Origin of the sequence: Microbacterium sp. Beta, assembly GCF_005502545.1 — a bacterium.
Classification (GTDB): domain Bacteria; phylum Actinomycetota; class Actinomycetes; order Actinomycetales; family Microbacteriaceae; genus Microbacterium; species Microbacterium oxydans.
In genome coordinates this window covers 1-53,882 of record NZ_SCOG01000003.1, presented here as the reverse complement: position 1 = coordinate 53,882, position 53,882 = coordinate 1, and the positions used below count along the sequence as shown (strand labels likewise).

Here is a 53,882-nt window from a genome sequence, read left to right as displayed (position 1 = left end):
GTGCCGTCACCGAGACTGTGCCCACGCCCGCCGCGAGGATGTCGGACCCCGTCGCCTCCACCTCGACTCCGGTGAAAGGCGTGCCGGTGCTCGACACAGGCGGTGCCGCCGCAGCAGGGCTCAGGAAGACCGCGGAGACCATGACGACGGATGCCGTCACGAGCATAGCCACGAACGATCGGATCCGGCTCACACGTCGTTCAGCGGGAAAGTCCATCAGCATGTGTCGTGCTCCCATCGAAACCCAGGCGCACTGCAGACACCGAAGGCGGAACCATCGGAGGTCGTGCCGAATGCACGTTGGACTCCAGTGCCCGCACCCCCAACCAAACCTAGAGAAGTCGCATCGGCTTTGCAACGTGAAGGTAGGAGTTCAAGTCCCCAGCTTCACCCCGGCCAGGAAAGTGTCATGGCAATGTCGCCTGGGTGATCTCGACGCGGCCGTTCGGGCGTGACATCTAGTGTCATCTCACCGCATTCCCGACAGTCGTGCTGTCCAACAACGATGGCATGGTCGTCGCGGCGAGCCGCGAGGCGAAGGCACTCGGCCTCGATCTCGGGGAGCCATGGTTCAAGCTGCGGCCGCACGCAGAGAGACTCGGCGTTCGCGCGGTGTCGAGTAACTATGAGCTGTACGGGGACATGTCCGCACGCACTATGAACCCTCGCATGTTGCAGTGAATGCAACTGTTCACACTTGCAAACGACGTCTATTCACCAGAGAGGTGCGGATCTGCTCTGACCATAACAGCGAGATCTGGCGGATGCTGAGATCTGAGTTGACAGGGTGATGCACTGTCCCATACTTTGTTGCATCTAATGCAAGATTTTGGGGCTTCTCCAGCGGCGCTTCGGCTGATCACGTCAGCATCGAACGTCGCACTGGCGAACCCGGAAGCGCAGGTTTTCAGCGCGATGATCGATGGTTGGCGGAACCAGCAGCTGTCGCGCGGACTCCGTGAGCAGACGATACGGAACCGGACGGCGACGGTGACGCGGTTCCGTGATTTCGTGGACAAACCGCCATGGAGGTGGACGGTCGCGGATGTGGATGAGTTCACTGCTGAGTCCGGCGGTCGCACTCGGACGCTGTCGACGATGCGCGCCAACCATGGGTCTATCCGTGGGTTCTGTGATTACCTCACGAACCCGTTGTACGACTGGATGGAGATCTGCGATCGCGAGTTTGGGGAGGTCCCCTCGCAGGTGTGTCTGCCGTGGAACACGGTGGCGCATCGGTTCGAGTTTGAAGGCGATGGGAAGCGTCGCCCGTTCACGTACGACGAGATTGAGCGCCTGTTTGACACGGCCGACGCTCGCGTCGAGCTGCTCGTGAGCTCCGGGAGAAAGGGTGCGCTCGGCGCGTTGCGGGATGCCCAGTTGCTGAAGACGGTCTACGCGTTCGGTCTGCGCCGCACTGAGGCGGTGATGCTCGATACCGTCGATTTGCACCACAACGCGAAGATGCGGTAGTGGGGGCGCTACGGCGCGGTTCACGTGCGATGGGCGAAGGCGGCGGGCGGTGGCGCGCCACGACGTCGCACGGTGCTGCTGGTGCCGGAGTTCGACTGGTGGGTGCCCGGAATGCAGCAATGGCTCGAGCAGGCCCGGGCCCGTTTCGCGCCCGGAGACCGCCTCGACGCGCTCTGGGTGACCGAGCGCCGTACGCGTCTGTCTGCTGGGTATCTCGACCGGAGGTTCGCAGAGCTGCGTGATGAAGCCGGCCTGTCGAAGGATCTGACGCTGCACAGCCTCCGGCATTCCTATGTCACGCACCTTCTGGAGTTCGGGTACGCCGATCGATTCGTCCAAGAGCAGGTCGGGCATATGCATGCCTCGACGACCTCGATCTACGCCTCCGTCAGTTCGGACTACAAGAACCGCGTGCTCGCCGAAGCGCTGAAGGCCCTCATCGAAGGAGAAGTTGATGACCGTTGAGCTCGACACCGGCTGGAATCTGCGCAGCGTGATGGCTTCGCGCGGGATCTTCCAGACCTCCAAGCTGAAGCCCCTGCTCGAAGAGCGCGGCATCGACCTGTCCCGGGAGCAGGTCTATCGGCTGGTGACTCAGCCGCCACAGCGGGTGCGTCTTGACGTGTTGGCGGCGTTGTGCGATGCACTGGAGTGCTCGCTCAACGATCTCGTGACGATCACTCGCCGGGAGGCCTTGGCCCCGGTGGCGGTGGGCGAGGAGGCGACACGGGGGTCGATCGGTGATCTCCGTCCTGTTCGCGCGGCGATTCGTCGGCCGCGTACGAAGTAGCCGCGGTGGCCAAGCCTCCGCAGCTGCCGCGAGTCGCTGAAGTCGTCGCTCTCGTCCACCCTCTCGTTCCCGAAATCTCTCGCGAGCGAATCGCTGAGATCGTGCATTCGGTTGCGCCAGTACCCCTCACGCAGCGGCTTCTTGAGCTCGCGCTGATCAAGCAGCCCGGAGTCCTGGAGGGGCAGCATGCGAACGTGCCGGTGACCGTTCAGGATCTGGCCCGCGCGCTGGTCGAAGAAGGGGCAAGCCGGGTGATGCTGCCGACGTGCGAGTCCTGCGGACGCGCGGTGAGAATGCCCCACAAGACGCCGGGCGGTGGTCGGCACTGCTCCCGATGCGAGCGGAACGCCCGGTCCGTCTCGTGCGCGTCCTGTGGCCGGGTCCGGCCCGTGCAGCGCACGATCGACGGACAGCGCTTTTGCCGTGACTGTTGGCGAGCCGACCCTCGATCGTTCGGCGACTGCTCGCGGTGCGGTCAGCATGCGACCATCATCGTCCGTCGCCCGGAACTGGTCTGTCTGGCCTGCTACACCGCACCGATCAAGACCTGTGGTCTCTGCGGAGAACCTGGCCGCGTCGCCTCCCACCTCGACGGACGACGAGTATGCGCGCGCTGCTACTACGCGATGCGCAGACCACAACCTTGTCCCGAGTGCGCGCGCAGGGTGTTCCTGACCGGCTTCATGAATGGCCAGATGGTCTGCGCCGACTGCGCGGGCACTCCGATCACGATGGCCTGCCCCGGATGCGGCTCGATCGAGGAGATCCGCAAACATCACCTCTGCGTCGAGTGCCGCCGGCCCGTCGCGATCCAGCAACTGCTCGCCGACGATGCGGGAGAGATCCGCGCGGACCTCCACCCCCTTGCTGACTATCTGCTCACGCACCATGGCAAAGCGGCGTCGCTCGAACGCTGGCTGCACAAGAGCAAGTGCGCGATGGTGCTCCGCGAGCTCGCGGACGGGACCCTGCCGCTCACCGCCGAGGCGATCATCACCCGAGCCCGGTCGGGACAGTCGGTCGCGTTCCTCCTCTCACTGCTGGTCCGTTCCGGCGTGCTGCCGGAGCTCGACGTCGAGGGCACGCGTTTCACCCACTGGCTCAACGACTGGCTCGATGGCATCGACCATCCCGAGGACCGGTTGATCCTGCGCCGATACTGCACCTGGGAGCTCCTCCGATCCACTCGGGCACTGCGCATCGCGTCCAGCCCTGCTTCCGGATTCCAGAGGCAACGGACTGCGCTGAAGTACTGCGCCGCGTTCCTTGGAGAGATCCGGTCGCACCAGGAGACGCTGGCGACGTTTCCGCAGCGCCTACTCGACGCGCATCTGACCGATTCGCCCAGCCAACGCGACGCGCTGGCACCGTTCACTCGCTGGCTGCGAAAGCACCGGTTGAGCACCCTTCGCGTCGAGTTTCGAGCCCATCGCCTCGAAGGGCGAGACTATGCCTCCGACCACCGATGGCAGATGGCCCGCAGGTTCCTGTCCGATGCCGACATGGACCCGAAGACCCGGGCCGCGGGTCTCCTCGTACTGCTCTACGGCATCCAGCTGACCCGCATCGTCACGATCACCCGGGCACAGGTCGATACGAGCTCGCAGCCCGTGACGCTCACCGTCGGAGCCGAGCCGATCAAGGTCCCAGAGATCCTCGGCGACGCCATCGTCGAGCTCGTCGATGCCACAAAGGGCCATCCTGAAGGGTGGTTGTTCCCCGGCCGGAACCCGGGCCGTCACCTCACCCCGGGGCCGCTCAGCCGTCGCCTTCGCGCCGAAGGCCTGCTTGCCGGGAGCGCCCGCACGACAGCGCTCATCGAGCTCACCCGGCAACTGCATCCCCGGATCGTCTCGGATCTCCTCGGCATCACGACGGCATCCGCTGCCTCATGGTCGCGTCTCGCCGGTGGCGAGTGGTCCGATTACCCGGCTCTCCGCTCCACCCACCCCTGATCAAGCATCACCCGTCAGAGCCGGGCCGGAAATCGCTTCGCGCAGTTGCTCGACGGTCGGGGAGCCTCCCAGCCCGGCAGGGGTACGGAACACCCGGCAGGCGAGCCCGACCGGCGTGTGCTCGTCGGCGAAGGGATCGACGCCGTCGACGAGGACGGTCGGTGACCCGTGGAATCCGAGGCGCTCGGCGTCCTCGGCGGTCTCGACCAACTGTCGTGTGACGCGGATATCTGATCGACCGTCGAGCAGCTCAGCAAGCCGGCGGTCGAGTACTTCCCAGTTCGGGCAGCCGTCGAAGTACTGCAGGGTGATCTCCATGGTTGGCCCTCTCAGTTCTCGGTGCCGCGGAGCATCAGGAGCGCTCCGGCAATCGTAGCGGTGACGATCACGATGTCGGCGAGGTTCCCGATGAACCAGTTGCCGTAGGCGAGGAAGTCGACGACGTGCCCCCGGGCGAATCCTGGTTGGCGGAAAAGCCGGTCGCCGGCGTGCGAAGCAGCGGCCCCGCCGAGCGCACCGATCACGATCGCCCACCCGGGGCGTCGGACCCGGAACGCGAACACGATCGCGGTGGCCGTGGCCGCGACGGCGATGAGAGCGAACACCCAGGTGAAGCTCTCCCCGAAGGAGAACGCCGCGCCGGGGTTGTACGCGAGCTGCAGGCCCAACAGGTCGCCGATCAGCGGGATGCGCTCGTGCTCCGACAGGGTGGCCTCGGCCCACACTTTCGTTCCCTGATCGATCACGACGACGACCACTGCGATCAGAAGCGCCCAGGCAGTGAGCCGCCAGCGTCCTCTCTGCGGACGCTCTCCCGACGCCGATGCCGACTCAACGTCGGTATTCGTGTCCGGGGTCATGCGAGGGCCTCGAAGAGACGGACGATAACGCCGGATTCAATGAGGATGAACAGGCCCAGGCCGATGAACACGACGGGGACGAGCCAGTGCTCGACACGTTCGAGCGTTTCGGTGACGGCCTTGTGGGTGCCGATCAGTCGCCCGGCAGCGCACCAGACGGCGACGAGGATCAGGAACACGACGATCATGACCGCGACGTCGCCGGGCGAGCTGGTGCGGAAGATCGGCGTGTAGAGGGAGATGTTGTCGGCCCCGTTGGCGATCGTGATCCCGGCGACCCCCCATAGTCCGACCGCGGTGATCTTGGAGTCGTCATCATCGTCGTCGCCGTTACGGCGCAGGCCGCGAATGAGCGTCCAGATGCCGATGCCGAGCGGGATCAGACCCAGGAAGCCGACCCATTCGTCCGGGACGATCGTGAGACCGAGCGCGGCGATCACGCTGATCACGACGAGTGTGATGAACCCGAGGTACTGGCCTGCGACGATCTGCCACGGTCGCGGCTTTCCCCGGCTGGAGGCGAGGAACAGCACGGTGAGCACGACGATGTCGTCGATGTTGGTCGCCGCGAACAGGCCGATCGCCGACCCGATGGTTGCGAGCATCAGCTTTCCATTCGTGGTGTGCGGGTGCGTGCGGCGCGCAGGCCGTTGAGGATCACGATGACCTCCGCGACCTCGTGGACCAGGACGACAGCCGCGAGCCCCAGGACCCCGAAGAGCGCGAGCGGGAGCAGTGCGGTGATGATCAGCAGGGACAGGATGATGTTCTGGTTGATGATCCGCCGGCCCCGCCGCGCGTGATCGAACGCCCGCGGGATGAGCCGCAGATCATGACCCGTGAAGGCCACGTCCGCAGACTCGATCGCCGCATCGGAGCCGGTCGCTCCCATCGCGATGCCGATGTCCGCGGACGCCAGGGCCGGGGCGTCGTTGATGCCGTCACCGATCATCGCGACCGATCCCGCCTTCGACAACTCGCCGATCGCGGTCGCCTTGTCCTCAGGGCGCAGCTCCGCGCGCACATCAGCGATCCCGGCCTGCGCAGCCAGCGCACGAGCGGTGCGGGCGTTGTCCCCGGTGAGCATCGTCATGCCGACGCCCTGATCCGCAAGCGTGCGGACCACCTCGGGGACTTCCGGACGCAGCTCGTCGCGGACGCCGATCGCCGCGACCGGTGCCTCGTCGCGGTGCACGATCACGACAGTCATGCCCTGCTCCTCAAGCCCTGCAACCCGGTCGCCGAGCTCGCCGGCGTCGAGCCAGCGGGGGCTGCCGACCGTGATACGAGCGCCATCGACGGTGCCGTCGATGCCGTGCCCGGCCTGCTCGGTCACATCCGCGGCCACGGGAACACCCGGGGCTGCAGCGGTGATCGCCGCCGCAAGGGGATGCGTGCTGTGCTGCTCCAGAGCCGCCGCCCAAGCCAGCGCCTGCTCCTCGGCAATGCCGTTCGCAGTGAGGACCGCGGTGACCGCGGGCTCGTTACGGGTCAGGGTGCCGGTCTTGTCGACCGCGACGTGCCGGACCGTGCCGAAGCGCTCGAAGACCGCGCCGGACTTGATGATCACGCCGAACTTGCTTGCTGCGCCGATCGCGGCAACGACCGTCAACGGCACCGAGATCGCCAGCGCGCACGGAGAGGCCGCTACCAGCACGACGAGCGCACGAGTGATCCATACCTCCGGGTCGCCCAGCAGTGACCCAATGATCGCGACGAGCGCTGCGAGAATCAGCACACCGGGTACGAGCGGGCGGGCGATCCGGTCCGCGAGACGCGCACGCTCGCCCTTCTCCGTCTGCGCTTTCTCGACCAACTCCACGATCGTCGTAAGCGAGTTATCGGTACCGGCCGCAGTCGCCTCGACCTCCAGCACGCCGGAGCTGTTAATCGCGCCGGCCGACACCGCGTCCCCGGGCTCGACCTCGACGGGGATCGACTCCCCGGTGATCGCCGAGGTGTCCAGGCTTGAGCGGCCAGAGCGGACGATCCCGTCGGTTGCGATCCGTTCGCCCGGGCGGACCACCATGACCTGGCCGACCGTCAACTCCCTCGCCGGCACCTGCGCAGAGACGCCGCTCTGCAGCACGGTCGCCGTCTCCGGCACGAGCTTCAGCAGCGCCCGCAGGCCGCCACGGGCACGGTCCATCGCCTTGTCCTCAAGCGCCTCAGCAATCGAGTACAAGAACGCCAGAGCAGCGGCCTCCTCCACATAGCCGAGGATGACCGCGCCGATCGCGCTGATCGTCATCAGCAGCCCGATCCCGAGCTTGCCCTTGAACAGCTTCCGAATCGCGCCAGGAGTGAACGTCGACGCGCCCAGCAGCAGGCCGATCCAGAACAGTACGAGCGCCGGGATCTCGAGCCCGGACCATTCAAGGATCAGACCAGCCAGGAACGCGACACCGGAGAAGACCGGCACCATGATCCCACGGTCCCTCCACCAGGGCCGCTCCACCTCTTCGGTCTCATCCTCCGCCGCAGTGGCAGGCTCGTGCTCGCAGCTACACGCCGCGCTCACGCGTCCGCCCCTGTACCGCAGCAGCCCGGCACCGTGCACGACGAGTCCACACACGGCGCGTGCTCATCGACCGCCAGCGTCACATCCACGAGCGCGACGAGCGCAGCCGCAAGATGCGGGTCAGCGATCTCGTAGCGCGTCTGGCGACCCTCAGGCTCGGCGACCACGATCCCGCAGTCACGCAGGCACGTCAGGTGGTTCGAGACGTTCGAGCGGGTCAGCTCCAGCTCGCGCGAGAGCACGGCCGGATAGCTCGGGGCGTTCAGCAGAGTCATCAAGATCCGGGAGCGCGTCGGGTCCGCCATGGCCCGGCCGAGCCGGTTCATGACGTCGAGGCGCGAAGCAATAGTCAGCATGTACTGAACTATACAGCAAGCGCTGATCAATCATTGGTGATCAGTGCCCCACCATTCATTGGGAGAAGAGTCGGAAGCCGCTGAATACGCAACTCAGCAACAATCGGCGCTACCAGTACGAGTCCTGGAGCGGTTCGCGAGCGAGGTCGACATCTACAGCATCGATGAGGCCTTCCTCACGATCGACCGACGCACGACGGCGGACTGCGAGGCGATGACCGACCTGGGGCGCACGGTCCGCTCGGAGGTCCGGCGCCTGATCGGCGTGCCCGTTTGCGTGGGGATCGCACCGAACCGGACCTTGAGCAAGCTGGCGAACCGCTGCGCGAAGAAGCTCGATGTGTTCGGCGGGGTCTGCGTCTGGCCCGCGACCCGGCCGGAGTGGCGGGAGCGTCTGATGCGCAGCCTCCCTGTCTCCGAGGTCTGGGGCATCGCGTCGCGCCTCGAGCGGCGATTGCGCACCCTCGGCATCGAGTCGATCTGGGATCTCGCGACAGCGGATCCGACGTTCATCCGGAAGCAGTTCAACGTCACCGTGATGCGAACGGCTCTGGAGCTGCGCGGCGTCGTGTGCATCGGCCCGGAGGAAGATCGGACAGGCAAGAAGGATCAGTTGATCGTCAGCCGTTCATTCAGTGAGAAGGTGACGACGGTGAACGGCATCCGCCAGACACTCAGCATCTACGCCCAGCAGATGGCGTCGCGCCTCACCCGGCACCACCAAGTCGGCAAGACTCTTGTGGCCTTCGCCGGCACGGCTCACTTCGCGGAGCAGAAGCACTACCCGCAGGTGAAGGTCCGATTGCCCTTCCCGACAGCAGATCCCGTCGAGCTCACAAGGGCTGCTCACCAGCTACTCCCCCACATCCAGGACGGCAGCCAGTATGCCCGAGCGGGACTGATGATGGTCGATCTCCTGCCTGCTGGCGTGCACCTACCGCTGGAACCCTTCCGAGCCCCGCACGAGGACGCCGGGATCGCCGGCATCATCGACAGCGTGCAGAAGAAGGCCGGCAAGGAGGCCCTCGGGCTCGGGTGGGGCGGGATGCGTCCGGGGCCGTCGTGGCAGATGAAGCGCGAGATGCTCACCAAGCGCGCGACCACCCATTGGGACGAACTCGTGACGGTGCGGGCCTAGCGCCGGTGCTCATGTCTGCACGGGACCTTCGGCAGAGCCTGCGCGAACACGGACGATCTTCGCGATCGCAGCGACGGCCCTCTCTCCGGGTTGCTCGATCTCGCGGCGCCCGTGTGCAGCGGCCTCCGCGCCGGAGGCTAACAGAGACGCGCTCGTCTCGTGGTCAGGCATGCGGCGTCGATTTCCCCACTGATCACACCGAGACGGACCGCCAGCAGATCGGCTGGGTCTCGGTGCCCCAGCCATCCCGCGCAGATGTCGCGGCTCCCTTGATGACATACGAAGACAGCCGGCGGCTGGTCCGCCAATTCGCGGTCGTAGCGTTCGAGCTTGGAGTACTCCTCTACATGCCAGATGCCGCTCGCGACCGAGGTCCGGTACGGGCAACTCGCGCACGGTGTCCGCCGCGGTTTCGAGGCCGCGTCCATCAGAACGCCTTCCGATCGAATCCTGCTGGGTCGGTGTGGAGCGGGTCCTGCCATTCGAGGCCGGCGGCGACCGCCCGCGCGAGGCTCTCCAACCCGAGCCCGAAGTAGCAGAATCCGTGCTCGAGCGTCGGGCACACGCCGTGCGGATGCTCGGCGCTCGACGGTGAGCACTCGACGCCGTGGACATGGAGGACCAGGCGCCAGTTGAACAACGCCCGATGCACCTCTACGAAATAGGTCTCAGCGGTGCGGATCCGAAAGCCGTGCTCGATGGGCACGATGCCGGTGTTGGCCACGAGCTCGTGCAGGGTGCTCATGCGGTTCCGCTTCGCCGAGTCGTCGAGTCGAGCTTCCCCTGGTGGTCCTGGCGCTCCTCGAGGGATCTGTGGACGGCAGTGCTGAGTGGCGGGGCACCCGCTCGGTGATGGTCGATGAGGTCGTTCGCCAGTTCTGCGCATCCGATGGCGAACTTCAGGGCGTAGTCGATGTGTCCCGACGCACTGGTCTCGATGCGGAGGATCGCATCCTCGTCGACGGGGAGAAGACCGCGGGAGGCGCGCAGACGGTTGGGCGTGTCGAGCATCACGTGGCGTTCATGGAGGACCCATCCGAGCTCGCCGGTCGCCGTGTCGAAATGGTTGCGCTGGTCACGCACGGCTGCAGAGTTGAGCAGCGCACCCTTCAGTTCGCGAAGATCCCGTCGGAACGTCTCGGAATCCTTCCAGCAGTGGTCGCTTCGCTGCGGTCGCCGAGCCCTCTCCGGTCCATGTGCACCACATACCCGGTATCGACCTCATGCTGTCGCGACGAGCCCTTCCCCAATAGGTGCGTCTGGCAGGTTGAACGCGTCCGAGTTGAGGTTGTCGCTGAGGACCGCGAGCTCTGTGGCCTGACGTGCCCGGTTCGCGTTGTTCCGGATGCCGAACGGGATGACGCGCCTCTCCGGGTAGAGGACGGTGGCGACGTCGGGGCGGTTGTCATAGGTGAGCAGCCATCGTGCTGCCGTGCCGTTGAGCGCGGTGGCGAGTCGCTGGTGAGCGGCACGGTCCATGCCGTGCGCGTAGAGCCGGTTCCCTTCGCGAAGGTAAGGCGGGTCGACGAAGAAGACGACCTCCTCACAGATCCCGGCCTCGTCGACATCTTCGATGAATCGGATGCCGTCCGCGTAGTGAGACCGCAGGCGTGAGCGCAGCGCGTGGACTCGACGGATCCGATCCGCGAGGGCGGGTCCGTTGAACCGTGACGCGAGCGTCCAACGACCGTCCTGAGCGCGGCCTCCGATCGGTCCGGATCGTGGCGCGACGATGCCGGAACGGGAGCAGCGGTTGACGATGAACGCGGCGAAGGCAAGCTCGTATGTGTCGACACTATCGGCCATCTCGAGAAGGGTCCGAGACCTCTCCCAGAGGCGCATCGTCGGGATGGTGCGCTCGACCTGGGTCGCGAGATGCTCACCGTCGGCCAGTACAGTCGCCCAGAACGCGGCGATCGCCGGATTCGCGTCGACGAGCCACGCTTCGTCGACGGCACCGCGTTCTACCAGGTTGAGTGCGGCGCCGGCGCCGCCAGCGAAGGGCTCAATCCAGATCTCGATGGGCATCTCGCTCATCTGCCCGGTTAGCATGTCGCCGAGCATCGGCGCGATGGACGCTTTTCCTCCGGGATAGCGCAGCAGTCTCAGGTACCGTTCCACGCGGCTCTGTTGCATGGCCTTCACATACCCCGCGCAACGCGAAGATGATGCAGGAGGCCACTCACGGCCGCCTGCCGGGCGTACCTCACATGATCAACCAGATCCTGGCCGGGAACCCGCAGACGCGTTCGCTGAGCCAGTGGAATGCACCTCTCTCCGCCCCGTAGCGCCCGTTTCAACGAGCGTTCGGGCGTTTCGTGTGCTGCGGCATCCGATCAGGCCTGTCTCGGTCCTTGCCGGCGTTCGTTCGTCTCACTCGCGGGAACCTCCGTCTGAGGGCACGAATGGCTCTCACTGCGAGGAAGATGATGGCCAACGGCCATCCCCACACCGCGAGATAGGCCAGCAACCCGACCAGTGCCGTGAGGGAAGCTGCGAGCAGGATCATCCAGGAGCCGAGTCCTGGACCGGTGTCGGAGGCGACGCCTTCCAGCCAGATCACCGTCGGCGCTGCGGTCATGACAGTCGCGGGCGCAATAGCCGTGAAGATCGCGATCCCGGTGAGAACAGCCATCATCCGAGGGGTCAGCACTGGAAGCTTCATGCCGCCTGCTCCCGATGAGCGTGAAGACGGATCATCAGGATGGTCGCTTCCATGAACGAATCAGTGACCGGGGCGAGCCCGCGGGATTCCGCCCATGGCGATGGGAGCCCGATCTGCCATCGCTCGAGCTCTCCAGCCCACAGGTCCGCGTTACCGCCGGATTCGATGAACGCCGAAAGGATGCGGTTGTGAACCGGACACTCCGGATGCGGATAGGCGACAAGGTCACCTGGCTCACCGAGGTCGCTGCCGGTCAAGCACATGCCGTTGCAGTTCATGCCGGTCACATACCCGGCGCTCCGCACAACCTGCGGTCGGACTTCAGGCGACGAGCGCCCGGGTCAGCCACGTGCTGACAGCCTGGGTGAATCCCTCCGGATCCTCGTTGTATTCGCGCGTGTGCGGCGCGCGACGTGTCTCGTGCAGCTCGACGAGCGGTGCGCCTGCCTCGACGAACCTCCTCGTCGCGCTGATCGGGATCGTCAGATCGCCGACCGAGTGGATGACGAGCGTCGGGACGTGCACCCTCCCTGGCCTGGTCCAGTCCAGTTCCGCGAAGTCGACCGGCCGGCGCAGGCCGGTGAGCCATGACGTCAGCGGCGACCGCAGGACGCCCGCGGTGAAAGCCGAGGCTGCGGCGGGAAGAGGGATGCCCATGCGTTCCGCGCTGGTGCGCATGGTGGCGATCCAGTCAGTTGCGGGCGAGACGAAGACGTTGCCGATGATCAGGTCCCGGTACGCGCTGCGCTCCTCGATCAGGAGGGAGATGGCCGCTCCCATGGACCATCCGGCCATGATGATCCGCGTGGCGCCGTGCCGGGCAGCGTACGCCAGGGCGGCGTCGACGTCTTCCCATTCATCGAGGCCGAGGCGCGTCGTACCTGCCGGGGTGGCTGGCCCTTGCCCGTCGCCGCGGTATGAGACGACGAGATGCGTCGCTGCCCCCGCGGTCGGGAGCATTGCTTCGACCATCCTGAGGGCGTTGTTACGGTCGGCTTGGAATCCGTGGACGTGCAGTACCCACAGGTCGTTGCCATCGGGTCCGAACTGCCACGCCGGAGCGGGCCCCGCCGGAGTCTCGATGATGACGTCGCTGTAGGGTCCGACCTCGTCGGGGGTCGCGTGGATGTCGCCGTCGAAGGCTCCGGACGCCGCGCTCCGTATGTCGCCGTGTTCAGCCACTAGGGTCCGCACGACGGCGCGTCCATCATCGCTGACGATGCCTCCGACGCGTGCGTGCCCCGTCGGTGTGCGAAGGCCGTACGTCCCGGGGTAGCGGGTGAGCGAAGTGGACTTGAGCGTGATCGTGCCGTCGGTGAATCCGAGGATCTTCGTGCTCTCGGGCCAGTTCCACGCGACGAGCATCCGCCCCATGTAGGACGCAGCTGCAGCGGTGAGGACGACGGCGCCGGCTGCGGCCGCACCGGCGACGATCAGAGCGTTGGTCAATGCAGTCCTTCTCAACTCGTGGTGATGTCGTGTACCTGCGGGAAGGTCTGCTCGACCCATCGTGCGACCTTGTCGAGCGTGCGTTGCTCCTCGACCGTCGGCCGAATGGCGCCGAGGATTCGTAGGTCCTCGATCTGGACCATGAGGTCGTACGCCACGAACGGCAGCGGGCGGTCATTCTCATCGATGGTGAAGGACCGGCTGGTGAGGATGCCCTGGAGCGCGGCGACGCGGCGTCGGAGGATGAGCTGTCGGATGGCGCGTTGGGCGGCGAATGCGACCAGTCCGAGGGCAAGGGCGACGACTCCGGGATAGAAGAGGATGTCGAAGCCGATGTACATCCAGACGATGGGTGTGCGACCTAGCGAGAGCGTATGGTCCAGGATGATCGCCGTACTCCAGAGGACGCAGCCAGCGATGACGAGTGAGGCTCCGATGCGGAATACCCAGTGCGCCGGCGCATCGCGCCCGTGCAGGCGGATGAGGAGCCGGGCGCGGATGCCGGCGACGGCGGCCATGTAGAGCACGCCGCAGATGATGGCGGCGAGGTCATTGACGTGCGCGTCGATGAAGAACAACTCGGTGCCTTCCCGATTCGGGATCAGGAAGAACGGGATGGTGAACGCGAGGCAGCTCAGCAGCGGGATCCAGAGTCGGAGTTTCGGCCGCTCGCTGCTGGTGATGTCGGTACCGGCGGCCTCTGCGAGCCCCCAGAATGCGAACACGACAAGCCAGGACTGCACGAGGAAGATGATGTTCTCCCCGCCCATCCACGCGTCGAGCGTCTGGATCGGAATGATCGGCCCGCGAGTCATGAAGGCCGGCACTGCGATGAGCGTTGCGAACCATGCGGGTCGTGCCGTCGGGACTCGAATCGCTGTGGGGATTCGAGCGATCACCGCCACGACGAGGATCAGCAGGATCGGTAGGTACAGCTGGTCCATCGTCATCCGAACACCTCTTCGTCTCCTTCGTAGCGCGGGCGGAGCAGCCGGCGGCCGATCAGCGAGGCGACGGCTTCCGCTTCGCTCTCGTGCACGTCGTTTCGGTACAGCGCTGGCAGGTTCGCCTCCGAGATCAGGACGCGCCCACGGACCTCTCCCCCGCCCGCGGCGTAGCGAGACATTTGAGGGTCGTTCGTCAGCGCCGTGCACGCCGGGTGCCCGAACACGATGTGCCCGAACTCGTGGAACAGGCCGCGTGCGCGATAGTAGGCAGGGTCGTGGCGGCGGAGAAGGATGAGCGAGCGGTCCTTGAACTCGATCCACAGCGCGGTGGTGGTCACGAGAACGGGGTCGTCGACTTCCTCGACGGTAATCGTCTTGCCTGTGGCCGCAGAGACCTTGTTGGTGAGCTCGGGGATCCCCCGGACGTCGGTCAGGCCATAGTGCTCGAGGCGCTCCTGTGCGCGCGCCACGATCTCCGCATCAGTGCGCCACGGGCGCCGACCGTCCCATTCAGCCACCGGTACCGCCCGGCTCACCGTGCTGCCGGATGATGCGAGTGATCGCCTGGAGTTCCTCCGGCGAGAGCTGGCCCAGGGATCGTGCTGCGACGTTCAAGACGCCGCTTTCGGTCAAGGCGGTTCGCAGGTCGATCTGCGCTTCGATGCGCTCCGCCATCTCGAGGTCTCCAAGGTCAAGGAGGTAGCCCACAGGCACCCCGAAATGTGCGGCTATCGCGTTCAGCGTCGCGGGGTCTGATTGGGCCTTGCCGCCGGCGAGCACTGACTTGAGCAGGTCCACGACCTCCACATCAGGCTCGTCGATCGCATGCGACTGCAGGAACCTGACGCGCCGGGCGAACTCGTCCGCTCCCCCAGGCGCGGAAGCCATTCCATTCGGCTCTTTCGTCGGGCCGGTGGGGTCTTCGCCGAGCAGCTGAGAGACGGTGACCCCGAGAGCAGGCGCGATCATCCTCAGATCTTCGATGTTCCACCGTCGGTGGTTGTTCATCTTCAGGCTGATCGTTGCTCTGTTGATGCCGGACTTCCTTGCGAGTTCAGCCAGGCTCCGCAGGCGCGCCCGCACCATCAGCAGCTCGATCCGCTCGCTGATGGCTCTGTTCTCACCCAGGTCTTCTGTCCCCATAGCCGACATCATATCCGCAACGAAGCGCTACAAGGTGCAACGAATCGTTGCGTTTATCGACTGAGTCTGTTTACGGTGGTCGAGAGCAGTGACACGGAGGGGGCGTTGATCGTGAACGTCAGGAACAAGGGCTCAGCACCAGACATGCAGCAATCCGACGCGCCGGGGGGCACCACGTCGACCGGATCGAAGGAACCTGGAGGACAACCGCGGCGGACGCTCTGCGCGCAGATGGCAGAGCTGAGCCAGCGTCACCGCCTCGCGCGCAAGACGATGCTGGAGCTGCGATCTGCGGGACTCCCCGCTGGCACGAGGGATGTGATCCGCGCAGTATTCCGCGTGCACGGCGTCACCCTGAGTCGGATGGATATCACGGGCGAACTCCTCACCCACCGCCCCCGACCTCACGCGGCGCGATCCGCGTCCTAGTCGACCCGTCGGACCAGGATCAGCTGGTACTCATCCGGCACAGCGGCCTGCACAGCCTCGACGCTCTCACCCTCGACTTCGGCGAGGTCGCCCCAGTGAGCCAACCTGGCGGCCATCGTCAGGCTCGGCACCTGCTTCGTCTTCGTCACGGGACTGTCCGTGACGACCCAGCCGACGGGGACCTGCGCCGCCAGCTGCGCCCTCAGTTCCTCCACGTCATCCCCGGTGATGGTGAGGTTCCTGGCCTCCGTGGACCGAATGACGCCGATGAGCATGACTTCAGCCTAGGACGGCGGGCTCATGATGCGTCGATGCCACACAGCCGGCATCGGCGCATCGTGCCGGGGCTGTTCCATTCGCACTGATCGTGATTGCATATCGCCTGAACGAGGTGGCACACGCTGCATGTCACGAGCACGATCGACCCTTCGGGGAGCACGAGCTCACGGGGGTACGGGGTGAAGCTGCCGTGCGACCGGTGAAGGTCGAGGGTGGGCGTTGGGTCGGACATGATCATCCACCGTCGCGGTCGCCTTCGCCGATGTAGTCGCGGATGCCTTCCGCCAACCACTCGCAGGTCTCGTAGGGCCTGTCCTGGTGCTCGTCGTTGTCGTACAGCTCGACGAGCCGTCGCAGCTCGTCCGTGGCCGTGATCGGGTCTCCGTCGAAGACGCATCCGTCGTTCACGTAGATGCGGGTTCGCTCCTGCGCATCAGCTGTCGTGTCGATCTGCACGACGGTGTAGCTGATGCCCGCTGTCGTCGTGTGCTGGTAAGCGTGGAGGTCCTCGAATGGCCCTGCACGACGCGCACGGTCCGTCTCGATGGACCGTGCGAGGAGTTCGCGGATCTGATCGCGTGCGAGGCTCTCGCCCTGCACGCCGACCATCACTTCATTCGCGAACACTTCTGCCGAGCGGATGACGTCCTGTGACGTCGATGTCGTGGTGGTCATGGCTGTCACATACCCGGTCCCGCCGGTGTGGGCGGGACCGGGTCATGCCAGTCCGATGGCCGCGAGGTCGGTGCCGGTCTGAGCGATCGCCAGGATCATCGTGTCGCGGCGTGTGACCTCTCGGGGCGCGAAGCGGAGCATCATGTGTGCCTCTTCGGGTGCGGTCGGCCTTGACGTTGTTGCATCGGTTGCACGCCGCGACCGTGTTCAGCCACTCGTCCTGCCCTCCGCGCGACCGGGGCATGACGTGGTCTACCGTCGTCGCGTGACGGCCGCAATAGGCGCACTCGTGGTCGTCACGGCGCAGCAGACCGGCACGCGACCAGGGGACGGTGCCGTACCGGTAGGGCACGCGCACCTTCTCGCGGAACTGCACGACGCGAGGCATCGGGAACTCGGCCTCGGCGGATCGGACGATCCTGCCGGGGACCGCGTCGACGATCGTGGCGCGCTCACGTATCAGGAAGATCAGCGCGCGGTGCAGCGGCACGATTCCGAGCGGTTCCATGGATGCGTTCAGCACGACGACGCCGTTGGCGATCCTCACCATGGCGCTTTCCTCTCTGCTGAACGGTCCTGGAGCTGGCTCTTTCCGGTCGTCGGAGTCCACAGCGGAACACGAAGTGCGCTCGACCGGATTCGAACCGGTGACCGTCCGCTCCGGAGGCGGAAGCTCTGTCCATCTGAGCTACAAGCGCGTGGTGCCCTCAGGAGGAGTCGAACCCCCGACCTCCGGTGCCGTAGACCGGTGCTCTGTCCTGCTGAGCTATGAGGGCCAGGTGGCGGCCGCGGGCACGTCGCCCCGTCGCCCCTCCTCCTGCAGGTGCAGGCTGAGCTACCCGACCGCTGCGATGAACGCTTCGTCTCGCACGCCGGCGGTCTCGGCGCTTGCGACCCCTGCCGGATTCGAACCGGCGTCCTCCTGACTGAGAATCAGGCGTCCTCGACCGTCCTAGACCAAGGGGCCATCAACTCCCCAAGAAGCTCCTTGGGGAGTGCGCTCCCGCCGTTGACGGCAACGGGAGCTTGCGCGGACGGATCCGCACCGGAGCAGCCTCTGTCTGCTCTCTCCGGCTGTCGCGGGCTCAGCCCGCGTACTGACGGGGGTCGTCACCCTGTTGCCGGTGCTTACCTGGCCGCCGGCAGCCTTTCGGTGTGCGCTCCCCGAGCAGGAATCGAACCTGCGAAGGCCGGACCCAGAATCCGGCTGGCCGTGCCAGCAGACCGTCGGGGATCAGCCGCGTGTGCGGCGTCATATGCAACCAGATCGTGCGCAGGTCGTCCTGTGTTGCCAGAGTCGTGTCGGTCATGGTTCTCACATACCCGATCCTGCGCGATGGCGAGGACTCCGCACGGCAGACCGCGGCCGCGCCACCTCTGTAACGGTTCGATAACGGCACTTTGCGTCAACGCGTTTGACGCTCCTAGCTTCAGGTCAAACGATTGATGTGTCTTTGCAGTCGAACATCAAACGATTGATGCCATTGGAGTCACCATGATCACGCTGAAGGATCTCGCCGCAGCTGTCGGCGTGAGCGCGTCCGCAGTGTCTCTGGTGCTCAATGATCGCCACCAGGGGCGGGTGAATTCGGAGACAGCGAACCGGATCCGCACTGCGGCAGCTGAGATGGGGTACATCCCGAACGTGCTCGCGCGGGGGCTCCGCACAAAGCGCACGCACACGATCGGCCTGCTCTCTGATGGCGTGGCGAGCGTTCCCTTCGCCGGGCGCATGCTCGAAGGAGTGCAGAGCCGCGCCTGGGACTCGGGATATCTGGCGATGATCATCGAGACGATATCCCGTCCCGAGCTCGTTACCCAATCCTCACGATCGCTCCTCCAGCGAGACATCGACGGGATGATCCTCGCTGCCGACTACCACCGAGTTGTCGAGCTACCACCCATCCCTCCCACTCTGCCCGTTGTCATTCTCAACGGGAGCCCTGCGCGAGGCGTTATGGCAGACAGCGCAGTGCCGGACGAGGAGGGCGGCGCCCGCTCTGCCGTCAGACGACTCCTCGCAGCCGGGCACCGTCGCATCGCCTTCTGCAATGTGGGCGGGGATCGATTCGTCGCCTCCCAGCTGAGACAGCGTGGATTTCTGGAAGCGCACGCCGAGAACGGGATAGCCGCGGACCCCACCCTCATCGTCGAGCTACCCGACCCGAGCACTACCCATGCTCTCGGCCACCTCAGGGAATTGCTCTCGACCACTGCGAGGCCTACCGCCTTGTTCTGCTTCTCAGACCAGATCGCGTTCGCCGCCTATCAGATCTGCGCCGAACTCGGACTTCACGTTCCTGAGGATCTTTCGATCATCGGGTTCGACGACCAGGAGTTCATCGCCGACGCCCTTCAACCGGGGCTCACCACGGTTCAACTGCCGCACCGGGCCATGGGCGTTTGGGCTGCGGAGCGGGTCATAGACCGCATACATGGGGATGCGGACGGGCCACCGAAATCGGTGCGCATCGCCTGCCCCCTCATCGAAAGGGACTCTGTAGGCCCGCCGGCGGGCTGATCCCACCTCTCATTCTCCCGGTGACGCAGATGCGCCACCGGTACCCCGGCACGCCATGGCGCGCCACCCCTCTCACCGAAAGACCGATCCACCACACGGAGGAAACAATGGCAACCATCACGCGCAGGTCACTGCGTTTGGCAGTCGGCATCGCGGCCGCCGCCGTTGCAGTGACGTCCCTCACTGCTTGCGGGTCGTCGGGCGACGACGCCGGCAGCGACACCTTCACCATCCTGCAGTACGAAAACCCCGAATCCGCACAGGGTCAGGGCTGGCAACTCGCTCTCGAGCTGTTTCAGAAGAAGCATCCCGACGTGAAAGTCGACTTCCAGACCACAAGCTTCGATGCCATGCGGCAGAACGCGAAGATCACACTCACCGGGGACAACGTCCCTGACGTGATCGAGTTCAACAAGGGCAACGCCGACGGTGGCCAGCTTGCGGGACAGGGTCTGCTCACCCCGCTGAACGATCAGGTGAAGAAGTACGGCTGGGACAAGAAGGTCACCGGTGCCATGCAGGCTTTCGCTCAGTACAACGAACAGGGTCTCGCGGGCTCCGGCGACTGGTACGGCGTCCCGAACATCGGCGAGTACGTGATGTTCTACTACAACAAGGATCTCTGGGCGAAGGCAGGCATCACCGAGGAGCCCACCACCCTCGAAGAGTTCGAGGGCATCATGGACAAGCTCCTCGCCGCGGGCATCACGCCGATCTCCTCGTCGGCGTCGACGAGTCAGGGCTTCAACCAGATGTGGATCTGGTACTCCCTGGTCGCAGCTGAAGCGGACCGCACGTCGATCGATGACTTCATGTTCCTGCGCGAGCCGGTGGACTTCTCGAAGGCGCCGTGGAAGGACGCAGCTGACCGGTTCCAATCGTGGATCGACAAGGGCTACGTCGGAGACGAGCTCGGCGGGCTGAACTTCGAGCAGGCGACGGTGAACTTCCTCAGCGGAGACAAGGCGATGCTGATCTGGAACCAGGGCGAGTTCGCCCGAATCCGCGAGCAGGCGACGTTCGAGTGGGACTACTTCACCCTCCCCGGCGCGAACATGCAGATGGGCTCGAGCGGTCACCTGTGGGGCGTGCCCGCGAACGCGAAGAACAAGGAGCTCGCCTACGACTGGATCGACATCACGCTGAGCGAGGAGGTCCAGAACAAGATCGGCCAGCTGGGCGGGCTCCCCCTCGCGGGCGACGCGTCGACGATCGACGACGACCTGACCCGCGAGTACACCGAGCGGTTCAACGAACTCCTCGACGCGGACTCGCTCGCCTTCTACCCGGACTACCCTGTTCCCGGCTTCCTCGACTTCATCCAGTCGAACATGCAGGCGATGTCCAACAAGAACGAGACCGCCGACGAGTACACGGACAAGCTCCAGAAGTTCTACGACGCCGGCCGCGAGACGGCTCTGGCCGGCTGACCGACAATGGGGGCCGTCCTTGCGGGCGGCCCCCATTGTCTCGCCAAGGAGACCCCCATGTCATTGACCACCACCGTGGCACGACGGCGTCCGCTGGAGCGGCACGCCGCCTACTGGCTCTATCTGCTCCCTCTGGCCGCCGGCTTCCTCATCGTCGTCGGCGCCCCGTTCGTCATGAACGTGTACACGAGCTTGTTCCACTGGAAAGGCGGCCTGGCGCCGATGCGCTGGGCCGGTCTCGAGAACTACATCCACCTGTTCCAGGACGACACATTCTGGCGTTCATTCCAGAACACGCTGGCGATGATCGTGGCGATCACGATCATCCCCACGACTATCGGCATCTTGCTGGCCGCGCTCCTGTTCGACTACCTCGGCCGTCGGTTCGGCGACAAGGCCATCGCCGTCCTGCGCGCGACGTACTACGTGCCGCAGATCCTGCCGATCGCAGTCGCCGGTTTCATCTGGGCGTGGATCCTCGACACTCAGAATGGGTCGATCAACCTTGCGCTCAAAGGCTTGGGAATCACCAATCCCCCGGATTGGCTGGGTAACCCGGACATCGCGATCTACGCCGTCATGCTGATGCTCATCTGGCTGCAGATCGGCTACCCCGTCGTGATCTTCATGTCCGCATTGCAGCGCGTCGACCCGGAGCTCTACGAAGCCGCAGAGCTCGACGGTGCAGGATGGTGGCGCCGCTTCCAGGCGATCACCATCCCTCAGATCCGTCCCGAGATCTTCGTCGTCGTGCTCACCGCCACCATCGCCGCTTTGAAGGTGTTCGCCCCGATCCTCATCCTCACCGGCGGCGGCCCCGAGGAGTCCACCACCGTGCCGTCGTACTACGCGTATCGCAATTTCTTCGAACTGTCGCGAGTGGGCTATGGCTCGACGATCGCCACGGTGATGTCGATCGTCATCTTCGCCGTCGCCACCGTAATGCTCGTCTGGCAGCACCGCGAGACCCGCAAGGAGCACCGCTGATGGCCACCATGTCTCTCATCAATCCCACCGCCTTCGATCGGCCGCGCCGCACCCGTATGAACTGGGTAATGCTCACCGTCGCGATTCTGGTTGCCGTCGTCATGGCCTCGCCATTCCTGCTGCTCGTGCTCAACGCGTTCAAGACAGGTGCCGACTACTCCGCGCACGGTCCGCTGGCCTGGCCGACGACCTTCACCTTCGACGCCTTCATCAACTACTTGAACAGGGTGAACTTCCCGCTGGCACTGTGGAATTCCATTCTCAGTTCGACAGTGATCGCGTTCGCCGGCACGGGGCTGGCGCTCCTGGCGTCCTACGCGATCGGCATCGGGCGGATCCGAGCACACACAGCCGTCACTGCGATCCTGCTCATCGCCACGATGGTGCCACACGAGGCGCTGATCTACCCGCTCTTCTACGGCGCTCAGGCGACCAAGACTCTGAACACGATCTGGTCGATCGTGATCGTGTTCACGATCCTCTGGGCCGCCTACGGGACCTACATCCTCTCCAGCGTCATGTCGACCTTCCCCCGGGAGATCCTCGAAGCCGCCGCCATCGACGGAGCGTCGCGGTGGCGCATCCTGTGGAGTGTCGTCTTCCCCATCGTGCGGCCGACGCTAACCGTTCTGGTCGTCTTCACCTTCATCTGGTCGTGGAACGAGTTCTACATCCCGCTCATCCTGCTCGCGGACCCCGCATCGCAGACGGTGCCAATCGCACTGTCCACCCTCCGTGGACAGCATTCGATCGACATCACGGTCGTCAACGCCGGGTCGCTGCTGTCCCTGATCCCCACGCTTATCTTCTTCCTCATCTTCCAGCGCACCATCAGCCGCGGCGTGACCGCGGGCGCAGTGAAGTAGCCCTACGAAAGGACACAACACGATGCCCAACTCCTGGAACAGACTCCGCAATGACGACACCATCCGCAGCCACGCGATCAACGCTGAGAACCCGACCGGGGCGCGCGGATCCGCCGGAGCTGCAAGCTCGAAACTCGGCCCGGGGCGCAAGGGCAGTGCGTGGTACGAGCTGCCCGCGGGCGGCACCGTCACGCTTGCCGAGATTTCCGGCAACGGTGTGATCCGCCATATCTGGATCACGGTGACCGACAAGACGCCCGCGGGTCCGTTCGTGCTGCGCGACCTCGTGCTGCGCGCATACTGGGACGGAGCAGAGCATCCTCAGGTCGAGGTACCGCTGGGCGACTTCTTCTGTAACGGCTTCGCCGCCAGGGCCCTCGTCACGTCAGAACCGATCGTCGTCGCCCCGACCGGAGGTATGAACTCGTACTTTCCGATGCCATTCCGCACCTCTGCGCGCATCGAGGTCACGAGTGACCACGGCGATGACATCGGTCACCTGTTCTTTCAGATCGACTACACCACCGGCGATGACTTCGACGACTGGCCCGGCTACTTCCACGCGCAATGGCGGCGGAGCAACGGCACGACGTCGCTCGGTGAGGACCATGTGATCGTCGATGGAATCGAAGGCACCGGCACCTACGTCGGCACGTACGTCGCACTCGCCTCGCTGCAGCGCTACTGGTGGGGAGAAGGCGAGGTCAAGTTCTACATCGACGGCGACTCCGATCTACCGTCGCTGTGCAGCACCGGCCTCGAGGACTACGCGGGCGGCGCATGGGCGTTCCAGGATGCCCTGCGCGCCGACCCGGAGCCCCAGCCGATTCCGTTCAGCGCACCATACTTCGGCTACCCGTTCGCCAGCGCGAAGGATGAGACGAAGGCATCCGAGTTCTGGACTCCGATGCTGCCCATGCACGCGGTGTACCGCTGGCACCTGCCTGACCCCATCTTCTTCCAGGAGAACCTGCGGGTCACGCTTCAGCAGATCGGCACCTGGGAACACGGTCTCTTCGAACGCGCCGACGACATCTCCACCACGGCGTACTGGTACCAGACCACCCTGTCCGCACCGTTCCCCGCATTGCCCTCCGCAACTGAGCGCACGCCACGCTGAGCTTGAGCGGTTCCCGCTGGATGCACCCTCACCGGTATCTGGGCAAGCATCCAGCGGGAATCAGCGCTAAGGTCTCTGGTCAGTCCTCACGGAGCTGCCCGGTCGCCCGGCGGGTCGAGGGAATCGCCCCTCCGAGAACTCCGCTTCGTGCGCAGTCACTGTTCGCTCTCACCACGCGACACAGCATTGCGTCCACTAGCAGCGTATCCCTCACCACGGACTGGTCCGCACCTGGCTCAAGTGTCCGATCGCGCGCTTCAGCTCGGGCGAGATGCCACCCCTTCACGTCGCGCACGGTGGCGCCATGAATGGGCTCGACGCGGAAGCCCGTCGCGTCAGCGCGAGTCGGGTAGACCCGCGTTGTCAGCGCGATGCCGTCGACGAACACTTCGAGTGAGGAGCGGTCGAGGAGGATGCGGACGTCGATAGTCGCCCCGGCTCCGGGTACCTCGCCCCGGTGCGGGGAGGCATCGACCGTGTCGTCCAGGGATGCTCGCGACCGGTCGACGCTCACCTCGATGGTGGACGGGGAACGCCGCAGGGTGATGACTGTCTGTTCGGCCTCGTCGTCGGTGGCGAACACGTCGATCCGCACGGCACCGTCGTCCGGTACGTCCACCGAGAGCTCTGCTTCGGCTTGCACGGATGACGCGGCGAACCCTGCGCCGCGCGGTTCGAACGCCAGTGGCGCTTCGCGCAGCATGGCGAGCTCGGCGACCGGTTCCTGGCGCACGGTGAGTGTGTCATCGAGCCAGAGCCGCCGCGGGATGGCCATGGCGCCCGACCACCCGGCGGCGTGCTGTGCCTGCGCGGGACGGGCTTCTTGCATCCATGACCACAGCACCCGTCGGCCGGATTCATCGGCGAACGTCTGGGGTGCGTAGGCGTGCCGGCCGCCGAGGTCGAGGCGCTGGTACGCGTGCGCGTCGAACCGGTCGTCGTGGTAGGTACCGCGGACGATCAGGGAGTGGCGGGTGACGTCTTCGTGCCATGCTGAGAAGATCAGCAGATGCGGGTCGTGCGTTCGGGCGTCGGGTGGTGCGGAGGTGCCGTCGGGGGTGAAGCGGAAGAAGTCCACGCACTCCCACATCGTGCCGGACCAGGCGTCGTCGTCCTCGGGAAGTGCGGAGGCGTCGCCGATGATGAGCGGGCCGAGCTCGCGCCAGTGGATGAGGTCGTCGGACTCGTAGAGGAATGCGCACCCGCCTCGGCCGTGCAGGCCGCTGCCGATGAGCTGGCGCCATGCCCCAGTCTCACGCCACACGCAGTGATCTCTGAACCCGGTGACGCTGTACCGTTCGGGCGGGCTGGCGATCACCGGGTTCCCCGGTTCTTTCTGCCACCGATCCAGCGATGTGTCGGAGCGCGCCACGCAGGCGGTCTGCGTCGGCGTCGCGGCGGAGTTGCCGGAATACACGATGGTGGGGGTTCCGTCGTCGTCCACGAGCACCCCCGACCAGCATCCGTCGGCATCGGGACCGCCGTCGCTGGGAGACAGAGCGATCGGTCGGTCGTGCCAGCGCACCAGGTCCGTGCTGATCGCATGCCCCCAGCGGATGCGATTATGCTCTGCAGTCAGCGGGTTGTACTGATAGAAGAGGTGGAACACGCCGTCGCGTTGCGCGACGCCGTTCGGGTCGTTCAGCCACCCGGCTGGGGAGGTGAAGTGAAACGCGGGCCGGAGCGGGTCGGCGAGTGCCGCCTGGCGAAGGTCGGTGTCAGGTGCAGTCATCGTGGCGGCTCCGCGATCGACCCACGATCGCACAGCGACGGTGCCAGGCGCACGACCCGGTGATCGACGTCGGGGTCGGCGATGCGTGTCAGTACCAGTTCGACGGCGGTGGAACCGATCTGTTCGGTCGGTTGCGCGAGGCAGGTCACGGGATGATCGAGAAGGTCGACCCACTCGATGTCATCGAATGCCGCGAACGAGACGTCTCTCGGAACGACGAGGTGGAGATCGGACAGCGCTCGCAGGATGCCGAGACTCATCACGTTCGACAGGGAGAAGATCGCTGTCGGCCGGTCCGGTCGGTCGAGCAGCCGCGTGGTGGCCTGACGCGCTTGTCCTGCGTCGAAGACGTCCAGTACGGCGAGTGCTTCGTCGCAGACGAGACCACGTTCCGTGTGCGCCTTCCTCCATCCCTGCAACCGTTCGACGGTGCTGCTGTGACCGGCGCGACCTCCGACCACGGCGACACGTCGATGGCCGGCGTCGAGCATCTGCCCGACGACGTCGGCCACGGAGCCGACGTTCTCCACGAGCACCTGGTCCAGTTCGAGCGGGACCGCCCGGTCGACGAGGACGACGGGCACGCCGATCTGTTCGATCTGCTCGAACGAGACCGGATCCGTCGATGTTGTCGGGGCGACGATCAGCCCGTCGACCTTTCTCTCCACGAGCGCGTCGATCGCTTCGTGCTCGAGTGTCGGGTTCTCGTCGGCGTCCGCGACGAGCAGCGTGTATCCGCGAGTGCGCAGTGCGCTGGCGATGCCCCGCATCACGGCGGTCGAGTACGAATTCGACACATCGGAGGCGACGAAGCCGATCGACTCCGATGTCGCCGTCCGCAATGCCCGCGCGTACGGGTTGGGACGGTACCCGGTGCTCGCGATCGCGTTGCGCACCTTCTCCACCGTCTCGGGGCTGACATACCGGGTGCCGTTGATGACATGGGATACCGTCGCGGTGGACACCCCGGAGATTCGGGCGACATCCGCGAGCGACGTAGGCATGGTGTCCTTCCCGTGTGTGCGTCGCGCGGACGCCTTCGGGTGAAGCCTACTCGTCCGGGGGCTCACATCTCGTGTCACAGGCTCAGCTCTCGCACACGGATATCCGACACGGTCACGGTTCCTGCGGCTGCGACGAATCCCAGCCGGCCCCGGGGCACATCGTCGAGCGCGAAGCACTGGGTGAGCACGTCATCGATGTAGACCTCGACGAAGGTGCCCCGCACCAGCACCCGGAACCGGCTCCCCTCGGCGCGCAGCGGTGTCGTGCCGACGCCCTCTTCGTCCCAGAACGAGTACCCGTTCGTGCGGCCCATCTCAAAGCGTCCGGCAGCATCCAGGGTCAGGACTGTCCCATGCCAGGACTGATCCCCCTCGAGGATGATCCCCGCCGCCACGGGACGCTCGTCATACGCGGTGCCCCGCAGAGTCGCTTCGATGCACATGCCCTGGGCGAAGTCATACCGGAACGGCATCATGGCGTGAGCGTACAGCGGCGCTTCGACGGTCACCGAGCCGTCGGAGCCGACCGTCAGAGACTGTGCGAGCCGGGCTTCGACCAAGTCCACAGTGCGGGGCAGGTCACGCCCGAGCATCGCGTCGTTCCCGGTCCACCAGTGCAGCGAGAGGATGCCGTCGGTGATCTTCGCTTTTTTCAGCGGCGCCATCCAGGTGCCCATCTTCGGCATCACCGTCGCGATGAACCGTCGCGAATCCAACGAGTGGTGGGCGACCAGCAGATCCTCGCCACAGGGGTAGAAGCGCGCGAAGTAGGTGTGGTGTCCCATCGACGACACGAGCACGGGGGGCTGGTTCGGATCGAGTTCGAACGGGCCCTCCTGTGCGTCGGCACGCAGAACATAGACACCTCCCACCGCCTGGGAGTGATGCTTGGCCCAGTCGAGCCCGAGGGGGATCTCCGCGAGCGCGGCGAACATGAAGTACTGCTCTCCCACGCGGGTGGTGCCGCCGATCTCCAGCCGGTCCGGCCAGGTTCCCGGTTCGATGACCGGGGCGCCCGTGGTGAAGACGATGCCGTCCTGGGACGTGACCGACGCGCATGTGCCGCGCAGGCCGACCGGGCCGTCCTTGGCGACGGCGGTCACGTATCCGAAGAAGCCGTCTCCGCTCGCATCCGGGTTCACCCAGATGTTGTCCCAGCGTTGCTGCGAGATCTCCGTCTCGTCGGCGTACCACTCGGCGCTCGCCTGTGACACAGAACGTTCTGCCGGGATGCGCCGCCAGTGCAGGAGGTCGTCCGACTCGGCGAAGAAGATCTCCAGCAGGCCGTTCCTGCTCTCCGAGAAGTTGAAGACATACTTGTCGCCGGCTTTCCAGGTGTGCCCGGCGCCGAGGTACTCCGCGTCGGGGGCTTTGGTGATGATCATCCCGTGATCGGCGAAGTGCACTCCGTCCGTGGAGGTCGCCAAGCCGATTCCGTCCCACGGACGATCGGGGCGGGAGTTCGCGAGGTAGAACAGGTGGTGGATCCCGTTCTCGTGGTACAGCCACACGTCCCAGAGCGTCGAGTTCGTGGTGGACGAGAAGAGCATTGCTGGTGCCTTTCGGTTGTCGTTCGCGGTGAAGGGTCGGGTTACTTGATGGATCCCTGGGCGATGCCCTGGATGAACTGGCGCTGCAGCAGCACGTAGATGATGATGCTCGGGATGGCGGCGAGCACGGTCGACGCGGCGACCAGCACCGTGTTGGAGGTGAACGCGGTCTTCAAGAACGCGAGCCCCAACGGCACGGTTCGCAGCTGCTCCGTGTTGATGAGCACGAGCGGGATGAGGTAGTCGTTCCACACCGTCAGAAAGGTGAGCACGACGGTCGCTGAGACGGCGGGACGTGCCAGCGGTACCATCACGCGCAGGAACGCGGTCGTCTCGCTGCCGCCATCGATGAACACCGCTTCGCGCAGCTCACCGGGAAGGTCCTTGAACGCGGCGCGCATGATGAACACGGCGAGGGGCAGGCATATCGCCGACTCCGCGAGCACGAGTCCGGGCAGCGTGTTGTACAGGCCCAGGCTCTGCTCAATGAACGACAACGCCGTCACGATGCTCACCGCCGGCAACATCAGCCCGATGAGGAAGACCAGGAAGATCACCTCCCGCCCCCGGAATCGCATCAGCGCGAACGCGTACCCGGCGAGGCTCGACGCGGCGACGACGATCACCAGTGTTGGGACCGCCACGACGATGCTGTTCAGGATGTACCGGCCGATACCGGCCTCGTTCCAGGAATCGACGAAGTTGCTGAAGAGCCAGTCGTTGGGCAGTCCCAGCGGGTTCGTCGCGAGTTCGGTGTTGCTCTTCAGCGCGATCGACACGATCACCGCGACCGGTGCGAGCGACACGAACGCGACAAGCACGAGGATGACCTGCAGGCCCACCCGCCCGGCCCCCTTCTTGATGCTGGTACCACTCATGCAGAATCACGCTCCCTCGACCGCAGGTAGACGACAGTGGTGATCAGGATGATGAGCACCATGAACATGGCGATCGCCGACCCGTAGCCGATGCTGAGGTTCTGGAAGGTCTCGCGGTAGATCTTCGTTCCGAGCACCTCCGTGGCGCCGGCCGGGCCACCGGCGGTCATCACGAACACGATGTCGAACACGCGCACCGTATTGATGAAGACCACCAGCACCACGATGTTCGTGGTGTTCGCGATCGCCGGCAGCGTCACGTAACGGAACCGCTGCCACGCCGATGTGCCATCGACCTTCGCCGCGTCGTACAGCGACGGATCAACCGCGTTCAGCCCCGAGAGAAACAGCGTCATGCAGAAGCCGTACCCCGTCCAGTTCGCCGCCGTGGCCAGCGCGAACAGCGCAAGCTGCGGGTCACCCGTCCAGTTCTGTGCGAACGCGTCCAGCCCGACGGACCGCAATCCGGCGTTCAGGGTGCCGAACGACGGGTGATAGATCCACCCCCACGCCAGCGCCACGACCACGGTCGGCAGCACGTACGGCAGGAAGTAGATCGCCCGGTACGCCGTCCGCCCACGAGGTTTCTCCTGCTGCAGGATAATCGCCAGCGCCAGCCCGATCACGATCGGGAAGACCGCGAGCAGCACCCATTTCAGGTTGTTCCACGCCGCCGACCACACCGAACCATCGGCGAACATCCGCACGTAGTTGTCCAGGCCGACCCAGTCGTACCCGGCCGAGATTCCGTCCCACTTCCAGAAGCTCATCACCGCCGTCTGAACGAGCGGCGCGAGGAGGAAGACACCGTAGATCGCTGCAGCCGGCAGGATGAACAGGTAGGGCGTCAGCTGCCAGCGACGCGTACTCACTTCACCTCAGCCCACGCGGCCTGATCCTTCTCCAGCTGCGCCTGCAGCTGGTCGACGACCTCTTGCGGTGTCGCCGTACCGCCCAGGATCCCCTGCAGACCGGAAACCCACACCTGCGTCTCCTCCGCGCTGTTGTTGAACCCGATATCGACCGGGCCGCCGTTGTCACCAGCGTCCTGGATGATCTGCATCGCCTCCTGCTGCGGACCGGTCATCGAATAGTCGGCAGGGTCGAACGCCATCGCGGGGAACCGCTGATCCTTCTCGATCCAGGACGGGAACGTCGAAGCGTCGGTGAAGCCCTTCACCAGGTCGAGCACAGCCTGACGCTTCTCCTCCTTGCCGTCGAGCGAGGACGAGAGGAACCAGGCCTTCCCGGTGCCGACGTACGCCTGGAACGGCATGCCCTCCGCGACAGGGAACCCGGTGAACCCGAACGTGAACGCGTCCGGGTTGGCCTTCTCGCATTCGGCCATCGCATTGAACATCCACGGGCCCTTGACCATGAACGCGGTCCCGCCCGAGCAGAAGTCTGCCGTGTGGTTCTCGTCCGGGATGCCGCTCGCATCCGCGGTGAAGTACCCGGCGTCATTCCACTCCTGGAACTTCTGGAGCATCTCCAGCCAGCCACCGTCCGTGTACGCCCCGTCACCGTCTGATGTCGTGGCGACGATCGTGTTGGTGGGGATGGTCGCGTACCCGAGCGCGTGCATCATGTGCAGGCCCGCATAGCAGGGGCCACCACACGCGAGCACCATTGGCGTCGTGCCATCGCCAGACGCCCGCACCGTGTCCATCGCGGCTTCCAGATCCTTCAGCGTCTTCGGGACCGCGATCCCGAGCCGGTCGAGGATCACCTTGTTGTACATGAGCCCGACTGTCTCCAGCTCATTGCCCACCGCATAGGGCGTGCCCCCATACGTCAGCCGCTGCTGGGTCGAGGGCACCAGGTCATCCCACCCGTTCTCCTCCCAGACATCGTCGAGCGCGGACACCTGCCCCACGTTCACATAACGCCCGAGGTGGTTCGGCTCGGTGCCCGTATACACCAGATCAGGACCCGACGCCTTCCCGAGCGTGCTCGGGAGCTTCACGTCGAAATCAGCGGTATCCATCACCACGGCGTTGACGGTGTATCCGGGATGCGCGTCCTCGAAGTCCGCGATCACCTGCTTCGCCGTCTCGGTCGAAATACCGCCCTCGTATCCCCAGTAGTTGATCGTCTTGTCGTCAGCCCCGGACTGCCCCGCACTACCAGTGCATCCGGTCAGCATCACGACCGCCGTGATCACGGCCACGACGCCGCACATCGTTCGTCTCATCTCAATCCTCCATTGGCTTGGTCGAGCTCGCCCGTTAGGTAACCGATTACGTAATCGGTTACGTCGAGTAAAGCGCTGAGATTCGCCACTGTCAAGAGCGCCCTCAGAGCTCGGTACAGCTCAGACGAGCTCGCCCCGGTGGGGCGGGTTCGCTCCGCGTCTGGACACGGTGACTGCTGCTGCTCGTGCGGCCCAGTCGAGGATCGACATCAGGTGGCTCGTGTCCGTGGTTCGCAGAGCTGCGCGAGCGGAGCCGGTTGACCACCCCGCATCGATCAGACCATCGATGATGGCGCCCATGAAGGCGTCTCCCGCTCCAACGGTGTCCACGACGTCGGCTGGACGGCCCGGCACATGGATTTCCCCTGATTCCGTGATGGCGAAGGCGCCGTCCGCGCCCTCCGTCACGATGACGATCGCAGGTCCCGATCCGTGCCAGGCGCGGGCGGATGCGCGAGGGTCACGGTCAGGGTAGAGCCACCGAAGGTCTTCATCGCTGGCCTTGACCACGTCTGCGCGCCGGACGAGTGCTTCGACTTGTTGCCGGGCGATGTCCTGATCGGGGATGAGGGCGGGGCGGATGTTCGGATCGTAGGTGACCAGCGTGTCATCGTGCTGCTGGTCGAGCAGCCGGAGCAGGTCCGTTGCCCCGGGCTCGAGCAGACCGGCGATCGATCCGACGTGCACGAGATCCGCTCGCTCCGGGTGGGCGCCGGCGAGGGTCCATTCGATATCGAAGACGTAGGTGGCCGCTCCCGTCGCGTCCAGTTCCGCGGTCGCGGTCGCTGTCCGTGCGATCTCGATGGGCACGGCTGTGACGCCGGACTCGGCCAGCCATTTCCGCAGGAGCTGCCCGTGATCGTCCTGGCCCAGCGCGGTGAGCAGCTGGGGCGATCGCCCGAGGCGGCCAAGGGTGATCGCGACGTTCGCGGGACTGCCGCCGGGGTTCTCGTCGATCGTGCCGTCGGCACGGTGGACGACGTCGATCAGAGCTTCGCCGACGACGAGGACTCGGGGGGCGATCATGGCCGCCATCCCGTGACCGAGGCGGGAGTGAGGAAGTTGAGCGTGCTGCCCTCTCCGACGATGTGGTCGGCGAGATGCGTGTTGAATGTCATTCCCGCGTCCGCGCGAAGATGCGCGTCGAACGCCTCCTGGTCGCGGTACACCTCGAACACGAAGAAGTCCGCGAGCGAGTCCACTCTCCGGCACACGTCAAAGACGATGTTGCCGGGCTCGTCGCGGACGAGCTCGGCGTAGTCACCGATCAGCCGCATGACCTCGTCCTCGGATCCGGGACGGGCGGTGAATTCGGCGTGCAGGACAACGGGGTGGTCCACTGTGGGCATCTTCGTCCTCTCGTGAAGATTCTGCTGGTCGGCACCCAGACGGGTCTGCGTGTGCGCCAGACGGGTCTGCCTGTGCGATGGCGTGCAAGCGATCGGCGGGAGGCCACGGTGCCCACGACGGGCCGTGGCCTCCCGCGTGTGTTCACGGGGTGGTGGAGATGACGACGTCCCCGACGGCGATCGCACCGTCGGCGACCTCGATCGACAGCTGCGAACCTGCGGGAGCGTTGAAGCGTGCGTTCAGGGCCACGTCGTCGATGTACAGCGTCGCGATGTCACCGTCGAAAACCAGCGCGACAGCGTGTTCCGCGCCGTCGTCGATGGAGAGCGGACGGTCCAGATCGCGGTTGTCGAACTGCCCCCACGGCCAGTTCGGGAACCGGTCGAACTCCAGACATCCCTCGGCGGCGCGCAACGCGAACTGGTAGCCGGCCTGCGCGGTCGGGTCTTCCCCGAAACGGATGTTCACCACCCGTGTGCCGGGGTTCACGCGCAGTGTCGTCGAGACGAGCGCCGTCTGCGGAACCTCGGCGGCGAGCACCTGCTGCGCGGCTCCGTCACGACGTTCGAGACGGAACCCGGGGGTGGTCGACACGGTTCGTGACGCGAGGTGTGCCGAGACCGCGTCGGGGATCTTCGCCCCCAGCGTCCCATCGGGCCGCACGACGATCTCGTGGATCACCAGAGTGCCGCCCCACTGCCACGTCTTGGTGTCGTCGTCGTCCCAGCGGGTGGGCACCCAGCCGACCAGGTAGCGGCGCTCACCGTCGGAGACCGAGCGTGCGGCGTAGTAGGCGCGCCCGTCGAAGGCGTCGTCGACGGGCGCCTCCCACGGCCCGTCCAGCGATCGCGCACGACGGTAGATGGTCTTGGACTTGTCGGAGTACTCGGTGACCAGGTGGTACCACCAGTCGCCCTCACGGAAGAGGTCGGGCATCTCGTGCATCGTGTACAGCCCGGGCGCCCAGAAGTCTCCCTGGAACTCCCAGGTCTCCAGATCCTTCGAGGTGAACGCGACCGTGCTTCCGGTCGCCTGCGTCTTCGGCCCCGCCTTGCGGGCGCCGAGGATCATCAGGTACTCACCGCGCTCGTCATCCCAGATCACCCACGGGTCCCGCCAGTCGTCGGGGTCGTACCCGGGCTGCGGTGCGACAACGGCCTTGTCGGTCTTGGTCCAGTGGATGAGGTCGTCGCTCTCCGCGATCATGAGCACCTGGGAGGGCTTGCCCGCGGCTTCGAAGTGGTCGCGGTTGTAGCCGGTGTACATGGCGATGAACTTGCCGTTCGCGCGGATGACGGATCCGGCGAAGATGAACTGATCCTGGTCGTGGTCTCCGCCGCGCACGATGGCGTCGCCGAGGTCTTCGTAGGTCACGAAGTCGGCGGTGCGTGCCAGCGCCCAGCCGAACGGCTCGCAGTTCGGCAACGGTCCCGGATTGCGCAGATCCCTCTGGTGGAAGAGATAGAACGCGCCGTCATGATGGATCGGCATGCAGTCGCCGAACCAGGTTCCGGGATGCTGGTAGTAGACCTCGGGCATGGATTCTCCTTTGTGGGGTGATGGGACAAGTCGAGATGGATGCGGGGACGCGGGTCAGATCTTCGCGCCGCCGAGGCTGGAGGCGAACACCCGCTGGAACAGCAGGAACACGATCACGGTGGGCAGTGAGACGAACAGGGCCCCGGCGAGGACCACCGGCGGGCCGACCGTGCCGTAGTTCGACTGCAGACCAGCCAGCGCCGCCATCACGGGGCGGATCTCCTCCGAGTAGCTGAGGGTGATGCCGAACAGCAGCTCGTTCCACACCCAGACGAACTGGAAGATGAACGCCGCGGCCAGCGCCGACTTCGACAACGGCAGGAAGAACCGGGTGAACACGGTCCACCAGTTCGCGCCGTCCAGCTGCGCGGCCTCGTTGATCTCGGGTGGGACCGACAGCATGTGGTTGCGCATGATGAAGAACGAGAACGGCACGCAGGTCGCGACATAGATCAAGAACAGGCCCCACCGGGTGTCATACAGCCCGGTCTCGGCGTAGCCGGTGAACAGCGGACGCAGGAACGCCTGGGCGGGAAACAGCGCACCCGAATAGATCAGCCAGAACCAGAACGTGCGCCACCCGCCTGGGATGGCCGAGACGGCGAACCCGGCCAGGGCAGCGACGAGGACGGCGAGTGCGCCAGCGACGACGGCGTACAGCAGGGAGTTCATCAGGGATGGTCCGAGGTCGACCGCCTGCCAGGCGATGGCGATGTTCTCGAACAGGGCGAAGTCCTTCGGGAACCAGGCGACCTCGCCGTTGTAGGCCTGGTTGGAGGTGAAGGCGTTCACGATGATCAGGTAGGTCGGAATGAACCAGAGCACGGCGATCAGGATGATCAGCGCAGAGCGCAGCGCGGTACCCGCGCGGAATGTGGTCTTCATGATGGGTCTCAATCGTTCTTGAGCTGTTTGCGCAGGTAGGTGACCGAGACGGCCAGGACGACGATCGTGAGGACGACGGCGATGGCGGCGCCGGAACCGGGACGCTGCAGCACGAAGCTCTGCCAGTACATCGACACGGCCAGAGTCTCGGTGGCCCGGCCGGGGCCGCCGTTGGTGAGCACCCAGATCAGGTCGAAGGACTTCAGCCCGTTGGCGAGGCTGATGCCCATCACCACGGCGGTGGTGCCGCGCAGCTGCGGGAGCACAATCTGGAAGAACCGCTTCGCGCCGTCGACGCCGTCCAGCGAGGCGGCCTCGAGTGTCTCGCGGGGGATGCCCTGGAGGCCGACGAGGTACAGGATCACGGCCACGCCGGATGCCTGCCAGGAGTTCGCGAGGATCAGCATGATCGTGTTCCCCGGCCACTCCAGCAGCCATGGCTGTGCCAGGGCGCCGAGGCCGATGCCCCGCAGGAACGAGTTCAGTGCGCCGGAGTCCTGCAGCACGAAGTTCCACACCACCGCGACCGCGGTCCCCGACAGGGCGTACGGCAGCACGATGGCGAGGCGGGCCCACTTGCCCCAGTTCACGGAGTTGGTCAGCGCGGCGATCGCCAGGCCCAAGCCGACGGGGATGATCACGGTTCCGACTAGCCACATCAGGGTGTTGACGAGCGATTTCACGATCACCGGGTCGGAGATCAGACGGACATATGAGGCGAGCCAGTTGAACTGCGGGTCGATGATCGCGTCGTCGAAGAGGCTGCGCCACACGGTCGCGAAGAACGGCACAAGGCTCAGGATCCCGACCAGCGCGACCGCGGGCAGCAGGAACAGCAGCCGCGGACGGCCTCGGGTGATCCGATCACGCCGGCGCAGCGCGGCAGCGTTGTCGCCTTGCGGGGCGCGGCCGCGCCGCCCGGTGCCTGTCACCAGCGCTCGGGTCTCACTGGGTGCGCTCATCGCGTGGCCTCCGTCCAGTAGGACCATTCGGATTCCGCCTTCTGCTGCAGCGAACGCAGCACGCCGGCGGGATCGGTGGGATTCGCCATGAAGCCGCCGAGGTCCTGCGTGACGCCGACGACGAGGGGAGGCGGTGAGGCCTCCCAGTACCGGTTGACGACCTGAACCTGGTCGCGGCGGATCTCGGTCTGCAGGCGCTGGCTGATCTTGTCCGTCCACTTCACCGTCGGATTCGCGGAGGAACCCGACAGAAAGTCCGACCACGGCTGTTGCACCTGCGGATCCAGCCACGACCCCATCGCTTTGGTCACACCGGCAACATGCGGGGACCGCTGCGGAACGACCAGGCCGGCGACCTCTGTGACGACCGCCTGGGGGTCACTGTTGACCATCGGCAGCAGGAACGCGTCGTAGTCTTCACCGGACTTCATGCCGAGCTTCTGCAGATTCTGGGAGCTCCAGCTCACCGGCGTCGGCCACATCCCGATTTTCTCGTTCTGCAGCATGCCCGCGAAGTTGTCGCTGAGCGAGTCCGCGGAGGTGTGGTAGCCCTTCCCTATCATCTCCTGCCACAGGGTCATCAGGCCCTCGGCTTCCTCGTCCTGGAACGATGCCCGGTTCTCGCACAGGCGGACGAACCACTCCGGGTCGTACGCGGTGGAGAGCATGCTGAACCAGTTCGCGACCGGCCAGATGTTCACCTGCGTGGTCCCGATCGGCGTGATGCCCGCCGCCTTCAGCGTCTCGCAGACATCGATGAACGCGTCCCACGTCGTCGGAACAGACAGCCCCAACCGGTCGAACACCGCGACGTTGTAGAACATCACGTAGAAGCCCTGGATCAACGGCAGCCCGTACACGCCATCACGGAACGTGAACGCAGACCGCAACGAGTCGTCGAGCCAGCCCTGCGCTACGGATGCCTCCCACGCGCTCGTGAGGTCGGCCAGCCCTCCCGTGCGGGCAAGATCCTGCATCCGGAAGCCGCTGCCCCACTTCACCAGGTCCGGCGGATTCTTCGTCTGCAAGAGCGAACGGACCACCTGCTCGTACGCGGTGGCATTCGGGATCGTCTGCGGATCGATCGACCATCCCGTCTTCTTCACCAGCTCGGCACCGGCAGACTCGTACCCCGGGCCCCAGGATGCCGCATCGTTGAAGAACTGAATCGCACCACCCTTACCCGGCGAAGGCGACCCGGCACCGGTACAGCCGGCGAGCACAAGCCCGAGACCAGCCAACCCTGCGCCGAGGAGGAACTCACGTCGCTGCATTGCGATGCCCCTTTCTCTGACGACGTTGTCAGGATGAGTCGCATACATCGCCACGCTCATCCGTCGCTCCCACACACGATAGATTCCACCGCCAGCACGGATCCATCGGGTTTCGGCCGCAAACCCCATGAACTACAGTTGCCGGAGGCCGAAGTCCGCGTCATTTCGCGTCTGACATCGATGACAGAAGAAGAGACCCCTAGACTGTGATTCCGGACGGCGTGCAGGAGACAGGAGGACGGGATGAGCGGGGACCGCGCGACCATGAAGGACGTCGCCCGACGCGCGGGCGTGAGCACGAAGACGGTCTCCCGCGTGCTGAACAAGGAAGTGTACGTGTCCGACAGCATCCGCGAACGGGTGCAAGCCGCGATGCGGGAGCTCTCCTACCGCCCCAATCCCGCAGCGCAGGGCCTACGCCGCTCATCGTCCGGATCCATCGCCTTCGTCTGCGAAGACATCTCAGAACCCTTCGCCGCGCAGCTGGCGCTCAGCATCGAACACGCCGTCGGCGACCGGTACGTCGTGATCATCGCATCCATGCTCGGCGACGCCAAACGGGAACGGGAGACTCTTGAATCCCTCGCCGCCGGACACGTCGACGGCATCGTCCTCGGCCCCACCCCCGCACCGAAGCCATACCTCGCCCGGATCCTGCACAGCACACCCGTCGTCTGCCTCGACCGCCCCGCCCGAGGACACGAGACCGACGTCGTTCTCTCCGACAACGTCGGCGGCATGACCGCAGCCGTCAATCACCTGATCGCCAAGGGGCACGAGCGCATCGCCTACCTCGGCGACGCCGAAGACGTCTTCACCCAACGTGAACGACTCGCCGGATACCGCTCCGCACTGCTCGAAGCAGGAATCACACCAGACCCGTCACTGATCTACCAGCACACCCCCGACAGCCCGCGCATTGGAAAACAGCTCGCCTGGCTCACCCAGACACCCAATCCGCCAACCGCGTTCGTCTCGGGAAACTCGCTCACCACGCTCGCGATGCTCCACGCCGGATTCGACGTCGCCTCCGCATCCTTCATCGCCTTCGACGACTTCCCGCTCGCCGACGTCTTCGGCGGCGGAATCAACGTCATTGCCCAAGATCCCGACGCACTGGGAACCGAAGCCGTACACACCCTGCTCAGACGCATCGACAACGACGCCGCACCCGTGAAAACCACGCGAATCGGAACACGACTCGTCATCAGATCCCATGCCGTACACGAAACTCCCCTGGCATCTTGACGCTGCTATTCAAACCTGCCCTCGAGGTCACTCGCCGACTTCAGTATTTTTTCGCCGCCTCCGCCGGCCTGATATCCCCCGGCAGAGTAGTTAATCCCGACGAACACCTCGATGGTGTCGTAGTCGGCGATGGCTGTGGTCATGGTGCTGCTCCGTTCCTCGTCGAACGACAACCGCGAGGCGACATGTTTCGGCATCCACGTTACGGACGGCCCCGCCAGCTGGCGGGTCGGACTCGAAGAAGGCCTGTCGATCCCCGCGCAGCGCGAGGCGGCGCAACGCAAGGCCGACCAACTGAACGCGGTCATCGTCGCGGAGTTCATCGAGCCCGGCGAGTCGGGCAAGACCGCCCGCCGCAAGGCCTTGCAGGAGATGTTGGACTACCTCGCCGAGCATCTGGTCAGGTACTGCATCATCAACAAAGTCGATCCTCGGCCGCCTCACCGACATCGGCGACGTCTACGACAAGGCCGAACCCGCCGAACGACGCATGCTCAACCGGGCACTGTTCGACCGCATCACCATCGATGACGAGGACGACGCCACCCTCGAACCGAACGAAGCCATCGCCACGATCGTCGCCAGCGATCCCAAGCCACATAACGAAAGAACCTTGCCCCGCGATCAGGCGGGGCAAGGTTCGAACGTTCAGCTTTACGTGGACTTGAGGGGACTCGAACCCCTGCGCTGCTCCTTGCAAAGGAGGTGCTCTGCCACTGAGCTACAAGCCCTGGCGGGGCCGGTGCCGGCTATCACCGTGGTGCGATGCGGGACGCGCGCGTCTCTTCTTCACCGGTCGTGCCCCATGGCGCCGAACAGCATCCAGTCGGACGCGTCGGGTCGCCGTGTCCACCGCCGGGTTCGAACCGGCAACCTCTCGGGCTTCAACCGAGCGCTCTTCCACATGAGCTTGGAGGACGTGGGTGCAGGGGCAGGATTCGAACCTGCGACCTCCGGCGTATGAGGCCGGCGGGCTGACCGAGCTGCCCTACCCTGCGTGAGATTCGACCGGGATTCGAACCCGGGGCCTGTCCCTTACGAGGGGACCGCTCTGGCCTTCTGAGCTATCGAAGCGCAACTGCGACGCCGGTGACACCAGTCCGGGCCGGAATCGAACCGATCTCAACGCGCTGGCGTTGCAGTCCTCCGGGCTTGTACCGGCGCGGCGAAAGAGGCGCGACCTCAAGCACCGCGGTTTCGTCGCACTGCAGCACGACAAGATCACATGGGGTGAACGACGGGGCTCGAGCCCTGGTCGGTTGCGCGGTCACGCATCGAACTACGAGCTCAAGGTCTGACGAATCACACGACCGACGTACCCGTGATCAATGCCCAGTCGAGCGCCGATCGCTCGAAGTGAATGCCCCTGTACTCGTAGGTCGCGGATCCGCTGGCGGAGGCCTTCGGCCCGTTCGCGTCTTTCAACCAAGGACTTTCTCGACTCCAGGAATTCCGCACAACGCTCTGCGCGCCGCTCCCCCAAGTGCGGAGCCATTCTTTCCGCGAGCTCGGCCGCGGGATCGCCGAACAGCATCCACTTCCATGATGGCTTCCACCCAGGGTGAGCTTCATGGCGTGACGTCGCGTAGATCTGGCCACCGAATCCAGAAGCGACTCGCTCGAGAACATCCCGGTCAGTCATCTCGATCGACAATCCGCGGGCGATGCCGCGCTCGATCGCGAAGGAGCCTTCGCCCTCGAAGAGGCCAACGAACCAGCTGAACTCATCCATGTTGTCCTCCTCAGCATCGAAACCCGCACAGAGCAGGTCCACAACCTGCCGCATTGACCGCCTCTGCCACGTCCACAGCTCCCCCGGGTGGGATCGAACCACCGGCCTGCCGATTAACAATCGGATGCTCTGCCGCTGAGCTACCGGGGGATCATCACCTTTCGGTGGTCCGCGACCGACGAATCGAACGTCGCAGCAGCGTTTTATCAGGACGGCGGCGTCACCAGCTGCTCTCGTCGCGGGCAGACCTGGAGCAGGTCACCTCGACTCCAGGCCGCAAGGCAGCAGCTTTGCTTGGACTTCACCTGGCGGGCCACCGCGGGAGACCGCTCAGGCCGTCACACTGTCTTCTCCCGGTAGCTGGACGGCCAGTTGCTGTCCGGGATGTGTGCCCGACCGGGGAGTCGAACCCCGAACCTCCGGAACCTAAATCCGGCGCCTCTGCCAGTTGGGCTAGACGGGCGAAGTTGACGCTCGTGCGTACGATGGCGTCGTGAGCGCTGATGAACCACCACTCGACCTCGAGGACCTGCTCCTAGCCGGCGGCGAAGAGCCCCGCTGCCCCGATTGCGCGATCGTGAAGAGGCTGGCCACTGCAGGGTGGGTCTGCCCGGAATGCGGGCATCTCGATCCGGTCGATGATGGCATCGAGTGGCCCGGCGAGGGCGAAGGCATCGGCAGCGTGCACGGCGGGTAGCCGTCGCGCGGAAGGAGGAGGAGTCGAACGCCTGCGCCGTTCCCAGCGCCTCCGGGTTTCGAAGCCGGTGCCCCACCGCTGGAGCTTCACCTTCCCTGACGAGCACGCGCGGGTGGACTCGAACCGCCGATCCTCCCGGTCCGCGTGGGCCGGGTGTTCCACCGTCACGAACTCGCGACGTGTGCTCTTCGCCGTCGGTCCGTGGCGATTGCCGGTCGATGCTGCGGTTGCCTTCGGGGTGATCGGCCCGTCCGGCGCCCGCCCATCGTGGCGGAGCGGCGATCCCAACCGGATTCGAACCGGCGACCTCCTGCGTGACGGGCAGGCGAGCACTCCGCTGCTCTACGGGACCGTGCGTGTGAAAGCCCAGCTGCCCGTGACCATCAGAGCACCCGCACCATGCGACACGATGGGGCTCGTGTCTCGAGCGAACGGCGGGATTCGAACCCGCGTCATCACTTTGGAAGAGTGAAGTCCTAGGCCTCTGGACGACGTTCGCGTAGTGGCGTTGTGCGATCTCCCGGTGCCACTTGACCGGTCAATGAACGGGGTGCACTCCCGATGCCGCAATTCTGTTCAGCCACGTGCCAGGTACGCGGCGATGCTCTTGAGCCCGATCATCTCGACCCAGCCAAGGCGGTGATTGCACCGTCGGCAGAGCATTCCCCGAACCACACCTGATGCATGGTTGAATCGGCCTGACTTTCGTTCCTATCGGGAGCCTTGTCTGGCGGGGGCCGGTTGGGCTGATTCTTGGTCAGCGTAGTACGCCTGCTCGACCTCGAGTGGGGTGCGCATGTCGAGCTCGCCGTGGAGGCGGGAGTTGTTCCACCACCACACCCATTCGAGGGTCGCGAGCTCGACCTGCTCGACGGTCCGCCAGGGACCGCGTTGGCGGATCAGCTCGGTCTTGTAGAGGTTGTTGACCGCCTCTGCCATCGCGTTGTCGAAGCTGTCGCCGACCGTCCCGGTCGAGGGAACAGCGCCGAGTTCGACGATCCTGTCGGTGTAGACCATCGCCATGTAGTTCGAGCCGTGGTCCGAGTGGTGCGTAAGCCCGGTGAGGTCATCGCCGGCGTCCCACGCCGCCATATCCAGCGCCTGCATCGGCAGAATCTCCGCCCGAAGCGTGGCCGCGACGTTCCAGCCCACGATGCGACGTGAGTAGACGTCGGTGACGAACGCGACGTAAGCGAACCCGGAACACGTCGCGACATAGGTCACGTCGCAGACCCAGAGCCGGCGGGGACCGTCGGCGGTGAATCGGCGGTTGACGAGATCCGTCGGACGCTGCAGGGCGGGATCAGACTTCGTCGTGAACACTCGCTTGGACTTGCGCACCCCGCGAACACCGGCGAGACGCATCAGCCGTTCGGTCTGATCACGCCCGATGTCCCATCCCTGTCGCCGCATCAGCGCGTGCATCTTCCGGCGCCCATAGACCCCGTAGTTCTCTGCGTGCAGCCGGACGATCTCGGGCACTAGCAGGTCATCCTGCAGCTGCCTGGCGGATGGAGTGCGGTTCACCGCAGCGCGGTAGCCGCGTGACGTGAGGAATCCTCTCACTGCCGGTCGGAGGACCTGGCAGATGAGCTCGACCCCGAAACGATCCCGTTGTTCGTTGATGAACCGGATCATCTCGTCGAGGGGTGGTCGAGCTCCTTCGCGAAAAAGATGCTCGCAGCCTTGAGGATCTCGTTCGCTTTCCGTAACTCCGAGACCTCCTTCTGCAGACGCTTGATCTCCGCGGCCGCCTCGGTCGTTACGCCGGGCTTCACGCCGGCGTCTACCTCGTAGCGGCGTTGCCACAATCGCAACGTCTCCGGGCTCATCCCTAGCAATCCGGCCACGTGCCGGACGGCGCTCATCATCGTCGGGTGCGACGGCCGCGTCTCCGCGAGCATCCGCAGCGCCCGCTCACGCATCTCCGGCGAATACTTCCTGTTCATCGTGTTCCATCCTTACTTGAAGAACGGAACGAAAGTCAGGCCGATTCAGACGCGCGACAGGCCCAGCGAACCAGCCTGGACCCACCGATTCGGTTCGAGTCCAGTCTCTACGCCGCAGCATCCCGACTCGGCAGCGTCACGGTGATGCACAGGCCGCCGCTCTCGTTTGCAGCAATGTCGAGCGTGCCGTTCGAACGGTCGACAATTGCCGACACGATCGACAACCCGAGTCCGCGGTTGGTGCCGCCGGTGCGACCCTTGGTGGTCTTGAACGGTTCGGTAAGTTGGCTCAACTGCGCCGCATCAATCAGCTCACCGGTATTGCGCACGGTGAGTTCGGCCATCGAATCGTCACCGGCCACCATCCGGGTACTCACCGTCAGGCTGCCGCCATCAGTATTGTGTTGAATCGCGTTCTGGATGAGGTTCTGTGCCAGCTGGTGAAATAGCCACTCATCCCCAAACGCAGTGGCCGGGCCAAACTCGCTCGTGACCGCAAGGTCGCGTTCGGCCAGCAGCGGCTGCGACTCACGCAGCACCGTCGACACGATCTCGGTCATGTCGCAGCTGGTCGGCTTCACCTCTCCCGCCTCGAGTTCGGCAAGATCAAGCAGCGACTCGACGGTGCGGATGCTGCGCTCATTCACCTGCAGTAGCTTGCGCAGCACATCCCGATCAACCTCTCCTGGCTTCGAGAGCGCCACATCGAGGATGGTTCGGGTGGTGGCCAGCGGCGTGCGAAGCTCGTGCGAAGCGTTAGCGGCAAACCGTCGCTGTGCCGCGTTCCAGCGCTCAATGCTCTCAAGCATTTGGTCGAACGTCTGTGCCAACTCGGTGATCTCGTCGTGAGGGCCGGTGAGTCCAATGCGGTGGTCGAGCCGACCATCCGCAGCCAGCTTCGCAGCCTGGTTGACCGCCGCGAGTGGCTTCAGCATCCGCCCCGCCAGCAACCAGGCAGCAACCGAACTCAGCACCACCAGCACGGCCAACGCAATCGCCGAAACCTGCAGCAGCAGGGTGATGAAATCGGCCTGGCTCTGCACCGCAATCTTGATGTCGTTCGACAGGATTGCGGGGTCATCGACGGCAATCACCAGCGGCCCCTGGCTCGTCTGAGTATCAAGCGACTCAAACCCGTAATCGGGCACAAAACCAATGAACAGCGTCACCAGGGTGAGCAGCAACCCACCGCACAGGATCATCAGCAGCGCGTACGAAAACGCGAGCCGAGTGCGCGCCGTGAAACGATGCTTCCGGCGAAGAAACGTGGGCAGGTGCTTAATCATTGAGCGTCCGGTCGATTGTGTAACCAACACCGGGTTCGGTACGAATCGCCCACGGCTCACCAAGCTTGCGCCGCAGCGAACTGATCGTCACCTTCACCGACTGCGTGAACGGATTAGCGTTCTCGTCCCAGGCCTCCTCGAGCAGCGTCTCGGCGCTCACCACCCGCCCGGGCTCGCGCATCAACGACTCGAGCACCGCAAACTCCTTGCGGCTGAGCCGGATATACCGGCCGTCACGGGTGACTTCGTGGCGGAACGGGTCGAGCGTGACCCCGGCCGCTTCATATCGGGTGGGTCGCGTCGTGAACTGACGCCGACCCAGCGCCCGCACGCGAGCCACCAGCTCCGCAAACTCAAACGGTTTCGCCAAATAGTCATCGGCACCCAGCTGGAAACCATCCACCTTCTCTTGGATGCGCCGCGCCGCGGTCACCATCAGAATCGCCGGACGATCCTCGCGCAGGTTGAGTTGCCGACACACCTCATCTCCACTCACGCCGGGGATATCGCGATCAAGCAACACGACCTCGTAGTCGTTCATCTCAATGGCTGCCAGCGCATCCCGACCATCAGCCACCGTGTCGGCCGGAATCGAGTGGAGCGCGAGCCCATCCTGAATCGCTTCGGCGAGATACGGCTCGTCTTCAACGATGAGTACGCGAATGATTCCTCCTGAGAACCGCGGCGCCGCCAAGAAAGCGGCGAAAAGCAACGATGCGGGCGCTCGGACTATGACCAGTGGTCGCCAACCTCAGTCTGGCACGCGGCAGGTAAAAGAAACGTAAGCATTTTCTTTTACGCTGCCGCAACCCGCACCCGCGTGAACTGGGACATGTCCTGATCGGAGCCGCCGCAAAGGTGACGCCGAATGCATCTCCAAGAAAGTGAAGGGTAACCCTCCATGTTCCGTACACGCACCTCTCGTACTGTCGCAGCCGCACTCCTCGTTGGAGCTGGCGCAATGCTCGCGCTGACCGGATGCTCGGCGAACGAGCAGCCCGAACTGCAGCAGAACCACGCAGCCAGCGCCGAACAGTGGCAGCACGACTTCGAGCGCTGCCTCAAAGAAGAGGGCATCGAGAACGCCGGCATCCCCGTCAACCCCGACGGCTCGCCCATCGAGGGTGACGAAGGTGAAGCTGACCTCGAAGCTGCACTGCAGACCTGTGCCAACAAGGTGGGCCCGGCTCCCGAGGGCGCGAACCCGGTAACCGACGAACAGCTCAACGAACAGCTGCTCACCTACGCGAAGTGCATGCGTGAAGCCGGCTACGACGTGCCCGACCCCAAGCCGAACGGTGAGGGCATCACCGTGCAGCAGAACGGTGGCCCAGAAGCCGACCCGGCAGACGTCCAGCGCTGCACCGAAGAAGCTGGCCTCGAGATCCAGGGCAAGTAGCAGTAGTTGATGCGTAAGAAGCGAATCGCAATTATTTCGGCCGCAGCGGTGCTCGCCATTGCTGCTGGCGCCACCGGATTCTCGCTCATGAACGGTGCGAGCGCCGAAGAAACCACCAAGGCGGTGTCATCATCGGTTGAAACCGCGACCGTAACCAAGACCGACCTGGTTGAGCGCGTCGAATCGAAGGGCACACTCAACCACGGCAAGCCGGCAACCTACGGCACGCAGCTCACCGGAACGCTCACCTCGGTGGCCGCTCCCGGAACCAAACTCACCATCGGCACCGAGATGATGCGCGTCAACGAACGTCCCGTGTTCGCGATGCGGGGTGAAGTGCCAGCCTGGCGCAATTTTGAGGAGGGGATGTCGAACGGTCGCGATGTGATGCAGCTCGAACAGAACCTCAAGGCGCTCGGCTATATCGAAGACGAGCCCGACGAGCACTTCGGCTGGGGAACCGCATCCGCGATCGCCCAGTGGAAGAAAGACCACGGTTTTGAATGGAGCACCACGCTCGAACTCGGACGCGTCGTATTCATTCCGAGCGATGTGCAGGTGAGCTCGCAGAAGGCAAAGGCAGGGGATGCGGCGAGCACCTCGGTGCTTGAAGTCACCGGCACTTCGAAGGTCGTTACCGCCGAGGTGCCGCCGAGTATGCGCAGCCTGCTGCCGGTGGGTGCGAAGGCAGACATCAAACTGCCCGACGGGAAAACCACCGAGGGCGTTGTTGAAGCAGTCGACCCGCCCGTAGAGAAGGAAGACGAATCGGGACAGAAATCGGTCAAGGTGCCGGTGCGTCTGTCGCTCACCGATCCTGCCGCCGCTGAGGCGTATGCCGACGTGACCGTGAGCGTGGTCACCACTCGCACCACCGCCAAGGGTGTGTTGGCGGTGCCAGTGCGTGCCCTGCTCGCCGAGCCCGGCGGCAAGCACGCCGTGGAAGTTATCAAGAACAACGAAGCCACCCGCGTGCCAGTTGAAATCGGTGCATTCGCCGATGACCTGGTGGAAATCAAGGGCGGCGACGTGCACGAGGGCGATAAAGTGGCGGTGGGCGAATGACCCCCGACCTGCCACTGCTGACACTCAACAGCGTGTCGCGAAAATACGGCTCGCCACCAACAACCGCTCTCGATGACGTCAGCTTCACCGTGAAGTCGGGCGAAATGGTGGCCATTACCGGACCGAGTGGCTCGGGAAAGTCGACGCTGCTCAACCTCGTAGGCACGCTCGACCGGGCAAGTGACGGCGAGATCACCATCGCCGGCCACCGCGTCTCGGAAGCGAGCGACGCGACGCTCTCGGCGCTGCGAGCACACCTCATCGGGTTCGTGTTCCAGCAGTACCACCTTGAGGATGCGCAGACCGCTACCGACAACGTCGCCACGGGACTGCTCTACACCGGTATGCCGCTCAAGGAGCGGCGGGCACGCGCCCGCGAAGCGCTCGAGCGCGTGGGCCTGGGAGATCGAGTCGATCACACGCCACGCCAGCTCTCGGGTGGGCAGCGGCAGCGCGTGGCAATCGCGCGAGCCGTTGTCGGCGACCCGCCGCTGCTGCTCGCCGACGAACCCACCGGTGCGCTCGACACTCGCTCGGGGGCGCAGGTGGTCGACATCCTGAAAGATCTCAACCGCACCGGCACCGCGGTGCTGGTGATCACGCACGACAGTGAACTCGCAGCGGGATTCCCGCGACAGATCAGCATCCGTGACGGCGTGCTCGAATCTGACACCCAGCAATAGCGGAGGAGGGAAAGCATGACACTCGATCTAGAAGAATCACGCTCGCACCTTCGCCAAGAAGACCTGCTGCGTTTGGGCTGGCAAGGCCTGCGCGCGCACCCCGTGCGTGCCACGCTCTCAGCACTGGGAATCGCCATTGGCATCGCCGCGATGATTGCCGTGATCGGCATCTCGCTGTCGAGCCAGGCAAAGATTCAGGAGCGGCTCGCATCGCTCGGCACCAACCTGCTCACGGTGTCGGCCGGTAAATCATTCAGTGGCGACTCGGCCAAGCTGCCGGTCGACTCCGCCGAACGACTGCAACGCATCGAAGGCGTCGAACAGGTGGGCTGGGTGGGTGACCTGCCTGAGGTGGCGGCCTACCGCAGCAGCTATATCGATCCAGGTTCGACCAACGGCCTCAACGTGGCCGCAACCGACACCGGGCTACTTTCGGCAACTTCCAGTGAGTTGCACAGCGGCAGCTGGTTCAACGACGCCAATAAGCAGTACCCCACAACCGTGCTGGGGACAACCGCGGCCAAACGACTAGGCATCGTCTCGCCCGGCTCAATGGTGAATATTGGTGGCCAGAATCACACGGTGCTCGGCATCCTTAAGCCGTCAGCGATCGCACCCAAACTCGACACTTCGGTGCTGGTTGGCGCGCCGCACGCCGCCGAGCGACTTGGTTTCACCGGTTCGCCCACCACGCTCTATGAGCGTTCGACTGACGCCTCAGTGGAGTCGGTGCGCGAACTCATCCCAGCCACAATCAACCCGAAATCGCCCAATGAGGTGAGCGTGAGCCGGCCATCCGACACGCTGGCCGCACAACACGCCATCGACACCGCCTTTACGGGCATGCTCGTCGGTGTGGGCTCGATCGCACTGCTCGTGGGTGGTATCGGCGTGGCGAACACCATGGTCATCACGGTGCTTGAGCGCCGGCGTGAAATCGGTCTGCGCCGTGCCCTGGGAGCCACGCGTGCGCATCTGCGCAAGCAGTTCTTGATGGAAGCCGTGATGCTCGCCACATACGGTGGTGTAGCCGGACTCGTGCTGGGCGTGGGCTGTACCGTCGCCGTTTCACTGATCAACGGTTGGACGCCCACGGTGCCGCCGCTGATTGCCGCACTCGGTGTTGCGGTCACCATCCTGGTTGGCGCCATCGCAGGCATGCTGCCCGCCATGAAGGCGGCCAAGGTGTCACCCACCGAGGCACTCGCGGCCTAGCGCCAGGTGCTTCGCGCTCTAGCAGACTCGCGGTGGTGAGCTTCTCGCAACATCTCGGCCCCAGGATCGCTATATGCGCATCCTGGGGTCGAAATGTTCCGCTGAACTCATCGGCGCGCCGCCGCAAACGGGTAGCGCGAGTCACTCACGCGGGTCAGCGGCGTCGCTGCACCACCCGGTTCGCGGCCAGCAGAGCCGAGCCGGCAGTGAGCATCGCTGCGATCACAATCGCGAATGACTGGAACGCCATATCGCTACCGGTTGCAGGCAGACCTCCCTGCGCGACGGCACAGTGCAGGCGCAGCGTGCGACGAATCACGCCCTGAAGCGCCCTGGCTTTGTTGGAGACTCCTGACTTTGGAAACGAGGATGGAGTCATGGTGTCGAATGAGGGATCTGGGACGCCGACCACGCGTCGGTATTCGCCGGAGGAGAAGGCCGCAGCGGTCCGGATGGTGCGAACTCTGCGAGCGGAGCTGGGGACCGAGCACGGGACGGTCCAGCGGGTCGCGACGCAGCTCGGATACGGGATCGAGTCCGTCAGGACGTGGGTCAAGCAGGCCGACATCGACGACGGCAACGTGGCTGGCGTGACCACGGCCGAATCGCGGAAGCTGCGGGAGCTGGAGCAAGAGGTCCGTGAGCTTCGTCGGGCTAACGAAATTCTGAAGAGGGCTGCGTCTTTCTTCGGGGCGGAGCTCGACCGCCAACATCGGAAGTAGTCGCGTTCATCGACGCGAACAAGAACGACGTCGTCGAAGGCCGCCGCCTCGGAGTCGAGCCCATCTGCAGCCTGTTGCAGGTGGCTCCGAGCACCTATTACGCCGCGAAAGACCGCGCCCCCTCGGCGCGCGCGGTGAGCGACGCGGTCTTGATGCCTGAGCTGGTCACGCTCTGGAACGCGAACTACTGCGTCTATGGGGTCCGCAAGCTCTGGAAGACCGCCCGCCGCGCCGGGATCGATATCGGCCGGGACCAGACGGGCCGGCTGATGCGGGCTGCCGGCATCGAGGGCGCGATCCGGAGCAAGCGAGTCAAGACGACTCGGCCGGATCCGACATCGACGCGGCACCCGGACCTCGTGAAACGGGAGTTCACCGCGACCGCGCCGAACAGGCTCTGGGTCACCGATCTGACGTTCGTGCCGACGTGGGCGGGCGTCGCGTATGTCTGCTTCATCATCGACGCGTACTCACGGATGATCGTCGGGTGGCGGTGCGCGTCTCACATGCGCACCGAGATGGTCCTCGACGCGATCGAGATGGCCCGCTGGTCGAGAGGTCGTCACCACGAGGATCTGAGGTGTCACAGCGACGCAGGGTCTCAATTCACGTCGATTCGCTACGGCGAACGACTCGCGGAGATCGGAGCGACGCCGTCGATCGGGACCGTCGGCGACAGCTATGACAACGCCCTGGCCGAGACCGTGAACGGGTACTACAAGACCGAACTCGTCCGCGGACCCGCACGCCCAGGCCCCTGGAAGACCGTCGAGGACCTCGAGCTCGCGACCCTCGGATGGGTGCACTGGCACAACACGCAGCGCCTGCACGGCTACCTCACACCCGCCGAGTTCGAGCAGACGTTCTATGCTGGCCAAACCACCACCGATCAACTGGTGGGAATCAAATAGCGCGAGTCTCCATCAGACCCAGGGCGCTTCAGTGGGTTCCTCGAAGACTCGGGACGAGTCGTGTCGTCACATGAGGGCCACCTGCTGACGCTGGTTGCGCGGGAACCAGACCTTGATCCCCGTGTTCAACGCAAACGCACGCATATCGGCACCGTCGGCGGAATGTGCCGAGGCGCTGAGCGCGGTTTCGAACCGGAGTTTCATGGCGTGATGCCCTTTCGTGCAGATGAGCAACCCTACAGAATACATACGACCGGGGGAACCCACAAGATGGACTTGAACGTTGATCAGTCCAACATCGGTATGACGTCGCGATCGAATTCGCTGACGACCGCCTCCCAGTGCTGCCAGAGCGAGACATTCGCGAGCTTCATGGGTACCGCCTCCGGGCCCAGCTCGTTCCAGACCCGAACGCGCTCGGCTTCCCACTCCTCGGACCATGAGTCGACCACCTCGATAGTGAGCTGTGCCCCGGGCTTCGGTGCCCGTCGCGCGACGCCCCACACCACGATGCGAAGTCTCTGGATCCGGCCGTCCGGCGCAGTCCGTGTCCACCAGATCGAGTCCGGGATCTCGACGAACCCGTGCCGTGAGACGAGCTCGCGCACGTCCGCGCGGCTGGGCCTGGTGATCGACTCGGTCATGTCAGAGTCCGCGCGCCACCGCGGCGCCCATAGCCAGGCAGTCTCGCTGGGTCTCCGGCCGGAGTGCGTCGAACCGAAGGACGCCGTTCACGATCGCGGGGTCGAACGGGATGTGGACGACCTCGCGGACCGTGCCCGCGAACCCCTCCTTGATCTTCGCGATCTCTGCGGCCTTCGCGTGCGGGTCTGCCTGCGTGATGACGACGACGGCGTTCTCCGCGAGTTCCGCGGCCGCACCTCCTTGGTCCGTGAGCGCCTCCAGTAGGAGCGCTGCCGCCTCGGCGTGGTCTGCTCGCGTGGTCGTGGGGACGACGATCTGGTCGGTGAGGTCGATCATGCGTTGCCACATCGGATCGGACTCGTCGTTGCCGCTGTCCATGATGATCATCCGGTAGTACTTCGAGAGCACCCGATGGATGTGGTCCACATCTCGCGGTTCCACGCGCTGGCGGTCGGCGAGGTCCGTGGGCTTGGACCGAAGGATGTCGTACTGGTCGTCGGGCTGATGATGGACATAGTGTGCGAGATCAGCTGACCGCGCCTCCGTGGAGAGCAGATACGGCACCTGCGGGAGCAGGTCCAGGATCGTCGCGTCGTGCGGACCGGATGCGGTACGCCAGCCGAGGGTCCCGCGGAACTGGTTGTTGTCCCAGGCGACGATTCCCGCCCCGCCCCACTTCGCGAACACAGCGGCGAGGAGGATCGAGACTGGGGTCTTTCCGGCGCCTCCCTTGCCGTTCGCGACAGCCATGGTGCGAGGACCGGGCCAATGCTGCGAGACGCACTGCCGATCGGCCCGCCGTGCCGTCTCCGCCTCCGACGGCTTCAGGCGGATTCCGAACCGCGCGAGGAACCCTCGCAGCCCTTCAGCTGCCGGCGGCTGGACCGCGGGTGCGGCGATGAACGACTCTCGTCGAGTTCGCTGTTCACGGCGGGTTGTCGACGTGCCATCGATTGGCGCGGGCGCGACCGGGGCGGGTGCAGGACGCTGGACTGGCAGGACTGGCTGGACCGGCTCGCGATCGGGGTCTCGGCGCCAGGTGCTTCGCGCTGGTGGTCGCTCGTGCAGCGGCGCCCGGGCCGGCAGCTCGTAGATCGGAGCGATGCTCTCCGCCGGCGACGCGGAGGTGGCCTCCGCGACAGGCTCCTCCCTCGAGGGCTCCGGTGTCGTCGCGGCTTCGACGACCTCGACCGCACCGTTCGGCTGCACGACGAGATCCCAGCTTCCGTCTGGATCGGTGGAGCGGAATGGAACCGGCGATCCCAGCTGGCGAGCGTGCGCGATCACGCGATCGACGATGACCTGACGTGCTGTGTCCGGGTCGTCTTCACGGACCTGCGCCGGCACGCCGTCGATGACGTACCGACCGGTGCCATCGGCCAGGATGACCGCCGTCGCTGTGCCTGCTTCGATGCTCATGTCGTCCACCCCTGCGAACAGCCGGCGTACTCGATCACGGCCGCGGCTCGATCCTGTCGAATGTCGCGGCACCCGTGAGCGCCCAGTCCTGATGCCGCTCTTCGGCGTCAGGACCCTCGAAGACGTAGACGAGCCCATCGCTCTCGACGGGCACCTCTATCCGGTGCGTGTCCAACTCGGTCATACCCGTCCACCCCTGCGAACACGGTCACGCTCGCGGGCCCTGTACAGGCGCACTCAGACACCCTCAGTCCGGCGTTTGCCTTACTCTCAACTGGTCTCCGCTCCCTCGGACAGACGGTCAGACGTTTCCCGGGAGGATACATACAGACCGCGGGACCACAAGTTCTGAGGCCCATCGGCGTAGAGCTGTCCCCGAGAGGGTAGTAGTCGTTCTCTAGACGAGTCGTTATCTCTCATCTCTCTCTGTACATTTCCGGCGCTGCCAGTCGGGAGTAGTCCAAAACCCGGTCAGACCGACTCTGACCGGGGACCCGCGGCTCCCCCGCTCTGCCAGTCACGAGTAAGCGGCGCAGCGTACAGACCGGCTTTCTGGGCACCTCTGTTCAATGAAGGACGATGGGACCCCCGGCACCGGTACCGCGTGAGGCCGGGTATGTGGCCGACATGAACACCACGCAGATGCCGGACCTGGTCCTGGAGACCACACTCCCCGTCGGTTTCATCGAAACGTCGACGTTCGGAGACGAGCTCGCAGCGATCGCGGAGACGATCGCCGCCCGGAGCGGATACTGCAGCGATCGGGACGAGTTGTTCGAGCGGATCCAATCCGTCACCGAGTCGATCCCCGAGTGGCAGGCCCCGGCGGTCCTCCGTGACGTCATCGGCCGGCTGATCGCCGTTCACCTCGAGCTCATCGTGGAGCGAGAGGCGTCGCTGCTGTGACCGACCGCCCCGGCATCCGCCTGACGAACTCGAACTGCACACTGGCTCAGAGGCTGTACGTCCTCGATGAGCTGCGCAGGATCTGGTCGGACCCGACTCAACCGACGAACCGACGAAGGAAGGCGAAGAGCGCATGGTCCGACCTCTTCGTCGTTCCCGGACCTGCCGTAGACCCCGCAGGGCCCCGGATCCCGCTCGACGTTCGATGAACGCTTCCGATCCTCTTCTCATCGACTATGCCGTCGAGCGCATCGCGACGGTCCCTGAAGATATCGCCCTCGCCGGTCGCGTCCTCGCTGCCCCAGGGATGGACCTCGCTGAGGCGGGCGCGATTCTGCTACGCCTGACCGTCGAGCGCACCTTCCTCACCGCCCACCTGTCGACCGTCGCCGATCAGATCGCGCGGATGCCGGCCTCCGAACAAGACGATGCCGTCGCTCGGGATCTTCGGCCGCTGACGATGGCGGTGGAAGGCGCAGCACTGGCCCTGGCTCGTCTTCGGCGGGCCGTCACCGACATCGAGACAAGGATTGGAGCACTCCGATGAGCCAGGACACCGCATACGAGATCCATGCCCGGGCCGGGTATGTCGCACTCCGCCTGCACGCCGGTCAGACGGAGATCAGAATCAGCCCGGCGGATGCCTCCCGGGTAGCCAAGGACACCGAGTCCCTCATCCCCCGTAACGGCGGCGCAGACATCGTCATCGCCCTGGATGAGGACCATGAGATCGTCGTGCCAGCCCCTCAGGCGCAGCGACTGCGAATCGAGCTGCTCGACGCCGCGGCGTACGCCCAATCACGACACCGGTAACCGGGTATGTGGCAGCTTTGACGCAAGTTGCACCGAGAAGCAGCGTTTAGCCGGCTTCTCCTGCGCGTGCAGCTGGCGCCCGGCGGCCCGCAACGGCACGCGCTAGATGTGATGTCCAGGCAGGTTGTTTTCGATTCTGCTGATGGGCGGGGCTCCGATCGCGGAGTGGTGCCTGTGATGATTGTAGAAGTGCAGCCAGCCCGGGAGTGCTTTGCGGCGC

At 65.1% G+C, this 53,882-nt stretch carries 60 protein-coding genes, 12 tRNA genes, 2 pseudogenes and 1 other annotated feature (1 of these 75 running past the window's edge); of the genes and pseudogenes, 22 read left to right on the top strand and 52 right to left on the bottom strand.

Translation table 11 applies throughout. The features are described 5' to 3' along the window. Window positions 1-160 carry the beginning of a DUF11 domain-containing protein gene (locus FFS56_RS04470; RefSeq protein ID WP_212742663.1) on the bottom strand. Its footprint begins 9,176 nt before the window's first position, so only the first 160 of its 9,336 coding nucleotides appear in the window; its start codon is at window positions 158-160; the stop codon falls past the left edge of the window. A gap of 320 nt (window positions 161-480) precedes the next feature. Here FFS56_RS04470 and FFS56_RS20755 point away from each other — a divergent pair. The 5 genes and pseudogenes from FFS56_RS20755 to FFS56_RS04450 all read left to right on the top strand — a co-directional run. Further along, window positions 481-660, top strand: a pseudogene (locus FFS56_RS20755) (DNA polymerase V subunit UmuC); the annotation flags it as partial. A 159-nt stretch (window positions 661-819) separates the two neighbouring features. Next, a complete protein-coding gene (locus tag FFS56_RS20920; protein ID WP_283205800.1) occupies window positions 820-1,473 on the top strand; it encodes a hypothetical protein in 654 nt (217 codons plus the stop codon). An 81-nt stretch (window positions 1,474-1,554) separates the two neighbouring features. Further along, complete coding sequence (locus FFS56_RS20915) at window positions 1,555-1,938, top strand: tyrosine-type recombinase/integrase (protein ID WP_283205799.1); 384 nt, start codon at window positions 1,555-1,557, stop codon at window positions 1,936-1,938. Further along, entirely contained in the window at window positions 1,928-2,263 is a 336-nt protein-coding gene (locus FFS56_RS04455; protein ID WP_124091585.1) for a helix-turn-helix transcriptional regulator, read from the top strand. Before FFS56_RS20915 ends, FFS56_RS04455 begins: the two co-directional genes overlap by 11 nt. A gap of 695 nt (window positions 2,264-2,958) precedes the next feature. Further along, window positions 2,959-4,218 carry a hypothetical protein gene (locus FFS56_RS04450; RefSeq protein WP_249352951.1) on the top strand — a complete coding sequence of 420 codons (1,260 nt, stop codon included), beginning with the start codon at window positions 2,959-2,961 and terminating at the stop codon, window positions 4,216-4,218. Here the strand turns inward: FFS56_RS04450 and FFS56_RS04445 are convergent, their stop codons facing one another. The 5 genes from FFS56_RS04445 to FFS56_RS04425 form a co-directional block, all read right to left on the bottom strand. After that, window positions 4,219-4,536, bottom strand: a complete 318-nt coding sequence (locus FFS56_RS04445; protein WP_058631820.1) for a hypothetical protein — start codon at window positions 4,534-4,536, stop codon at window positions 4,219-4,221. Between the two features lie 11 nt (window positions 4,537-4,547). Further along, window positions 4,548-5,078 carry a signal peptidase II gene (locus FFS56_RS04440; protein ID WP_036297873.1) on the bottom strand — a complete coding sequence of 177 codons (531 nt, stop codon included), beginning with the start codon at window positions 5,076-5,078 and terminating at the stop codon, window positions 4,548-4,550. Then, a complete protein-coding gene (locus tag FFS56_RS04435) occupies window positions 5,075-5,683 on the bottom strand; it encodes a cadmium resistance transporter (protein WP_036297875.1) in 609 nt (202 codons plus the stop codon). The genes FFS56_RS04440 and FFS56_RS04435 overlap by 4 nt, the downstream gene beginning before the upstream one ends. Further along, entirely contained in the window at window positions 5,683-7,503 is a 1,821-nt protein-coding gene (locus FFS56_RS04430) for a cation-translocating P-type ATPase (RefSeq protein WP_231868264.1), read from the bottom strand. Before FFS56_RS04430 ends, FFS56_RS04435 begins: the two co-directional genes overlap by 1 nt. 92 nt (window positions 7,504-7,595) lie before the next feature. Beyond that, entirely contained in the window at window positions 7,596-7,955 is a 360-nt protein-coding gene (locus FFS56_RS04425) for a metalloregulator ArsR/SmtB family transcription factor (RefSeq protein ID WP_036297877.1), read from the bottom strand. Between the two features lie 58 nt (window positions 7,956-8,013). On the opposite strand from FFS56_RS04425, the gene FFS56_RS04420 reads away from it, so the two are divergent. Continuing rightward, window positions 8,014-9,093 (top strand): DUF4113 domain-containing protein, encoded by a 1,080-nt coding sequence (locus tag FFS56_RS04420; RefSeq protein WP_137772098.1) that lies wholly within the window; start codon window positions 8,014-8,016, stop codon window positions 9,091-9,093. 137 nt (window positions 9,094-9,230) lie between these two features. Here the strand turns inward: FFS56_RS04420 and FFS56_RS20750 are convergent, their stop codons facing one another. From FFS56_RS20750 to FFS56_RS20460, 16 genes are all read right to left on the bottom strand, one after another. After that, window positions 9,231-9,521, bottom strand: a complete 291-nt coding sequence (locus tag FFS56_RS20750) for a DUF6283 family protein (RefSeq protein ID WP_249352950.1) — start codon at window positions 9,519-9,521, stop codon at window positions 9,231-9,233. Further along, window positions 9,521-9,838, bottom strand: a complete 318-nt coding sequence (locus tag FFS56_RS04410) for a hypothetical protein (protein WP_137772097.1) — start codon at window positions 9,836-9,838, stop codon at window positions 9,521-9,523. The genes FFS56_RS20750 and FFS56_RS04410 overlap by 1 nt, the downstream gene beginning before the upstream one ends. After that, the gene (locus FFS56_RS04405; RefSeq protein WP_137772096.1) at window positions 9,835-10,176 is read right to left on the bottom strand and encodes a hypothetical protein; all 342 of its coding nucleotides are present in this window, start codon (window positions 10,174-10,176) and stop codon (window positions 9,835-9,837) included. Before FFS56_RS04405 ends, FFS56_RS04410 begins: the two co-directional genes overlap by 4 nt. Window positions 10,177-10,314: 138 nt before the next feature. Then, entirely contained in the window at window positions 10,315-11,229 is a 915-nt protein-coding gene (locus tag FFS56_RS04400; RefSeq protein ID WP_137772095.1) for a DNA adenine methylase, read from the bottom strand. Between the two features lie 160 nt (window positions 11,230-11,389). Then, window positions 11,390-11,758, bottom strand: a complete 369-nt coding sequence (locus FFS56_RS04395; RefSeq protein WP_137772094.1) for a hypothetical protein — start codon at window positions 11,756-11,758, stop codon at window positions 11,390-11,392. Next, window positions 11,755-12,045 (bottom strand): hypothetical protein, encoded by a 291-nt coding sequence (locus FFS56_RS04390; protein WP_171011068.1) that lies wholly within the window; start codon window positions 12,043-12,045, stop codon window positions 11,755-11,757. Before FFS56_RS04390 ends, FFS56_RS04395 begins: the two co-directional genes overlap by 4 nt. Window positions 12,046-12,079: 34 nt before the next feature. Further along, entirely contained in the window at window positions 12,080-13,207 is a 1,128-nt protein-coding gene (locus tag FFS56_RS04385; RefSeq protein ID WP_171011014.1) for an alpha/beta fold hydrolase, read from the bottom strand. Between the two features lie 11 nt (window positions 13,208-13,218). Beyond that, complete coding sequence (locus FFS56_RS04380; RefSeq protein WP_137772091.1) at window positions 13,219-14,157, bottom strand: hypothetical protein; 939 nt, start codon at window positions 14,155-14,157, stop codon at window positions 13,219-13,221. Further along, window positions 14,154-14,672 carry a hypothetical protein gene (locus FFS56_RS04375; protein WP_137772090.1) on the bottom strand — a complete coding sequence of 173 codons (519 nt, stop codon included), beginning with the start codon at window positions 14,670-14,672 and terminating at the stop codon, window positions 14,154-14,156. Before FFS56_RS04375 ends, FFS56_RS04380 begins: the two co-directional genes overlap by 4 nt. Then, window positions 14,665-15,297 carry a helix-turn-helix transcriptional regulator gene (locus FFS56_RS04370; protein ID WP_171011013.1) on the bottom strand — a complete coding sequence of 211 codons (633 nt, stop codon included), beginning with the start codon at window positions 15,295-15,297 and terminating at the stop codon, window positions 14,665-14,667. Before FFS56_RS04370 ends, FFS56_RS04375 begins: the two co-directional genes overlap by 8 nt. Window positions 15,298-15,722: 425 nt before the next feature. Beyond that, entirely contained in the window at window positions 15,723-16,001 is a 279-nt protein-coding gene (locus tag FFS56_RS04365) for a hypothetical protein (protein WP_137772088.1), read from the bottom strand. 238 nt (window positions 16,002-16,239) lie between these two features. Then, window positions 16,240-16,680 carry a hypothetical protein gene (locus FFS56_RS04360; RefSeq protein ID WP_137772087.1) on the bottom strand — a complete coding sequence of 147 codons (441 nt, stop codon included), beginning with the start codon at window positions 16,678-16,680 and terminating at the stop codon, window positions 16,240-16,242. A 624-nt stretch (window positions 16,681-17,304) separates the two neighbouring features. Further along, window positions 17,305-17,378: transfer RNA gene (locus FFS56_RS04350), tRNA-Arg, on the bottom strand. Between the two features lies 1 nt (window position 17,379). Continuing rightward, window positions 17,380-17,456 (bottom strand) — tRNA-Arg (locus FFS56_RS04345). Between the two features lie 115 nt (window positions 17,457-17,571). After that, window positions 17,572-17,647: transfer RNA gene (locus FFS56_RS04340), tRNA-Glu, on the bottom strand. A 193-nt stretch (window positions 17,648-17,840) separates the two neighbouring features. After that, a tRNA-Gln gene (locus FFS56_RS20460) sits at window positions 17,841-17,914 on the bottom strand. A 261-nt stretch (window positions 17,915-18,175) separates the two neighbouring features. Between FFS56_RS20460 and FFS56_RS04330 the strand changes: the two genes are divergently transcribed. From FFS56_RS04330 to FFS56_RS04310, 5 genes are all read left to right on the top strand, one after another. Continuing rightward, the gene (locus FFS56_RS04330; RefSeq protein ID WP_137772085.1) at window positions 18,176-19,201 is read left to right on the top strand and encodes a LacI family DNA-binding transcriptional regulator; all 1,026 of its coding nucleotides are present in this window, start codon (window positions 18,176-18,178) and stop codon (window positions 19,199-19,201) included. A gap of 107 nt (window positions 19,202-19,308) precedes the next feature. After that, window positions 19,309-20,631 (top strand): extracellular solute-binding protein, encoded by a 1,323-nt coding sequence (locus FFS56_RS04325; RefSeq protein WP_137772084.1) that lies wholly within the window; start codon window positions 19,309-19,311, stop codon window positions 20,629-20,631. 57 nt (window positions 20,632-20,688) lie between these two features. Further along, window positions 20,689-21,618, top strand: a complete 930-nt coding sequence (locus FFS56_RS04320; protein ID WP_137772083.1) for a sugar ABC transporter permease — start codon at window positions 20,689-20,691, stop codon at window positions 21,616-21,618. After that, window positions 21,618-22,484 (top strand): carbohydrate ABC transporter permease, encoded by an 867-nt coding sequence (locus FFS56_RS04315; RefSeq protein ID WP_021200855.1) that lies wholly within the window; start codon window positions 21,618-21,620, stop codon window positions 22,482-22,484. Before FFS56_RS04320 ends, FFS56_RS04315 begins: the two co-directional genes overlap by 1 nt. Window positions 22,485-22,506: 22 nt before the next feature. Next, complete coding sequence (locus FFS56_RS04310; protein ID WP_137772082.1) at window positions 22,507-23,604, top strand: glycoside hydrolase family 172 protein; 1,098 nt, start codon at window positions 22,507-22,509, stop codon at window positions 23,602-23,604. Window positions 23,605-23,683: 79 nt separating this feature from the next. On the opposite strand, the gene FFS56_RS04305 is transcribed toward FFS56_RS04310, so the two are convergent. The 12 genes from FFS56_RS04305 to FFS56_RS04250 all read right to left on the bottom strand — a co-directional run bounded on the left by FFS56_RS04305 (window position 23,684) and on the right by FFS56_RS04250 (window position 36,972). After that, window positions 23,684-25,336, bottom strand: a complete 1,653-nt coding sequence (locus tag FFS56_RS04305) for a glycoside hydrolase family 32 protein (RefSeq protein ID WP_137772081.1) — start codon at window positions 25,334-25,336, stop codon at window positions 23,684-23,686. Further along, entirely contained in the window at window positions 25,333-26,340 is a 1,008-nt protein-coding gene (locus FFS56_RS04300; protein ID WP_021200858.1) for a LacI family DNA-binding transcriptional regulator, read from the bottom strand. The genes FFS56_RS04305 and FFS56_RS04300 overlap by 4 nt, the downstream gene beginning before the upstream one ends. A 74-nt stretch (window positions 26,341-26,414) precedes the next feature. Continuing rightward, on the bottom strand, window positions 26,415-27,890 hold the full coding sequence (locus FFS56_RS04295) for a hypothetical protein (protein ID WP_137772080.1): 1,476 nt from the start codon (window positions 27,888-27,890) through the stop codon (window positions 26,415-26,417). Window positions 27,891-27,931: 41 nt separating this feature from the next. Next, on the bottom strand, window positions 27,932-28,768 hold the full coding sequence (locus FFS56_RS04290) for a carbohydrate ABC transporter permease (protein ID WP_046398986.1): 837 nt from the start codon (window positions 28,766-28,768) through the stop codon (window positions 27,932-27,934). Then, window positions 28,765-29,640: a sugar ABC transporter permease gene (locus tag FFS56_RS04285; protein WP_137771929.1), complete on the bottom strand. Its 876-nt coding sequence runs from the start codon at window positions 29,638-29,640 to the stop codon at window positions 28,765-28,767. Before FFS56_RS04285 ends, FFS56_RS04290 begins: the two co-directional genes overlap by 4 nt. Beyond that, complete coding sequence (locus FFS56_RS04280; RefSeq protein WP_137771930.1) at window positions 29,637-30,962, bottom strand: ABC transporter substrate-binding protein; 1,326 nt, start codon at window positions 30,960-30,962, stop codon at window positions 29,637-29,639. Before FFS56_RS04280 ends, FFS56_RS04285 begins: the two co-directional genes overlap by 4 nt. Window positions 30,963-31,082: 120 nt before the next feature. Beyond that, window positions 31,083-31,988: a carbohydrate kinase gene (locus FFS56_RS04275; protein ID WP_171010979.1), complete on the bottom strand. Its 906-nt coding sequence runs from the start codon at window positions 31,986-31,988 to the stop codon at window positions 31,083-31,085. Beyond that, window positions 31,985-32,311 carry an antibiotic biosynthesis monooxygenase family protein gene (locus FFS56_RS04270; RefSeq protein WP_137771931.1) on the bottom strand — a complete coding sequence of 109 codons (327 nt, stop codon included), beginning with the start codon at window positions 32,309-32,311 and terminating at the stop codon, window positions 31,985-31,987. The genes FFS56_RS04275 and FFS56_RS04270 overlap by 4 nt, the downstream gene beginning before the upstream one ends. Window positions 32,312-32,453: 142 nt before the next feature. Further along, entirely contained in the window at window positions 32,454-33,851 is a 1,398-nt protein-coding gene (locus FFS56_RS04265; RefSeq protein ID WP_021200865.1) for a hypothetical protein, read from the bottom strand. Between the two features lie 54 nt (window positions 33,852-33,905). After that, window positions 33,906-34,736, bottom strand: a complete 831-nt coding sequence (locus FFS56_RS04260; RefSeq protein ID WP_137771932.1) for a carbohydrate ABC transporter permease — start codon at window positions 34,734-34,736, stop codon at window positions 33,906-33,908. An 8-nt stretch (window positions 34,737-34,744) separates the two neighbouring features. Beyond that, complete coding sequence (locus FFS56_RS04255) at window positions 34,745-35,698, bottom strand: sugar ABC transporter permease (RefSeq protein ID WP_137771933.1); 954 nt, start codon at window positions 35,696-35,698, stop codon at window positions 34,745-34,747. Next, window positions 35,695-36,972, bottom strand: coding sequence for an extracellular solute-binding protein (locus FFS56_RS04250; protein ID WP_021200868.1), 1,278 nt, complete (start codon window positions 36,970-36,972; stop codon window positions 35,695-35,697). Before FFS56_RS04250 ends, FFS56_RS04255 begins: the two co-directional genes overlap by 4 nt. A gap of 243 nt (window positions 36,973-37,215) precedes the next feature. Between FFS56_RS04250 and FFS56_RS04245 the strand changes: the two genes are divergently transcribed. After that, on the top strand, window positions 37,216-38,220 hold the full coding sequence (locus tag FFS56_RS04245) for a LacI family DNA-binding transcriptional regulator (RefSeq protein WP_137771934.1): 1,005 nt from the start codon (window positions 37,216-37,218) through the stop codon (window positions 38,218-38,220). A gap of 5 nt (window positions 38,221-38,225) precedes the next feature. Here FFS56_RS04245 and FFS56_RS20455 read toward each other — a convergent pair whose 3' ends face one another. Further along, a complete protein-coding gene (locus FFS56_RS20455; RefSeq protein ID WP_171010980.1) occupies window positions 38,226-38,363 on the bottom strand; it encodes a hypothetical protein in 138 nt (45 codons plus the stop codon). Here FFS56_RS20455 and FFS56_RS04240 point away from each other — a divergent pair. Further along, window positions 38,362-38,751, top strand: coding sequence for a recombinase family protein (locus FFS56_RS04240; RefSeq protein ID WP_212742661.1), 390 nt, complete (start codon window positions 38,362-38,364; stop codon window positions 38,749-38,751). The genes FFS56_RS20455 and FFS56_RS04240 overlap by 2 nt on opposite strands. Before the next feature lie 128 nt (window positions 38,752-38,879). Here the strand turns inward: FFS56_RS04240 and FFS56_RS04235 are convergent. From FFS56_RS04235 to FFS56_RS04205, 7 genes are all read right to left on the bottom strand, one after another. Beyond that, window positions 38,880-38,951 (bottom strand) — tRNA-Ala (locus FFS56_RS04235). Between the two features lie 115 nt (window positions 38,952-39,066). After that, window positions 39,067-39,139: transfer RNA gene (locus FFS56_RS04230), tRNA-Phe, on the bottom strand. Window position 39,140: 1 nt separating this feature from the next. Continuing rightward, window positions 39,141-39,218: transfer RNA gene (locus FFS56_RS04225), tRNA-Met, on the bottom strand. 2 nt (window positions 39,219-39,220) lie between these two features. Next, a tRNA-Thr gene (locus tag FFS56_RS04220) sits at window positions 39,221-39,294 on the bottom strand. A gap of 205 nt (window positions 39,295-39,499) precedes the next feature. Beyond that, on the bottom strand, window positions 39,500-39,952 hold the full coding sequence (locus FFS56_RS04215) for a helix-turn-helix domain-containing protein (RefSeq protein WP_137771936.1): 453 nt from the start codon (window positions 39,950-39,952) through the stop codon (window positions 39,500-39,502). 78 nt (window positions 39,953-40,030) lie between these two features. Beyond that, window positions 40,031-40,103: transfer RNA gene (locus FFS56_RS04210), tRNA-Asn, on the bottom strand. 238 nt (window positions 40,104-40,341) lie between these two features. Further along, window positions 40,342-40,415 (bottom strand) — tRNA-Leu (locus FFS56_RS04205). Window positions 40,416-40,445: 30 nt separating this feature from the next. Here FFS56_RS04205 and FFS56_RS04200 point away from each other — a divergent pair. Then, window positions 40,446-40,649 (top strand): hypothetical protein, encoded by a 204-nt coding sequence (locus tag FFS56_RS04200; protein WP_137771937.1) that lies wholly within the window; start codon window positions 40,446-40,448, stop codon window positions 40,647-40,649. Window positions 40,650-40,928: 279 nt separating this feature from the next. Here the strand turns inward: FFS56_RS04200 and FFS56_RS04195 are convergent. The 5 genes from FFS56_RS04195 to FFS56_RS04170 all read right to left on the bottom strand — a co-directional run bounded on the left by FFS56_RS04195 (window position 40,929) and on the right by FFS56_RS04170 (window position 44,548). Beyond that, a tRNA-Asp gene (locus FFS56_RS04195) sits at window positions 40,929-41,001 on the bottom strand. A 74-nt stretch (window positions 41,002-41,075) separates the two neighbouring features. Further along, window positions 41,076-41,148, bottom strand: a tRNA-Gly gene (locus FFS56_RS04190). Window positions 41,149-41,360: 212 nt separating this feature from the next. Next, window positions 41,361-42,598, bottom strand: a protein-coding gene (locus tag FFS56_RS04180; RefSeq protein ID WP_137771939.1) for an IS3 family transposase whose coding sequence is annotated in 2 segments (ribosomal slippage) — window positions 41,361-42,313 and window positions 42,313-42,598 — 1,239 coding nt in all. Because the reading frame shifts where the segments join, the coding sequence is not laid out codon by codon here. Window positions 42,599-42,705: 107 nt separating this feature from the next. Beyond that, window positions 42,706-43,884 (bottom strand): HAMP domain-containing sensor histidine kinase, encoded by a 1,179-nt coding sequence (locus FFS56_RS04175; protein WP_137771940.1) that lies wholly within the window; start codon window positions 43,882-43,884, stop codon window positions 42,706-42,708. Continuing rightward, window positions 43,877-44,548, bottom strand: a complete 672-nt coding sequence (locus FFS56_RS04170; RefSeq protein ID WP_137772052.1) for a response regulator transcription factor — start codon at window positions 44,546-44,548, stop codon at window positions 43,877-43,879. Before FFS56_RS04170 ends, FFS56_RS04175 begins: the two co-directional genes overlap by 8 nt. A 297-nt stretch (window positions 44,549-44,845) precedes the next feature. Here FFS56_RS04170 and FFS56_RS04165 point away from each other — a divergent pair, with 297 nt between their 5' ends. The 5 genes from FFS56_RS04165 to FFS56_RS04145 all read left to right on the top strand — a co-directional run bounded on the left by FFS56_RS04165 (window position 44,846) and on the right by FFS56_RS04145 (window position 49,879). Next, window positions 44,846-45,283, top strand: coding sequence for a hypothetical protein (locus FFS56_RS04165; RefSeq protein ID WP_137771941.1), 438 nt, complete (start codon window positions 44,846-44,848; stop codon window positions 45,281-45,283). Between the two features lie 9 nt (window positions 45,284-45,292). Next, on the top strand, window positions 45,293-46,348 hold the full coding sequence (locus tag FFS56_RS04160; RefSeq protein WP_137771942.1) for a peptidoglycan-binding protein: 1,056 nt from the start codon (window positions 45,293-45,295) through the stop codon (window positions 46,346-46,348). Further along, window positions 46,345-47,031: an ABC transporter ATP-binding protein gene (locus tag FFS56_RS04155; protein ID WP_137771943.1), complete on the top strand. Its 687-nt coding sequence runs from the start codon at window positions 46,345-46,347 to the stop codon at window positions 47,029-47,031. Before FFS56_RS04160 ends, FFS56_RS04155 begins: the two co-directional genes overlap by 4 nt. Window positions 47,032-47,046: 15 nt before the next feature. Further along, a complete protein-coding gene (locus tag FFS56_RS04150; protein ID WP_137771944.1) occupies window positions 47,047-48,246 on the top strand; it encodes an ABC transporter permease in 1,200 nt (399 codons plus the stop codon). Window positions 48,247-48,623: 377 nt separating this feature from the next. After that, window positions 48,624-49,879, top strand: a protein-coding gene (locus FFS56_RS04145; RefSeq protein ID WP_249352949.1) for an IS3 family transposase whose coding sequence is annotated in 2 segments (ribosomal slippage) — window positions 48,624-48,927 and window positions 48,927-49,879 — 1,257 coding nt in all. Because the reading frame shifts where the segments join, the coding sequence is not laid out codon by codon here. Beyond that, window positions 48,923-49,057 (top strand) — a sequence feature (AL1L pseudoknot). Its footprint overlaps the gene before it by 135 nt. 66 nt (window positions 49,880-49,945) lie before the next feature. Here the strand turns inward: FFS56_RS04145 and FFS56_RS20450 are convergent. From FFS56_RS20450 to FFS56_RS20445, 4 genes are read right to left on the bottom strand one after another with little or no spacing between them, the layout of a single operon-like run. Further along, the gene (locus FFS56_RS20450; RefSeq protein ID WP_171010981.1) at window positions 49,946-50,113 is read right to left on the bottom strand and encodes a hypothetical protein; all 168 of its coding nucleotides are present in this window, start codon (window positions 50,111-50,113) and stop codon (window positions 49,946-49,948) included. Between the two features lie 53 nt (window positions 50,114-50,166). After that, on the bottom strand, window positions 50,167-50,523 hold the full coding sequence (locus FFS56_RS04140) for a hypothetical protein (RefSeq protein WP_137771945.1): 357 nt from the start codon (window positions 50,521-50,523) through the stop codon (window positions 50,167-50,169). A gap of 1 nt (window position 50,524) precedes the next feature. After that, the gene (locus FFS56_RS04135) at window positions 50,525-51,943 is read right to left on the bottom strand and encodes an ATPase (protein WP_137771946.1); all 1,419 of its coding nucleotides are present in this window, start codon (window positions 51,941-51,943) and stop codon (window positions 50,525-50,527) included. Between the two features lie 34 nt (window positions 51,944-51,977). Beyond that, window positions 51,978-52,127: a hypothetical protein gene (locus FFS56_RS20445; RefSeq protein ID WP_171010982.1), complete on the bottom strand. Its 150-nt coding sequence runs from the start codon at window positions 52,125-52,127 to the stop codon at window positions 51,978-51,980. 443 nt (window positions 52,128-52,570) lie between these two features. Between FFS56_RS20445 and FFS56_RS04130 the strand changes: the two genes are divergently transcribed. The 3 genes from FFS56_RS04130 (at window position 52,571) to FFS56_RS04120 (ending at window position 53,662) form a co-directional block, all read left to right on the top strand. Then, a complete protein-coding gene (locus FFS56_RS04130) occupies window positions 52,571-52,849 on the top strand; it encodes a hypothetical protein (protein ID WP_137771947.1) in 279 nt (92 codons plus the stop codon). Between the two features lie 205 nt (window positions 52,850-53,054). Further along, window positions 53,055-53,396: a hypothetical protein gene (locus tag FFS56_RS04125; protein ID WP_137771948.1), complete on the top strand. Its 342-nt coding sequence runs from the start codon at window positions 53,055-53,057 to the stop codon at window positions 53,394-53,396. Beyond that, window positions 53,393-53,662 (top strand): hypothetical protein, encoded by a 270-nt coding sequence (locus FFS56_RS04120; protein WP_137771949.1) that lies wholly within the window; start codon window positions 53,393-53,395, stop codon window positions 53,660-53,662. The genes FFS56_RS04125 and FFS56_RS04120 overlap by 4 nt, the downstream gene beginning before the upstream one ends. A gap of 102 nt (window positions 53,663-53,764) precedes the next feature. Here the strand turns inward: FFS56_RS04120 and FFS56_RS04115 are convergent. Continuing rightward, a pseudogene (locus FFS56_RS04115) lies at window positions 53,765-53,882 on the bottom strand (IS481 family transposase); the annotation flags it as partial.

Coding starts and splice junctions, on each gene's coding strand:
- FFS56_RS20920 (WP_283205800.1), top strand. CDS start 820: ATGCAAGATTTTGGGGCTTCTCCAGCGGCGCTTCGGCTGATCACGTCA.
- FFS56_RS04455 (WP_124091585.1), top strand. CDS start 1,928: ATGACCGTTGAGCTCGACACCGGCTGGAATCTGCGCAGCGTGATGGCT.
- FFS56_RS04450 (WP_249352951.1), top strand. CDS start 2,959: ATGGTCTGCGCCGACTGCGCGGGCACTCCGATCACGATGGCCTGCCCC.
- FFS56_RS04445 (WP_058631820.1), bottom strand. CDS start 4,536: ATGGAGATCACCCTGCAGTACTTCGACGGCTGCCCGAACTGGGAAGTA.
- FFS56_RS04440 (WP_036297873.1), bottom strand. CDS start 5,078: ATGACCCCGGACACGAATACCGACGTTGAGTCGGCATCGGCGTCGGGA.
- FFS56_RS04435 (WP_036297875.1), bottom strand. CDS start 5,683: ATGCTCGCAACCATCGGGTCGGCGATCGGCCTGTTCGCGGCGACCAAC.
- FFS56_RS04430 (WP_231868264.1), bottom strand. CDS start 7,503: ATGGTGCCGGTCTTCTCCGGTGTCGCGTTCCTGGCTGGTCTGATCCTT.
- FFS56_RS04425 (WP_036297877.1), bottom strand. CDS start 7,955: ATGCTGACTATTGCTTCGCGCCTCGACGTCATGAACCGGCTCGGCCGG.
- FFS56_RS20750 (WP_249352950.1), bottom strand. CDS start 9,521: ATGGACGCGGCCTCGAAACCGCGGCGGACACCGTGCGCGAGTTGCCCG.
- FFS56_RS04410 (WP_137772097.1), bottom strand. CDS start 9,838: ATGAGCACCCTGCACGAGCTCGTGGCCAACACCGGCATCGTGCCCATC.
- FFS56_RS04400 (WP_137772095.1), bottom strand. CDS start 11,229: ATGCAACAGAGCCGCGTGGAACGGTACCTGAGACTGCTGCGCTATCCC.
- FFS56_RS04395 (WP_137772094.1), bottom strand. CDS start 11,758: ATGAAGCTTCCAGTGCTGACCCCTCGGATGATGGCTGTTCTCACCGGG.
- FFS56_RS04380 (WP_137772091.1), bottom strand. CDS start 14,157: ATGACGATGGACCAGCTGTACCTACCGATCCTGCTGATCCTCGTCGTG.
- FFS56_RS04370 (WP_171011013.1), bottom strand. CDS start 15,297: ATGGGGACAGAAGACCTGGGTGAGAACAGAGCCATCAGCGAGCGGATC.
- FFS56_RS04365 (WP_137772088.1), bottom strand. CDS start 16,001: ATGCTCATCGGCGTCATTCGGTCCACGGAGGCCAGGAACCTCACCATC.
- FFS56_RS04360 (WP_137772087.1), bottom strand. CDS start 16,680: ATGACCACCACGACATCGACGTCACAGGACGTCATCCGCTCGGCAGAA.
- FFS56_RS04330 (WP_137772085.1), top strand. CDS start 18,176: ATGATCACGCTGAAGGATCTCGCCGCAGCTGTCGGCGTGAGCGCGTCC.
- FFS56_RS04325 (WP_137772084.1), top strand. CDS start 19,309: ATGGCAACCATCACGCGCAGGTCACTGCGTTTGGCAGTCGGCATCGCG.
- FFS56_RS04320 (WP_137772083.1), top strand. CDS start 20,689: ATGTCATTGACCACCACCGTGGCACGACGGCGTCCGCTGGAGCGGCAC.
- FFS56_RS04315 (WP_021200855.1), top strand. CDS start 21,618: ATGGCCACCATGTCTCTCATCAATCCCACCGCCTTCGATCGGCCGCGC.
- FFS56_RS04310 (WP_137772082.1), top strand. CDS start 22,507: ATGCCCAACTCCTGGAACAGACTCCGCAATGACGACACCATCCGCAGC.
- FFS56_RS04305 (WP_137772081.1), bottom strand. CDS start 25,336: ATGACTGCACCTGACACCGACCTTCGCCAGGCGGCACTCGCCGACCCG.
- FFS56_RS04300 (WP_021200858.1), bottom strand. CDS start 26,340: ATGCCTACGTCGCTCGCGGATGTCGCCCGAATCTCCGGGGTGTCCACC.
- FFS56_RS04295 (WP_137772080.1), bottom strand. CDS start 27,890: ATGCTCTTCTCGTCCACCACGAACTCGACGCTCTGGGACGTGTGGCTG.
- FFS56_RS04290 (WP_046398986.1), bottom strand. CDS start 28,768: ATGAGTGGTACCAGCATCAAGAAGGGGGCCGGGCGGGTGGGCCTGCAG.
- FFS56_RS04280 (WP_137771930.1), bottom strand. CDS start 30,962: ATGAGACGAACGATGTGCGGCGTCGTGGCCGTGATCACGGCGGTCGTG.
- FFS56_RS04275 (WP_171010979.1), bottom strand. CDS start 31,988: ATGATCGCCCCCCGAGTCCTCGTCGTCGGCGAAGCTCTGATCGACGTC.
- FFS56_RS04270 (WP_137771931.1), bottom strand. CDS start 32,311: ATGCCCACAGTGGACCACCCCGTTGTCCTGCACGCCGAATTCACCGCC.
- FFS56_RS04265 (WP_021200865.1), bottom strand. CDS start 33,851: ATGCCCGAGGTCTACTACCAGCATCCCGGAACCTGGTTCGGCGACTGC.
- FFS56_RS04260 (WP_137771932.1), bottom strand. CDS start 34,736: ATGAAGACCACATTCCGCGCGGGTACCGCGCTGCGCTCTGCGCTGATC.
- FFS56_RS04255 (WP_137771933.1), bottom strand. CDS start 35,698: ATGAGCGCACCCAGTGAGACCCGAGCGCTGGTGACAGGCACCGGGCGG.
- FFS56_RS04250 (WP_021200868.1), bottom strand. CDS start 36,972: ATGCAGCGACGTGAGTTCCTCCTCGGCGCAGGGTTGGCTGGTCTCGGG.
- FFS56_RS04245 (WP_137771934.1), top strand. CDS start 37,216: ATGAGCGGGGACCGCGCGACCATGAAGGACGTCGCCCGACGCGCGGGC.
- FFS56_RS04240 (WP_212742661.1), top strand. CDS start 38,362: ATGGTGCTGCTCCGTTCCTCGTCGAACGACAACCGCGAGGCGACATGT.
- FFS56_RS20455 (WP_171010980.1), bottom strand. CDS start 38,363: ATGACCACAGCCATCGCCGACTACGACACCATCGAGGTGTTCGTCGGG.
- FFS56_RS04215 (WP_137771936.1), bottom strand. CDS start 39,952: ATGGATGAGTTCAGCTGGTTCGTTGGCCTCTTCGAGGGCGAAGGCTCC.
- FFS56_RS04175 (WP_137771940.1), bottom strand. CDS start 43,884: ATGATTAAGCACCTGCCCACGTTTCTTCGCCGGAAGCATCGTTTCACG.
- FFS56_RS04165 (WP_137771941.1), top strand. CDS start 44,846: ATGCTCGCGCTGACCGGATGCTCGGCGAACGAGCAGCCCGAACTGCAG.
- FFS56_RS04160 (WP_137771942.1), top strand. CDS start 45,293: ATGCGTAAGAAGCGAATCGCAATTATTTCGGCCGCAGCGGTGCTCGCC.
- FFS56_RS04155 (WP_137771943.1), top strand. CDS start 46,345: ATGACCCCCGACCTGCCACTGCTGACACTCAACAGCGTGTCGCGAAAA.
- FFS56_RS04150 (WP_137771944.1), top strand. CDS start 47,047: ATGACACTCGATCTAGAAGAATCACGCTCGCACCTTCGCCAAGAAGAC.
- FFS56_RS04140 (WP_137771945.1), bottom strand. CDS start 50,523: ATGACCGAGTCGATCACCAGGCCCAGCCGCGCGGACGTGCGCGAGCTC.
- FFS56_RS04135 (WP_137771946.1), bottom strand. CDS start 51,943: ATGAGCATCGAAGCAGGCACAGCGACGGCGGTCATCCTGGCCGATGGC.
- FFS56_RS20445 (WP_171010982.1), bottom strand. CDS start 52,127: ATGACCGAGTTGGACACGCACCGGATAGAGGTGCCCGTCGAGAGCGAT.
- FFS56_RS04130 (WP_137771947.1), top strand. CDS start 52,571: ATGAACACCACGCAGATGCCGGACCTGGTCCTGGAGACCACACTCCCC.
- FFS56_RS04125 (WP_137771948.1), top strand. CDS start 53,055: ATGAACGCTTCCGATCCTCTTCTCATCGACTATGCCGTCGAGCGCATC.
- FFS56_RS04120 (WP_137771949.1), top strand. CDS start 53,393: ATGAGCCAGGACACCGCATACGAGATCCATGCCCGGGCCGGGTATGTC.